Below are 57,671 nucleotides of genomic sequence, written 5' to 3'. Positions count from 1 at the left end.
ACGAAGTGGCATTAGCTGGGCTGTTTCATAAAATGGGTGGCCGCGCACAAACCTCAACAGCACTGAGTTTTGGTGAGCAAAACGGTTCAGTGGGTTACCTCGTTGGTGAAGAACATTGTGGCCTTAAGTACATGTTCCATATGATGAACGAAGCCCGCATTATGGTCGGTACTGGTGCGGCTGTCATCGCTGTAGCAGGGTATCAATACTCTGTAGATTACGCTAAAAACCGTCCTCAAGGCAGGCTACCATCATGCAAAGACCCATTGTCGCCAATGGTCAACATTATTGAACACGCTGATGTTAAACGCATGCTATTGGCACAAAAAGCTTATGCCGAAGGGTCTATGGCTTTAGTACTATATGGTACGCAATTAAGTGACGATTCACACACTGCAGATACGCAAGCACAGCGACAATACGCGCATACACTTTTAGATTTCTTAACACCAATCATTAAAACCTGGCCATCAGAATATGGCCCTAAAGCTAATTCACTTGCTATTCAGGTGATGGGCGGCCACGGTTATATTAATGAGCATCCTGTTGAAATGTTTTATCGCGATAATCGTCTTAATCCAATTCATGAAGGTACCACAGGGATCCAATCTTTGGATTTAATCACCCGTAAAGTGCCAATGAATAAGATGGAGGGGTTTAAAGCGACAATAAATGAAATGATGAAAACCATAGAAGAGGCCAAGTCATATCCAAGTTTGCAAGAGTTCACCACCCAATTGAGCCAGGCGGTTGACACTTTAACGACCACGACCGAAGCAGTATTAAGTGCGATGGCGACCAAGAATATCGATTTGGCATTAGCTAACTCGGTTAAATACCTTGAGTTATTTGGTCATGTGATTATTGCGTGGTTGTGGTTAAAGCAAAGTATTGTGGCAACAAAAGCGCTGTCTGAAAAACCACATCAAACTGATGTACATTTTTATCAAGGTAAGTTGCAAGCTGCACAATACTTCTATCGCTTCGAATTGCCAGAAATTTATTTATGGTCAAACATTTTGATTAATACCGACAGCACCAGTTTCGATATGCAGAGTGAATGGTTTTAATTCTATTACAGATATAACTCGACACTGCTGCTAAGTAAACTTAGCCAGAGTCGTGATATTTTAAATATATTAATCAAAGCATTACTACAATTTAGTGTAATGCTTTTTTTATGCCTGTAAAACCTATCATTCACCTTAACCTATTCGCCACGAGAATATCTAAGTATCAAAACTATTCATTTGTTTAATTCATAAAGCCCAATTAGCATGAGTAATCGCTTAAATTTCATTCATGGATTGTATTGCGTAAGCAAAAGAGGAAGGGAACATGCCAACAGTGATTAATCGTAACGACATAGCTAATTACATCGGTCATCAAGCCGCGCCAACTGAGTGGCATCAAATCAATCAACAGCAAATAAATCAATTTGCTGACTGTACTCTAGATCATCAATTCATTCACGTCGATGAAGAAAAGGCAAAAGCGACACCTTTTGGCTCGACTATCGCCCACGGATTTTTATCCTTATCTATGTTATCGCATTTTGCTGAAGAATTTAGCGTGATTATTGATGGTTTCTATATGGGACTCAATGCAGGTTTTGACAAAGTGAGATTCTTACAGCCGGTTACCGTAAATAGTCGCATTCGTGCGCATGCTAAAACCCTGTCTATTGAAGAAAAAAAACCAGGGCAATATCGTATTTCTACCGAAGTGACCATTGAAATAGAAGGTATTGATACCCCGGCTTTAGTCGCGGAGTGGATATCGGTTCAAATGGTTAAGTAGCGCCATTCATATTCAGTAGAAAACAATAATCACTAAACTTTAATAACAGATATTTATAACTCATCGACAATAACAATATTAGATGAAATCAAAAATAAAGGTGTTGGTATGACAATCAGTTTTGCAGGAAAAGTCGCGATAGTAACAGGTGCGGGCAATGGGTTAGGGCGTTCACATGCATTAGAGCTTGCAAGACGCGGTGCTAAAGTGGTTGTTAATGATTTAGGCGGTGCTCGTGATGGCAGTGGTGCCTCATCTGCAGCCTCACAAGAAGTTGTCGCCCTTATTGAAGCCATGGGCGGTGAAGCCATTAGCCACGGTGCAAACGTGGCTAACTTTGATGAAGTGCAAGACATGGTACAGCAAACCATGGATAAGTGGGGGCGCGTTGATATTTTAATTAACAATGCCGGCATTTTACGTGATAAATCATTTTCAAAAATGACCTTAGACGATTTTAAAGTAGTGATGGATGTACACGTTATGGGGTCGGTTAACTGCACTAAGGCTGTGTGGGAAATCATGAAACAGCAAAATTATGGCCGTATTGTCATGACAACCTCTTCAAGTGGAATGTATGGCAACTTTGGTCAGGCTAATTATGGCGCAGCTAAAATGGCACTAATTGGCTTAATGAATACCTTAGTGCTCGAAGGTGCTAAAAATAATATTCACATTAATGCATTGGCGCCTACCGCGGGTACCCGCATGACAGAAGACTTAATGCCTGAAGAAATCGTTAAAGCCTTTGCGCCCGAAGCCGTCACCGCAGGCATGTTGACCTTGTGTGATGACGACGCGCCTACTCGCTTTATTTTATGTGCTGGCGCCGGCGGATATTCAAGTGCGAGTATTTTTGAAACTGACGGATGTTTTATTCCAACGGCTAAACAAAGCCCGGAAGCCGTTCGCGATAACTGGGGTAAATTAACGGCACAAGATAATCAAAAGGCATTGGTTTCTGGTGCTCAGCAAGGTGAAAAATTTATCATGAAGGCTATGACGTTCATGAAATCACAACAGGTATAAGTCTTTGGTGAATGATCAAAAAGAATAACCTGTGTTAACCGCTGGCTCTGGGGGCTGCGGTGATATTTTATTCTTCAATAAATCTCAAACGTTGAACAATAACAATAAAAGGAAGCTGTCATGAGAGAAGCCGTCATTGTATCTGCTGCACGTACGCCAATTGGTAAAGCTTACCGAGGGGCCTTTAATGATTTGTCTGCACCGACATTGTCTGCTGTTGCGGTTAACGCTGCTGTTGAGCGAGCGGGTATTGACCCTAATGAGATTGATGATTGTATTTTTGGTGCTGCACTGACTCAAGGCAACCAAGGCATGAACTTTGGGCGTCAAGTTGCTATGGCCGCTCATTTACCTGTCTCGGTAGCAGGCATGACGGTTGACCGTCAATGTTCTTCAGGTTTAATGTCAATTGCAATTGCCGCAAACCACATTGTGGTTGACGGTGCTAAAGTGGTTGTCGCTGGCGGTTGTGATTCAATCAGCTTGGTGCAAAACGATAAAATGAATATGAGTCGCGCTGTAGACCCTAGTGTAAAAGCCTATCGTCCAGCGATTTATATGCCGATGCTTGATACCGCAGAAGTGGTGGCAAGTCGTTATGATATTTCACGAGAACGCCAAGATGCCTATGCACTAACGTCACAGCAACGTACAGCAGCAGCTCAAGCAGCCGGTAAGTTTGATGATGAAATAGTGCCTGTTACCTGTACTAAGTTGGTGATGGATAAAAACACAGGTGACATTACCAAGGAAACTGTTACGTTAACTCAAGATGAAGGAAATCGTCCGTCTACTAATATTGAAGGATTAGCCGCCTTAAAAGCGGTAAAAGATAATGGCTCAATTACCGGTGGTAATGCATCACAATTATCTGATGGCGCTGCAGCAGTAGTGGTGATGGAACGAGAACTCGCCGAGCAGCGCGGCCTTAAGCCACTGGGTGTTTATCGCGGTATGGTTGTTGCTGGTTGTGAGCCTGACGAAATGGGCATAGGACCCATTTATGCTATTCCTAAATTACTAGAACGCAACGGTTTAACTATGGATGACATTGGTTTATGGGAAATCAATGAAGCCTTTGCGGTACAAGTCATTTATTGTGCAGATAAATTGGGTATTCCTGCGGATAAGTTAAATGTAAATGGTGGCGCGATTTCCATTGGGCACCCATATGGCATGAGCGGTACACGCATGGTCATGCACGCTCTTATTGAAGGTAAGCGTCGTGGGGTGAAATACGTTGTCATCAGTATGTGTATTGGTGGCGGGCAAGGCGCTGCTGGATTATTTGAAGTGTTGTAATTTGCGTAGATGTTAAGTGTCATCATAATAATAAATCATTGCTGTAAATAACCTGATTTTTTAGGTTTTATTATCATAATAATAGGGGACCGTATTATGGAAAAAGTTTGGCTTGAAAAGAGTTATCCACCTGGGGTTGAATTTGAAATTGATCCAGATAAGTACAGCTCTTTAGCAGAATTATTTTTAAAGTATACCAAGTTATACGCGAGTAATACGGCGTTCATTAATATGGATGTTAGCATTACCTATCAGCAGCTTGAGCAACAAGCGACTGACTTTGCGGCCTATTTACAGCATGATCTAGGCCTGGTAAAAGGCGACAAATTCGCCATTATGATCCCTAATCTATTGCAATATCCCATTGCTTTATTTGGTGCATTGATTGCAGGGTTAACCGTAGTCAATGTTAACCCTTTATACACTGCTCGTGAGCTAGAACATCAACTAAAAGACTCTGGTACAAAAGGTATTTTGATTTTAGAAAACTTTGCCCACGTGCTGCAGGCCGTTATCAATAAGACCGATGTTAAGCATGTGGTCACCACCAGTGTTGGCGATCGACTCGGCCTGATCAAAGGTGCGCTAATTAACGGCGCAATTAAGCATGTTAAAAAACAGGTACCAGCGTTTGACTTGCCTAACGCGGTTAAATTTAATGATGCTATGTCAAAAGGAAGCAAACTTAAGTTTACTCCGGTTACGGTTACAGGCGAAGACTTAGCATTTTTGCAATATACCGGTGGCACAACTGGCCCATCAAAAGGCGCAATGTTAACTCACCGTAATATGGTAGCTAACCTTGAGCAATCTAATGCCGTCACTAAAAACGTGTATGAAATCGGCAAAGAATTTATGATCACTGCATTGCCGCTGTACCATATCTACGCACTAACTTCTAATTGCTTAGCATTCTTACCATTTGGTGGCACCAATTTGCTGATCACCAACCCACGTGATATGCCTGGTTTTGTGAAAGAATTAGCTAAATACAAATTTACCGTTATTACCGGTGTAAACACCTTGTTTAATGGTCTGCTTCACACACCAGGCTTTGACCAGCTTGATTTTAGCGCATTAAAAATGGGCTTTGGCGGTGGTATGTCTGTACAGCGTCCAGTGGCAGAACATTGGGAGCGCGTGACCAAAAGCCGCCTTTTAGAAGGATATGGCTTAACTGAGTGTGCGCCGTTAGTGACCATGAGTCCGTACAACCAGGAAAAATACAATGGTTCTATTGGCCTTCCTGCCTCATCAACCGATATTCGATTAGTAGGCGCCGATGGTGAAGATGTTGCCTTAGGCGAGCCTGGTGAAATGTGGGTAAAAGGACCGCAAGTCATGAAAGGTTATTACAATCGTCAAAAAGCCACTGATGAAGTGCTAAAAGATGGTTGGTTAGCCACCGGTGATATCGCGACCATGGACGAAAATGGTTTCTTTAGGATTGTGGACCGTAAAAAAGACATGATTATTGTGTCTGGATTTAATGTATTTCCGAATGAAATTGAAGAAGTTATTGTTGCCCATGAAGGCGTACTTGAAGCTGCTGCCGTTGGAGTGTCTTGTGATGCCACCGGCGAGCGCGTGAAAGTATATATTGTGCGTAAAGACCCGACTCTTACTCAGCAAGATATCTTTGATCACTGCGCTGAAATGCTAACGAACTATAAGCGTCCTAAAATCGTTGAATTTATGGACGAACTGCCAAAAAGTAATGTCGGTAAAGTGTTGCGTAAAGACCTACGCAGCAAGGCATAACGTATCCAAGATGGTCTGTTTTTGTGTTAAAAAAAACATAATTACAGACCCATATTGAGCCACAACATGCTGGCTCGACTTCCTTAAATTATTCCAATAACGAGCAAATCAAATAACGCTATTAGTATTTAAGCGTTTATTTTCAATATTATAAGAGTAAGAAATATTACAGTATGTTAGAAATTTATGCCGGTGATTCGGCGTTAAAAACAATACAACAAGATGGATTTTCTCCTGAGCTATTCAGCTCTTTTTTAGGCGCCAGTGGTGGACCCAAATGGTTCACCTTATTTGGCTTAGACAAATATTTATTTGGCGAATTCTTTAAAGGAAGGCAACAACCATTAAACCTAATTGGCTCAAGTGCTGGTGCATTTCGTGCCGCTTGTTTTGCACAAAACGATCCAGTAGCAGCCATAGAACGATTGGCAAAAAACTACAGCGAGACCGTATATTCTAATGATAAAAAACCGCAACCATTAGAAATCACCACTAAAGCGTTCGAATTGCTTGAGGTGTTATTTGGCGCAACCGGAGCTGACGAAATTATCAATAATCCCGTCTTCAAAGCACATTTTATCGTGGCAAAATGCAATGGGCTCGTTGCTTCAGAAAGTAAATTAAAACAAGGCGTTGGTTTAGCAAATAGTTTTGTGCGTAACTCAATGAGTCGACCTTTATTAAAAAGCCAATATCAGCGGTTTATATTTCAGCATAATCAAAGTGATTTAGTCATCAATGACCCTGATAGTATTCCAACTACAGCGGTAAGTTTATCTGAACAGAACATTAAACGTGCCTTGTTGGCGTCGGGTTCTATCCCGATGGTAATGCAAGGTATTAAAGACATTCCTGATTGCCCGCCGGGGATGTATCGTGATGGCGGCATTATTGATTATCACTTTGATTTTGATATTCAAAATAAAGGCTTAACCCTATACCCGCATTTTAGTTCAACCTTAAAAGCGGGGTGGTTTGATAAAAACCTGTCACGAAAGGTGAGGCTGCAACACTACGATAAAACCGTTTTATTGTGCCCATCGGCAGAATTTGTGGCGTCCTTACCGTATCAAAAAATCCCCGACCGCAGTGACTTTATTGAAATGAAACCAGCACAGCGTCTTAAATATTGGCAACAAGTGTTTGTAGAAAGTGAAAAGCTAGCACTGCATTTTAAGCATTTTTATCGAAATCAAGATATCAACAGTATTAAACATATCAATCAACTACACGATTGAGAACATGTGTAGATTGCGAATGCAGAGTCACCGTGTAGCAGTATTAAATCCTGAGTCAGTTTAGATATGCAGCAACATTTAAAGATAACAATCGCGCCATTGACGGCCACATAATCATCGAAAAAAGAGAGAAACACATGAGCACATTTACCGCAATCAATCTCATCGCCCGTCCTCAAGGTGGTCCAATTGGCCCTGAATTATTTGAAGTAGTCCAAAAGCCAATGCCAAATGTAGGTGAAGGACAATTTTTAGTGAAGCAAAATCATATGTCATTAGACCCTGCAATGTTTGGCTGGATGAGTGCTGATACTGAGAGTTACATACCACCAGTAGCACTAGGTGAGGTAATGCGCAGCTCAGGTATTGGTGAAATCGTTGAAAGTCATCATCCTGATTTTGCAGTCGGCGACCGTGTCATGGGCATGATGGGCTGGCAAGAGTATGTACTCAGTAATGGCGCCGGACTGAACAAAGTGACTGCGCCTTTGCCTGATGAAGCCGTGTTATCGGTATTTGCCTTACCAGGGTTAACCGCAACACAAGGTTTGTATGGTGTAGGTAAACCACAAAAAGGCGAAACCATTGTAGTTTCCGGCGCTGCTGGTTCTGTGGGTTCTATCGTTGGTCAGTTGGCCAAAGCTGATGGCTTAACGGTTATTGGTGTTGTGGGTAGCGATGAAAAAGCCGATTGGATTGTAAATGAGCTCGGTTTTGACGGTGCCATTAATTACAAAACCGATGATATCGCAGCTAAATTAGTTGAATTCGCGCCAAAAGGTATTGATATATATTTTGAAAATACTGGCGGCCCTATTCAGCATCATGTCTTTTCCAAAATGAATGCCCACGGTCGTATTGTGGTGTGCGGTATGATTGCCGATTACCCTAAAGAAGTACCTGATTTAGGCCCTAATTGGATTCAAATCATTAAAAAGCGTTTGATTATTCAAGGTTTCACTATGCCAGACCACTTTGGTGATGTGCCGGCCTTATTACAAAAACTGACACCGTATGTGATGAAAGGGCAAATCAAGCATCGCGCACATGTGTTAGACGGGCTTGAGTCTGCCATTAGCGGGTTGAACTTGTTCTTTACCGGCGACAATAAAGGCAAGCTTATCGTAAAGCTTTAGTCATCATCAATGCGTAGCGCTTAAGCCTAAATCATCAACGGTATGTTAAGCGCTACTCCATCAATTTATTCCAAGTCAGGCGATATATATGAGCGAAATCAAAACCCATTATAGAAATTGCAATATTTGCGAAGCCATGTGTGGCTTGGAAATTAACTATCAAGACCAGCAAATTATTTCAATTAAAGGTGATCAACTAGACCCATTTAGTCAGGGCTATAACTGCCCTAAAGCGCTTGCATTAGAAGACTTTTATACCGATAAAGATCGGTTGAAAACACCCATTAAACGCACGGAGTCTGGTTGGCAAGCCATTAGTTGGGATGATGCATTCACAGAAATCGTCGAGAATTTCAAACATATTCAACAGCAACATGGCAAAAATGCCTTAGCGGTGTATTTAGGTAATCCCAACGCACATAGCTTGGGCAATGCGTTATTTCTTAAACCGTTTATGAAATCACTTGGCACCATTAATCGCTTTAGTTCTGCTTCTGCTGATCAATTACCGCATCATGTGGCGGCTAACTTTATGTTTGGTGCAGGGATGTTAATCCCGGTGTCTGATATTGACCGCACTGATTTTATGTTAATCATCGGTGGCAACCCTGTAGTGTCTAATGGCAGCATGATGACTGCCCCTAATGTAATCGGACGCTTAAAAGCCATTCAAAAGCGAGGCGGTAAAGTGGTGGTGGTTGACCCGCGCAAAACCCGTACCGCAAACATTGCCGACCAACATGTGTTTATTCGCCCTGAAAAAGATGCCTTTTTGCTACTAGCATTGATACATTGTGTATTTGCTCATAACAAGGTCAATTTACGCCATCTAAGCGACAAGGTTGATGGGTTAGATGAGATTAGAAAGCTGGTAAACGCCTATTCGCCTGAGATTGTTGCACCTTTAGTTGGTATTGATGCCAAGGTAATCCGTACCTTATCAACTGATATGTTGGCCGCTGATTCTGCTGTTTGCTATAGCCGCATGGGTGCCTCAACGCAAACCTTTGGTGGTATTTGTTTATGGCTCACCAACGTGCTTAACATTATTACCGGTAATTTTGATCGCGCAGGTGGCGCGATGTTTCCACAACCAGCCTTTGATTTACTGCGTAATCATAAACCTGGTCATAAAACCTCGTTTGGTCAATACCACTCTCGTGTGCGTAAGTTACCGTTTTTTAATGGTGAGTTTCCGGTTGCTACCTTAGCGGAAGAGATCCAAACGCCAGGAGAAGGGCAAATTAAAAGCTTGATTACGGTTGCAGGTAATCCTGTGTTATCGGCCCCTAGCGGCCATAAACTTGCAAACGCATTTAGTGAGTTAGATTACATGGTATCAATTGATATCTACCTTAATGAAACCACCAAATATGCGGACATTATTTTACCAGGTACTACGGGAGTCGAGAACTCACACTTTGACATTTTCTTTAACTCTTTCTCCGTCAGAAACACGGTTAAATACTCGCCGCCGCTATTTGAAAAACAAACTGATCAGCTCAGCGACTGGCAAATATTAAAAGAGATTTCAGCGCGGATGCTCAACCTGCCTGCCGATGACCCAATGCAACACGTTACACCAGAACTGATACTGGATATGGAGCTTAAAAAAGGCCCATATGGTCAGCAAGGTATGAGTTTACAAAAGTTAATTGATAATCCACATGGTATCGATATTGGTCCGCTTCTGCCGTGTTTATCTGAGCGGATTAAAACGACTAACGGCAACATTGATTTATTTCCAACTGTTTATCAAGACGATTTACCTCGATTACAGGCTGTCATGAATCAAACTAAACGTGATAATCAATTCCCATTTGATTTAATCAGCCGTCGTTTAGTGAAAAGCCATAATACCTGGACACAAAATTCAGAACGGTTAATTAAAGGTAAAAACCCTTGTACTTTAGAAGTCAATTCTTTAGACGCTATAAACCTAGGAATTGAACAAGGGCAATTGGTGACAGTCACTTCTGCAGTGGGTGAGATTAAAATAGAAGCGACTATTACAGATGATATCCAGCAAGGTGTTGTTACCATGCCGCAAGGGTGGGGACATAATCAACAAGGTACCAATATGTCTATTGCCGCAACACAACCGGGTGTTAGCATTAATGATTTAACGGATGCAGCTAGAGTTGATATGCTCACAGGTAATGCGGCATTTAATGGAACGCCGGTAGCAATTAAAGTGGCTTAAGCTTTACCCACTAAAAAACAAACAAAATAAAAGGTTAACCATGTTTACAAGTACAGAAAACTATATTGCATCTAACGATCTTACTTTAGCCGTAAATGCAGCTATCGCACTCGAAAAACCGTTATTAATTAAAGGTGAACCAGGTACAGGTAAAACTCAGTTAGCTGAAGAGTTAGCACGTTCGCTTAATTGTAAACTGTATCAATGGCACATTAAATCAACCACTAAAGCTCAGCAAGGACTTTACGAGTATGATGCTGTATCGCGTCTACGCGACAGTCAATTAGGCGATGCCAAAGTGCATGATATTGGTAACTATATCGTTAAAGGTAAGCTGTGGCAGGCATTTGAAGAACAACAACGTCCGATTTTGCTGATTGATGAAATAGATAAAGCCGACATTGAGTTTCCAAACGATTTACTGCAAGAACTCGATAAAATGGAGTTTTATGTTTATGAAACTCAACAAGTGATCAAAGCCAAGCAACGTCCAATTATTATCATTACCTCAAATAATGAAAAAGAGCTGCCAGATGCCTTTTTAAGACGCTGTTTTTTCCATTACATTAAATTCCCAACCAAAGCGGAAATGGAAAAGATTATCGATGTACATCATCCTGACGTAAAGCAAGCCCTGTTAAGTCAGGCATTAGACGTGTTTTTTGATTTACGCGAAGTAAATGGTATTAAGAAAAAACCTTCAACATCAGAGCTAATTGATTGGTTAAAGTTATTAATTTCGGATGATATTTCGCAGCAAACCTTGCTTGATAAGCAATCGGACATTATTCCACTGTTTGGTGCACTGTTAAAAAATGAACAAGACGTATCATTGATTGAAAAACTGGCCTTTATGAGCCGTAGAAACAGGTAGTAACGCCGTGTTTATTGATTTTTTCCTAACCTTAAAAAAGCACAAAGTGCCGTGTAGTTTACGTGAACTACTCGATCTAATCGCCTTGCTTAAAAAAGGGGTGGTGTTTGCGGATGTTGAAGCGTTTTATAACCTAGCCAAAATTGTCATGGTTAAAGACGAGATCCATTACGACAAGTACGACAATGCTTTTGCTGAATACTTTAACGGTATAGAAAGCATTGATATTTTCGATCATATTTTACCTGAAGATTGGCTACGTAAAGAGTTTGAAAAAAACTTAAGCCAAGAAGAAAAAGATCAACTCAAGGCGCTTGGTGGTCTTGAAGCCTTAATGAAAACGCTTAAAGAGCGCCTAGAAGAACAAAAAAAGCGTCATGCGGGCGGTAATAAGTGGGTTGGTACGGGTGGAACATCTCCGTTTGGCGCCTATGGTTACAATCCTGAAGGTATTCGAGTTGGCCAGGATAAAAATCGCAATAATAGTGCAGTTAAAGTATGGGATAAACGCGAGTTTAAAAACTTTGATCAAGACCGTGAACTCGGCACTCGCAATATCAAATTAGCATTAAAAAAATTACGTAAATTTGCTCGAACTGGGGCCAGTGAAAAGCTTGATATCAATACGACTATTCGTTCTACCGCTCAAAATGGTGGCTTACTTGATGTGCATATGGAGCCTGAACGTCATAACGCAGTAAAAGTGCTGATGTTCTTCGATATTGGCGGCTCAATGGATGATTACATACACACTTGTGAAGAGCTATTTTCAGCTGCGCACAGTGAGTTTAAGCATTTACGCTTTTTTTATTTTCACAATTGTTTATACGAAAAAGTCTGGCAAGACAATAATCGTCGCTTTGATAAAACCATCGACCTAGAAGAAATATTACGGACGTTTTCATCTGACTACAAAGTTATTTTTGTTGGCGACGCCACCATGGGGCCTTACGAGATTATCGCAAAGGGTGGCAGTGTTGAACATTGGAATGAAAAACCTGGCATTGAGTATATGAACCGCCTGATAGGGCATTTTAATAAAGTTGCCTGGCTTAATCCACAGCCTGAACACTACTGGCAAGTTCATCATTCTATTTCGATTATTCAAAAGCTGGTTAACGATAAAATGTATCCACTGACTGTGGATGGTATTGGCCGGGCGATAAAAGATCTTAGCTAAAAAGAAGTGTTATTGAGTGTTTTATACGGCGCTGGGTAGAATGTGATGTCAGCGCTATTATTGAAAACAATATGGAAAGGAAGCAATATGGATTTTTTACGCACCGATGATAGCTGTTTTACTCATTTACCTCATTACTATTTCAGCCCCAATTATTTGACTGTTGATGATACAGAAGGCGGTGAGTTAAGACTGCATTATGTTGACGAAGGACCGACAGATGCAGCGCCAATCCTTTTATTACATGGCGAGCCAACATGGAGTTTTTTGTATCGTAAAATGATCCCAATCTTAGTGAAGGCAGGGCATAGGGTCATCGTGCCTGATTTAATCGGTTTTGGCCGTTCAGACAAACCGACAAAACGCTCAGACTATACCTATCAACGGCATGTTGACTGGATAAAATCATTGTTACTACAACTCAACCTCAACGACATAACATTAGTTTGTCAAGATTGGGGAGGCTTAATTGGTTTACGCCTAGCCGCCGAAAATAGTGATCGATTTGCACGAATTGTTGCAGCCAATACCATGTTGCCAACAGGTGATCATCCGCCAGGAGAAGCTTTCACCAAATGGCGTCAATTCTCACAAGACGTTGAAATATTTCCAACGGGTGGCTTAATCAATAGCACATGTGTATCAGCACTATCTGCAGAGATTATTGCCGCTTATGATGCACCGTTTCCAGATGAACGTTACAAAGAGGGCGCGCGTCAATTTCCGTTACTTGTGCCTATTACCCCAGATGATCCGGCATCAGATAAAAACCGTGCAGCCTGGAAAGTGTTATCTCAATGGCAAAAGCCGTTTTTAACCGCTTTTAGTGATTCAGACCCGATTACTGCGGGTGGTGATGCCTTGATGCAAAAGCTCATTCCTGGAACAAAAGGGCAAAAACACACCACTATCGTCGCTGCAGGGCACTTTTTACAAGAGGATAAAGGCGAAGTATTAGCGGATGTTGTCGTGAATTTTATTGCTGATAATCGTTAACAGTCGATATTGATATTAAGGATAAACAATGTTGTATCAGGGATTGTCACTCATTTTAGCCCCGTTGTTGGTGTTTCAGGGGCTTAATGTTCGTCGTACTACGCCAAGGCTGCCTGAACCTGAAGGCGAACGAGTAGGGCAAACTGGCGTTAATCCTACTCTGAGCTTATTAATTTTAGGTGACTCAGCGGCGGCTGGCGTTGGAGTGGCATTTCAACAGCATGCATTATTAGGGCAGGTTATTGAGCAGTTAAGTCCTCAACTCGAGTTTAGTTATGGCTTGTTTGCTAAAACAGGCTCGACTACATCGACCACTTTACAAGCCTTACAAGAGCAGATTGATAATGCACATCCCATACTCGGGCAAACGCATTATGATGTCATCGTGACATCATTAGGGGTGAATGACATTACCTCATCGATCAGTTGCGACAAGTGGTTGCTGCAACAAAAAGCATTATTTGATCTGATTACAAAGCGATACACACCCAAATTGATATTGGTCACGGCGTTACCGCCTTTGGGGTTATTTCCTGCATTGCCTCATCCACTGCGTTGGAGTTTAGGTCAGCGCGCTAATCAATTTAATCGCCAGTTACAGCAATTACTTATTAAGTTAAATCAACAAGTCGACCAATCTACAGATTTCAAATTAATTAAATTGCCATTAGATAACCCGCAACCCGACATCACTATGCTAGATTTTATGCGACAAGTGATGGCCAGTGATGGTTTTCACCCTGGCGCACCCATTTATTCAGCATGGGCTAATTTGGTTGTTGAGCAAATAGTTAGTGGTATTAAATCTACAGCTATTGAATGAAATAGCTGTATGTCATGTGTAATGTGTGGGATTTATCATAGCAATGGTTAGGGCTAACATACTTCTGCCCCATTCCGCGTTAGTGAGAGACGTTAGGCAACCGAAGAACCGTGAATATAGCCATATATTTTTTAATCTATTGTGCAGTCTGATGTGATTTAATGATTTGTTGTAGATACCTCTTCATCAACTTGCTCAGTTTTACGAGCGACTTATTCAACTTTTCTAAGAGTGATTTTAACTTTGTCGCTTTATTTCAATGTATTAGCGTGTCATAGTTACTGAAAGTTAATTTTTGGCAGCCGTTTGTTGAGCTGCTATTCAGGTGTCATCAAACAATAAGGATGTACATAAATTGTCTCAATATCTTAAGTTAGGCGATGACCAATCTCCAGTCCAGTTGGATGCACACGGTGACTATGACGCTTTTAAAGTCGTGGGCGACTGTGTCTGGGCCAAAACTGACAATGAAATTACTCCAGACTTTTTACGCTCAAGAATAGAGCCTTGGCTAACTGCACTCTTTCAGTCAGAGCACCTTAATTTACTTATCGGTGCAGGACTTAGTTCTGCGATACAAGAGTCGGCAACAGGGCAAAAGCCACAAGGCATGGGGTGGATAGACGATCTAAAGGTTTGTAAATTTGAAATCGATGCTTATGTAGAAAAAACAGCAAAGGCTGCTGGCAGAAATAAGGGGAATATTGAAGACCAAATTCGTTCGATTAATGAATTAATCAAAGGGTTGGAAATTCTTATAGCGTTAAATCCTACCCCAATTCCTCCTCCGCCAGCGCCAAATCCGCCATATAGATATTTCCCGAGTGAGTTAAACCTGTTAAGAGAAGAGCTTTCACGATGTTTACAGTTGTTTGCTGAATCGGTTAGCAACGGAGAAAAATCAATCCGAGATGCAGAAAATAAGCAAAAAACGGAAACATTTAATTACTTAGTTAATTTCCTAATGAGTTTTTCAAGCAGAACTGCGACACGAGATAGGTTACATATATTCACAACTAATTATGATCGGATAATTGAAACTGGTGCTGAATTAGCAGGCCTTAGATTAGTTGATCGGTTTGTCGGAAGTATTGCGCCAATCTTTAGATCATCACGATTAGAGGTTGATTATCATTACAACCCACCGGGTATACGTGGTGAACCTAGATATTTAGAAGGTGTAGCTCGTTTTACTAAACTTCACGGTTCATTAGACTGGTATGCAAACGAGGGGGCTATAAGGCGTTTTGGGCTACCTTTTGGAGCGGCTTCTGTCGAGCCATTTTTACAAGTTGAAGGTGCTGGTACAGCTAACTACCAACAGTTGATGATTTATCCAAATTCAGTCAAAGATCGTGAAACATCAGAATACCCCTATGTCGAGTTGTTTAGAGATTTAGCATCAGCAACATGCCGCCCAAATAGCACCCTTGTAACTTATGGCTATAGTTTTGGTGATGAACATATAAATCGAGTTATTACTGATATGCTAACAATACCCTCAACACATATTGTTATTATTGCTTATGGTGATCCACTCGGAAGAATCATGAGTTTTATAAAAGATAGTGGGCGTCAGGCTCAAATATCTTTATTACTTGGTGATCATTTTGGAGATCTAAAAACATTAGTTGATTACTACCTTCCAAAGGCTGCAATAGATCGTAGCTCTATTCGTATGGCTGAACTTTTGAAATCGAGAGGTTTATATCCCACAGCAATTCAAGCCAAAATGGGCGGTGAAGAATGAGTTCATTACCCATTGAGCAGGGAGAACAATTAAGAGTAGGTACAGTAGATTTTGTTTCTCCAAATGAAATCAGAGCCGTCCTTGATATCGATTCGCCTGATTCTGTAGCCCTAAATGCAGGAACGCCAAGAAACTTCCCTAGAGTAAACAGTTATGTTTTAGTGTCTTGTGATAATGGTTATTTGGTTGGACAAATTGAGTGGCTTGCCGTTGAGCGCTCACCTTACCCCAAGCAAAGGGATATCCAGGATTTTGGTTTAGTTAATTTACCTTTTCCACAGAAAAAAATCAGTTTAAATCCAGTCGGAACTCTCAAGCGAGTTTCAAAAAAAGGTGATGATTCCTTTAGGTTTCAACGAGGTTCAGAATCATTTCCTTCAATTGGTTCTGCTATTTTGCTACCAACAGATTTACAGCTTAGATCTATTGTTGAATCTGGTAATAATCGTAGAGTTATCATAGGGCAAAGTCCGCTTGCAAATAACGCTAATGTTGCTGTAGATCCTGATCGATTATTTGGGCGACATATTGCTGTACTAGGGAATACCGGTAGTGGAAAATCTTGTTCAGTGGCAGGTCTCATTCAATGGTCGTTAGAAGCAGCTATGGAATCGGAAGCCAGACCAAATGCTCGGTTTATTGTGCTTGATCCAAATGGTGAATACACCCGTGCTTTAGGTCCAGATACTAAATTCAAAGGTCGTGTTTTTAAAGTTGAAGCTAATGAAGGTGAAAACCAACTACAAGTACCTTCGTGGTTTTGGAATAGTGCTGAGTGGGCGTCCTTCACACAAGCGAGCCCTAAAGCACAATTACCTTTACTAAAGCGCTCTTTGAGAGCAATGCGAAATGAAGACTTTAAACTTGAAACAGATTCAAATATTGAGATAAAACGATTTTTAGGTAATGTCTTAGTAACTTTAAAACATGATAAAAGTGCAGGGAAACCTTTTGGTCAATATGGACCTGCAAAAGGTTTTTTGGAGTCGATAATAAAGTGGAAAGTAAGTTTAGAATACTACCGTGATAAAACGCTTGATACTGGATTAAATCAGCCTATTTTAAAAATGACTAACTACGTAGTTAGTCGAACACCAACGGATCAAATAAAATACCCTACAATACAGTCTGATGTTAGTGAAGTTGAAGATTTAATCAATTCAATAAACTCTTGTTATATAGCCTTTGGCGGTAACGAAAATTCATTGTTACCGAAAAGCGAAGATATTCCACTGCCATTTGAAGGCAATAACCTTGTTGCTTATTTAGAGGCTTTAGCTCAAGAAAATGGTAGTGAGCAGTATGTAGAGTATTTAGTTGCTCGAATACGCACCATGCTCTCTGATACAAGAATGAAACCTATCACCAATGATGCAGAACAGAGAGTTGATTTAGCTGGGTGGTTAGAAAATTATATAGGTAAGGATGGAGCAGGTGAGGATGATAGTTGTGTTTCAATTATAGATCTTTCTCTAGTACCAAATGAAATTACTCACCTTGTAACTGCTGTTATTTCAAGAATCATCTTTGAATCATTGCAACGTTATAGGCGGCTAAATAATCAAACCCTACCAACTGTACTCGTAGCTGAAGAGGCGCATACGTTCATTAAACGATATCGTGATGACTCTGAAAATCAGGATGTAGCAGCTGTTTGTTGCCAAGTATTTGAGAAGATTGCACGTGAAGGAAGGAAATTCGGTCTTGGTATGGTTATTTCTTCTCAACGACCTTCGGAGCTATCACCTACAGTTTTATCTCAATGTAATACATTTCTTCTGCATCGAATTAGTAACGATAGAGATCAAGATCAAGTGCATAAAATGGTACCAGATAATTTGCGCGGACTGCTTCGTGAATTGCCTTCTCTGCCATCTCAACATGCAATACTTATGGGGTGGGCATCAGAGCTTCCTGTTTTGGTTAAAATGAAGAGTTTAACAAAAGAGCAGCAACCTCATTCAGACGATCCTGACTTCTGGGATGTCTGGACAAGAAAAGATGAAGACGGGAATGCTGTTGAGCGAAATGCTGATTGGGATGCAATTGTTAAGGAGTGGCAGCAAAGTTGAACCGATGTTTGATACATCACTATATATTAGATTGCCATACTTTCCCTAATGGCAATTATCACTTCCAGTGCTTTAACTCTAACAAGCTTTTGTCCATAAATGAGTCAGCAGCCATGATTTGGAATGGTTATAAATTTAAATTTTTTGTTGGGTCAAAATTTAGTCGGGTCAGGGTAAACTTTTATTAAATAAAACCGTCCGACCCATGGACGGGTCGGCAGAGCTTATAGGGACATACTTGCGCGTGTCGGTGAGTAAATGCCATGGTAAGCCTGTTGATAGAGTTTCAGCCAGCGCACTGTCTGTGAAAAATTAGTCAGAATTTAGTCGGTCAGAGTCTGACGAGTCCCCATAAAAGAATGAATATAAATAATGAGATAGGTTAAAAACTTTAGAAATGCCTAAATTCAACTCTGACTTTAGGCTGTGGGCGAAGCGCCACGACGTTAGTGGCCGCAGGCCATAAAGTACAATACAAAAATAATACCCGGATCCCGGCTCAAAAGCATTACCGGGATGACGTGAGAGTTGTGACGACGAGAAGAGGGGGTTAACAAGTTTTGTATAATAGTGACTTTGATACTAATCAAAATTCATTATCAAAAAAGACACACATTCTCTGAAAAATTATTAAACGTTAACATGGTCGTAGAGTTAAAGCTTAACCCATGGCTTTTATTGTTTGGTATAACTAATCCGATACACGGCATTGGCAAAGTCATCTGATACCAAGATTGAGCCATCTGCCAGGGTCATCACATCAACAGGTCGGCCCCAGCTTTGTTCGCCTTCAAGCCAACCCGTAGCAAACGGCTTATAGTCAATAACCTTATTCCCCTCAAGTGCCACCTGCATAATACGATAACCCACTTTGTTTGTGCGGTTCCACGAGCCGTGTTGGGCAATTAAGATTGATTGCTTATAAGCCGCGGGGAATTGACTACCTTGATAAAACTCCATGCCTAATGCGGCAACATGTGCACCCAAAGCTAAAACTGGAGGCGTGTTGAGTTTGGCAATGGTGGGGTTAGTAAAATCTGGATCGGTAATTTCTGTGTTGTGAATAAAGGGAAAACCAAAGTGTTGCCCAGTTTGAGTGACGTGATTAAGTTCATCATCGGGTAAATCATCGCCCATCATGTCGCGGCCGTTGTCGGTAAACCATAATTCACCAGACGTTGGGTGAAAATCAAATCCGACACTATTGCGTACACCTTGAGCAACAACAGTGGTTTGTTTTGTTTCAATGTCTAATTGTAAAATACTGGCAAAGGGCTTTTCACTTTCACACACATTACAGGGCGCGCCAACGGGAATGTACAGCTTTTCATCTGGGCCAAAAGCGATAAATTTCCAGCCATGGTGTGGTTTATTTGGCAGTTTGTCGTACACTAATTCTGGTTTAGGGATCTTGGGTAATGATTGCTCAATATCTAGATAACGCCAGATTTTATCGACCTCAGCGACATACAAATTGCCATTATAGTAAGCAAGACCGGATGGCATAAATAGATTTGTTGCAATAATGATTTTCTTGTCAGCTTTAAAATCATTATCACTGTCTATAAGCGCATAAACATTGCCTGCTTTACGACTGCCGACAAAAACAGTTCCGTTGTCACCAAGTGCCATCTGGCGTGCATTTTCCACGTTTTCGGCATACACATCGATGGTAAACCCTGCTGGTAATTTGATCTTATCCAGTGGTAATGCAAATGATGGATAAGAGACACCCATAGCTATGATTAAGGTTGAACATAAACTAATTGGTTTCATCATATAAGTGCCTCTAATGTAGATTTATTGTTAGCTCTTTTTGAGCCAGTACTAAGGTCATCATTACCAGTCTTTAATGATTTGCTTGACCATATTGGCGGTATTTTCTGGTTGTTCTAATGGAAACATGTGTCCGCCATTCGGGAGTGTCATTAACTCAATGTCATTCAGCTTTGCAAATCGAACAAAATGTTTTATCGGGAATATCTGAGTCTTTTCACCGTATATCAGTTTTGCTGGCACGGTCAGTTTGTTTTTGTACTTAACAAGGTTGGTCGGTAAATGCCTGAAAATGTCGGCTTCGACGGCAGGAGAGAAGTTCAGCTCTAACCGTTTATTGCGTAGCACCACACTTGAGGAGGCATAGTCTTGTAAGCAACGTGGGTCGAAATTTTTAAATAATGTTTTCTGTGAAAAATAATCAACCAAGTTAGTGTTTTCTGGCCAGTGATTTTGGCGTGTTTTCGCTTTACCTGCTGGAGATAGCTTATCGATATAAGGTGTTCGCTTAATAAAACTCAGCAAATGTGAGAAAGCGCCCGTGACGACAGGTGGATCGAGCATCACTAAACCTCGAAAAAGCTCAGGATGTTGGCAGGCAGCAATAAACGATATAACACCGCCGAATGAATGCCCAACACAAATGACCTTTTCATCTTGCTTCTTAATAAATTCAATAAGTTCCGTGACTAGGTGTTGCCAGTTATTGTGTATTGGGTAAAGTACATTATGACCAAACTGGTTGTGGGCTATGGTTCTAAAGTCGTTATCAAATTCTTGTAGGAACGTTTTATAGCTGCCCGCGGGGAAACCGTTGGCATGCACAAGGTTAATTAATGGTTTTTTCATAGTTTGCTCTAAAGGGTTAGCGCTATTTGTGATTAACTTAATTCACTCATAAGCTAAGTTAATCGTAAATAGCGCAGGTTTACCCAATGCTTAGAATATTTTTAATGGGTCTATTTGCGTTAACTCTTCAAATTCAGGCGCACGATTTTGCGCTTTGGCTTTGAATATTTCCATCATATCGTTTTGGGGTTGGAACATGCCGCTTTGCCATACCGACATGTAATTTAAACTGTCGGCGACACTGTGATCGCGAGCATAGTTAATCATCTCTTTACAGCCTGCTACTGCAAGTGGTGAACGAGACGCTATCTCTTCTGCTATGGCAATTACTGCTGTTAGCATTGAAGCGTGATCGTCAAAGACTTGATTAACTAAACCCGCTTGTTTAGCTTCAGCAGCGGGCATTCTGCGACCTGTATAAGCAAGCTCTTTAACTAAACCGATAGAAATTAATTTAGGCAAACGTTGTAATGTGCCAACATCTGCGGTCATGCCGAGTTTGGTTTCTTCGATACTAAAAAATGCATCACTAGTGCAATAACGACAATCAGCTGCTGTAACCATATCTACAGCGCCACCAATACAACCGCCTTGAATAGCCATTAGTACTGGCATACGCACCGATTCTAATACCGAGAAGCAGTCTTGCAGTTTAAGCACTAAACGGCGTAATTGCTCATGTTTACGACCTAACTCAATATTATCTGTATTGTTATTAGCACTAAAAACCGCTAAATCCATTCCTGCTGAAAAGTGCTTGCCCGTAGATGAAATCACAATAGCTCTTGCTGCCGACTGATTGTTAATATCGTGGATTACGCTGGGGAATTCGTGCCAAAAATCGACATTCATTGAATTCAGCTCGTCAGGTCGATTTAATATAATGTGCGCTACTTTGTTGTTTATCTCGACGCTCAAGGTTTGGTAGTTTTTTGGTGAAGTCATCATTATGTCCTTATATTTATATTTATAGTTATTGTTATCTTTATTTATTGCACCAAAATGATGGTTACAATGTTAAGGTAATTTTTTGATCTTCAATGATTGCGGCGTCAAGCGATGACAAAATTGCTTGTCGCATTTTGAGCTTAGTCCCCTGATGGGCTGCCATATTGAGTGTTTGCATGTGTTTAGCAACCATCATGGCCGTATTCATTAATTGTTCAGCCTCAACCACTTTATCTAAGAATCCTGCTTCAATTGCCGCGTTAGGACTAAATAATTCAGCATTGATAACAGCACGAGTCAGGTAGTGTGTCGGAATACGATTACGCGCAATTTCAATACCGGCCTGATGCATTGTCATGCCAATGGCTACTTCATTTAAACCAATTTTAAACTCACCAGCACAACCTATACGATAATCACAACTGAGCATTAAAAATGCGCCTTTGGCAATGGCATGACCGCTACATACACCAATAATAGGGGTTGGGAAAGCCAGTATTCTGCGTGACAAAGTTGAACCGGCTGTGACCAGTGCAATAGCAGCTTCAGAGCTTTGCTTCATAGTTTTTAAATCAAACCCACCAGAAAATATTCCCGCTTGCCCCGTAAGTATCACCACGGCAGCTTGTTGCTCTGCTTTATCTAAAGCATTGTTTATTTGTTCAATCACTTCAGGCGATATGGCATTCACTTTGCCATTATTTAAACTGATGATATGAACGTCATTTTCAATTGTTACGTTAACTAATTGCATATTTCACCTAATATTTTATTTAAGTCATTGTTATTTTATTATTATATTTCATAAGCTTGAATCTAGCTTTCGGCTATAGAAGCCCTTAGCTGTTTAGCTTTAATGTATTTTGTATTTAACATACCGACTAAAATGCTCGCCGTAAATAGCATGGTAAGTGTGTAAATAGCGGGCGTGAATGACATTTTATAATTGGCGAGTAATGTTAACGCCATAAACATTGATAACGTACTGTTTTGTAGTCCAACTTCAATGGTAATGGATGTACGCTGAGCAAAATTAAGCCCAAACCATTTACTGGTGTAATAACCCAATAACATGGTTGAAATATTAAGGATAATAGATACTGGGCCGGCAGCAATCAGTGCAGGAATAACAATATCTTGTTGAATATAAGTCAGAAAGATAATCAGTAAGGTTAAAAATAAAATTCCGAAACGCGATACATGCACTTGTGTGCTTTCTGCTACTTTTGGAGCATATCGCCTGATTAACATCCCCACAGCAATAGGCACAATAGTGAGCTTCATCAGACTAATCATGGTGGCCATAATGGGTAACTGAAATTCACTGCCTTCACCCATAAAGTGAATTAGTGAGTAATTGAGCACCACAGGAATAGTAAATACGGTAAGTAAACTGGCAACGGCCGTCATGGTGACAGACAGGGCGACATCTGCCTTGGCTAAATGTGAAAACATATTTGAAGTGGTACCGCCAGGACATAACACGAGTAACATAACCCCAACTGCATATTCAGGTTCTAATGGCATAATGCTGGCTAACGCAAACCCGATGATAGGAAGCAGTAATAATTGATTGGTTAACCCAATAGCCACTGCTTTAGGATATTTTATGACTCGTTTAAAATCATTGACCACCAGCGATAACCCCATTCCCATCATGATCAAGAAGATACAAATAGGTATTACCTGTGTGTTGACCAATGTTATCAGTTGCATATTGTCCATAATAACCTCTAGTAAAAACGAAAAATCTTAGCTAATGAACATAAAAGCTAAGTAATAGTTAGGGGAAACATCCGTTTTAATTCAATGACTCAATTTTATTGTGTACTTTGCTCATTAAGTCTTAAGTTAGCTGCTGTGCCAGTAGTAAACTGGCTAATTACTCACGCTGTTTGGGTTGACGATTAACCCCACAGAAGCATCGGCACAACCGGTTAAAACAGCTTGGAAATCATCGTTAACCTGATTGAGGCCATGTATGTGCTTAGTCTTGATGTTGCTCTTACAAAAATCGATATATCTGAGTAAAGCAATATTCATCTGTTTCATCGTTTCAGTTGTTCCCCAATCTTTGCTGCGTTTTTTTAGTTGTGTCGGTGCAAAAAAGAACGTCGGAGACGCGCCAGGAAGATGAGATTCTACGCCCGCTTGAGTGATGTCTATATCATTATGGTGCGTTGCGCCAATGCGGCAAGAGTAGGTGAGTCGTGAGCCTAAGTGGTGGTGAATAGACGCTAATGTTGTTTTGCCTCCGGCCATGTCAACTAATATTGAGGGTATTGCGGAGTCTAGCTCGCATATTTGTTGATAACTAATGACCTTGTCGTAACAGCCAAGTGACTCTACAAATGCTTTATTAACCTCTGAGGTGATACCTATGGCAGGGCGATCTCCGCGTTGCTTGATGCAGTAGGCAAGGGCAATGCTGGTTTTGCTTGATGCACTGGTTATGAGATATTGCTTGGCATCAAAATAATGGTTGTCGAACATAAAGTCGTCGACCAACCAGGATGTGGTAAATAATCCGCGTAGTAAAATATCGTAATCTTCGTTTTGTTCACGATAAAAAGGATTGGCACCAACGCGATCAAAATAATTGTAAATTGGAGATAATCCTTCTCTACAAGGATTAACATCACTAAAACCATGTTGAGTTACATTACCTGCAACGATAATTAGGTGAGTTGCCATGGGCATAAATCCCCAGACTCGTTCGCCAACTAATATTTGGTCGTTTTTAGATTTTATTACTTCGGCATAGCCCATTACTGGCAAGCGTCCCCAATGTTGAGGATCATTTGATGGAAAAAAACGCCAATATCCTAAAGTGTCTCCGGCAATTCCGTAACTGATATTATTTGCGGTTAGGGCGAATTTATCGACTCGCAATAACACTTCGTTGTGTGCCATTGGTTTAGAAATATCAATATCAATAACCCGCGTGGTATGAAGATCATCTTTGCCGACTTCAAATACCTGGGCATGATGTTGTGTTATTACAATTGCCGTCATAAATTACCTTTATTATTTTTTTGAAGTTAAAAAATCACTTATTGCATTGTTCACTTCGTTGGGTCTTTCATGTTGGATCCAGTGACTGGTATGAGCAAAACGTTTAATCGTACAATTAGGCACGTATTGAATTAAGTCATCGAGGTTTTCATTCACAAATGCCAAATCTTGCTCGCCCCACAGCACAAGCGTGGGGAGATTAATGCGAATATTGGGTATTTTAAGTGCTGATGTATGTTTGACCTGGCTGTTGGATGAGACGGTGATGTCATCATTGGTATCCATTTTGGCGTCATTACGCGCCAGTTGTGGCATGGCACGATAATATTGCAACATGCCATTTATTGCGCCAGGTTGTCGCCATACTTGCCGATATGCGTCTAACACCTCATGGGTGAAAATAGCCGGTTGCTGGCTTTGCATAATCTTATCGACCAAGTAATGATAATCATCTTGTGTTAATAGGCTTTCCGCTTCAGGCTCAATAAGTTGATGAATATAAGCACTTTTACTGCGCTGATTTGAGTTATTGATCATCTCGCGGGTAAAGGTACTCGGATGCGCTGCATTTAATATCACCAAGCGTGATAACAACGAGGCATTAAATGCGGCTAACGGCCAGGCAATGGCGCCACCCCAATCGTGGGCAATCAAGGTTACGGGTTGGTTTGGGCTAACTGCGGCAATGAATTTGCTCATAAAGCGGATCAGGTTCGGGACAGTATAAAAACCGGTATCCGTAGGTTTGTCGCTGAGGTTATATCCTGGTAAATCTGGCGCGATAACTCGATAATTACAGGCAAAAAAATCAAGTTGTTTAAGCCATGTTCCCCAATATTCAGGAAATCCATGTAAAAAAACTAAGGTTTCAATTGGCTTTTGTGCTGCATGATTGCCTGACTCAACATAATGAATGTTAACACCATCGACGACGGTGTAATGATGCGTAAGAGGCATATGCCATCTCCATATTGAATATAGTGAGTCAAGTCAGATCAAAAAGAATGCAGCTTATTTGAAAAAAGCTACGGCAGTGTCAAGTGCTTCCCGCTCGGTACGAGTATTATTGACCAGAGCAGTGTCATCGGCGTAACCAAACGACATGCCAAATAAAATACCGCGCTCTTCAGGTAGGCCTAAAATTTCACGAACGGGATCAGGGAATTGCCCAAGCGCGCCTTGCATACAATTTGATACACCATGTTCAGCCATAACTAACGATAACGTTTGCGCATAGATGCCTAAATCGACAGCACCCATAATGTCTAAATACTTATCCATGGTAAAAAACACCGCATGAGGGGCATCAAAAAATTGCCAGTTTCGCACCATGGCCATTTGACGTGCTTTTTTGTCTTCTCGAGCGATGCCTACGGAGCTGTACAGCGCATTAGCTGAACCAAATTGACGATCACGGTGCACACCTTGATATTGTGGCAACCAGTTAAAGTCAGGGTTGGGTGAAGCACCACTCATTAAGGTTTCGATAAATTTAGCTTTTAATTTATCTTTAGTTACGCCAGACACCACGCACGATTGCCATGGCTGTACGTTACAATTTGATGGAGAAAGCTGTGCACTAGAGAAGATTTGTTTTAAGACATTTTCAGGCACAGGCTTGTCTTGAAATGCACGAACTGAATAACGGTTTTTTAAAATAGATTCTATAGACATAGTGACAACTCTTATTGTTATTAATCATTAAAGCGATACCTGTTAATTAGGTATAAATGAGTTTCTTACCGAAAAAGTCTGTAACGCCGGCAATATATTCACTGACGTTACAGACTGAAGGTTATTTAAAATTGGTACGAAATATTCGCGCCAAAAGTACGTGGTTGATTAGGATATCCATTAAAGCTACCCGCCTGAATTGGTGGTGGAAAAGCCGACAATAGATACTCATCATTGGTTAAATTACGCACCCAAAGTTGCAAACTTAGGCCGTTATCGAAGGCTAAGCCTGTGCTGGCATTAAAGGTATTCACTTCACGCGATAGAGATTCAGGGGTATTTTCGGCAACTTTGACATCGCTTTCAAATAGGTAATCGGTACGAACGTAACCATCAGCACCGTTAAACACTTCAAAGTTATATACAATTCCAGCAGTAATACTCACTTCATGTATACCCGCTGGTTTTTCACCAGACAGATCAACTGGTCCATCTAAACCTGATGCACCAACAAACGAGTCATAAATTGGATCGAGGAAAGTACCTGCTAATGTAAATGATAGGTCTTCGGTTAAATTGTAATTTGAATCAAACTCAACACCTTTAGTGCTTTGCTTACCTGCATTAGCCAATACATAGCCGGTGCCGATAAAGATTGAGGATTGGAAACCTTCAATGGTTTGATCAAATATCGTTGCGTTGAACGATCCGTTTTCAAATTGAGTTTTAATACCAATCTCGTAAACCATCGCTTCTTCTGGAGAAGCATATCGTCCACCATAAACTTGATTCGGCAATGCTAAACCAGCGGTATCGATTGCTGCTTGGTCTGACGCAAAGGGACTTGAATAACGCGATAAATTCCACGATGTTGCTTTAAAGCCGGTTGCTGCTGTGGCGAACACGTTTATATTGTCATTGATTTCATAAGACAAACGCATAGACCAAGTTGCTTTACTGTCATCAGACTTATTATTCTCTGCCGCATTAGGTAAGCCTAACATCGGTGGTAAAAATTGTAGGCCTTCTAATACAGGAACTGCTGGAGCAAGTTGTGGAATGTTGCTAATAGGGACACCAAATAATGTCGGTACAGTTGCTAAATCAAGTGCAGAAAGAACGTCATTATGATTTTGTGAAATGGTAATTTCTTTTTGATCATTAGTATAACTGGCTCCAAATATTGCCGTAAATTGATCGGTAATATGGTAATCAAAACTAGCAAATAATGAATAAGCATCATTGTCTTGTTTAAATTCTGAACTTACTGCAGTGTTACCTGAGAAAAAGGTACCAGGGTCAAGGCCATAAACACCTTCTACACCAGAGAGCAAACCAGGTGCTCCACCTGCTGACATGAGCACATCAAAGTAATTTCTCATGTCATTGCCGTAATATAAAGTGTCACCTGTTGTGACTTCTTCATGAAATATGAACGCACCAAACATCCACTCTAGTTGACGTTCATCCGTTGATGCTATGCGAAATTCCTGAGTCATAGTATCAATATCGGTATAGCCACCTTCATTTAGAATATCCAAGCTGGTGTAATCCACATCATTCATAAAATCAGATTCGTTGTTACGTAACGCACTGATTGAGGTGAATGAATAACCGTCAAAATCCACGTCAAGTTGTAATGACACGCCGCCGTCTTTAACATTATTAATAGGGTCTGAGTTGAGAGCCGATTTATAGGCAAATGAACTGCTTTCGTCTAAATCCACGCCACCTAAAGCACGAACAGCCGCTGTAGTTGGGCCGTTAATAGAGTTTTCTACTGTACAACATGCTTCGTTAATTTTGCTGTAATCAGCAATTAAACGCAGTTTTACATCTTCAGTTGGTTCGTACAGTGCTTGTCCACGAACATTCCAGCGATCTTTATCGTTAATATCATCTAACCCAGTAACAGATTCGGTATAGCCATCTCGGGTATTAAAGCCACCCGAAACACTAAAGGCTAAATTATCTGTGATGCCATTGGTGTAATATCCTTTCATTACTCGTTGATTAAAATTGCCAATACCAGCTTCAATTTTACCTTCCTGATAATAGGCCGGCTCACGCGTACTCACACTTATTACGCCTGCAGAAGCATTTTTACCAAATAAGGTACTTTGCGGCCCACTTAATACTTCAATTTGTTGCAGTCTCGGTAAGTCACCAATTTGGGCTGCTGCGCGTGATCGATAAACACCATCAATAAACACTCCAACAGACGGCTCAATACCAGTGTTATTGGTACCATTACCAAAGCCACGAATGGCAAAGTTAGTATTAGTTGAACGTTGTAAAGGTGTGACACGTAAGGTAGGAACTAAGGTTTGTAAGTCATCAATATCCATGACTTTAGCCTGCTCAATGGCTTTGCTGCTGACCACAGTAATTGCCACTGGTGACTCTTGTAAACCTTTAGCTCTTTTTGAGGCGGTGACGACAATTCGTTCCATGTCATCATCTTTCTTAAGCGGCTTCTCATCTTCCGCATAAGCAGTTGAACTGAGTACACCCAACACAGCCAACGAAAGGACAGAGTACTTAAAAATCTGTGATTTATTATGCATTTATTTTTCCCCAGATAAAAACTAATTGCTATTAAACAAGCTAACTAACACGTTGAATTACCAAAGATATATACGACGCTTAAGCGTTCTTGTTTGTAATGTGTAATTATCGATCTTTGTAAAACAGCTTTATTCAATAACAACAAGGGAAATCATCAGCACATCGTTTTTCTATTCGAAAACTTATCCTGAAAATACGAAATTACCACTTATAGTGAACAATTAACCGCCAAATCATGCTAGGGCGTGTTTCAACATTAAACAAATCAATTATTTTAATAAGCAACTATTCATATAATGAATAATACGTCAGTAAACTAGTGTTTTTACTCAAATTTAGCTGTTTAAGTGTTATAAGTTGCTGTTCATAACAGGTGACATCACGAATATTTATTAACGAAACTCACCCAGAACTATAACTAAGGCGAATGTATACATATAATTATTATGCATTTGGATAATACTCAAAGTTAATTTAGCATCAGAGATAAGCTATCTTTAGTCGATGCTATTAATGCATCTACTCATTCCTAATCCATTAATGTTCAGATACCAACTTGGAGAGCAACAATGCCTGAGTACAAAGCCCCCATCCGTGATGTTAAATTTGTTATGCAAGAATTGCTCGAGTGCGAAGCACATTATCAGCACTTAGGTTATCAAGATGCCAGTCTGGATATGGTTGATGCTATTATTGCTGAAGCTGCAAAATTAACAGAAGAGGTTGTTGCGCCGTTAAATCAAATTGGCGATCAACAAGGATGTACATGGAAAGATGGGGTGGTAACGACACCTGATGGATTTAAACAAGCCTATGCACAGTACGTTGAAGGTGGATGGCCGACGCTCTCGCAATCTGAAGAGTTTGGTGGTCAAGGCTTACCGCATTCATTAAATATTAGCATCGCTGAGATGTTTTCAAGTGCTAACCACAGTTTTGCTATGTATCCAGGCCTAAGTCATGGCGCGCTAGCCACTATTGAAGCCCATGGAACAGAAGCTCAAAAACAACAATTTATGCCAAAACTGGTTGAAGGTAACTGGACCGGCACTATGTGTTTAACAGAGCCACATTGTGGTACAGACTTAGGTATGTTGCGCACCAAAGCGGAATTACAAGCCGATGGCACTTATTCGTTAAGCGGCACTAAAATCTTTATTTCGGCAGGTGAACACGATTTATCTGACAACATTGTGCATATCGTTATTGCCCGTATCCCGGGTGCGCCAGAAGGCAATAAAGGTATTTCATTGTTTATTGTACCTAAGTTTAACGTTAATGCAGATGGCACAATTTCAGACCGTAACGGCGTGAACTGCGGATCTATTGAACATAAAATGGGCATTAATGGTAACGCAACGTGTGTGATCAACTTTGATGGCGCGACAGGTCATCTTATTGGTGAGCCTAATCGTGGCCTGAAATGCATGTTTACCTTTATGAATGCGGCTCGAATTGGGGTGGCAAGTGAAGGTGTTGCAGCTGCTGAAGCGTCTTTCCAGGGTGCGTTAGCTTACGCGAAAGATCGCCTACAAATGCGTTCTATCAGTGGAGTTAAAAATCCTAATGGGCCTGCCGATCCGATTATTGTTCATCCAGATGTCCGCAGAATGTTATTAACTCAAAAATCGATTGCAGAAGGTGGTCGTGCGTTAATTTCATATTTAGCACAATTGGTTGATATTGGTCATGCAGAAAAAGATGAAGCCATTAAAGCTGATGCAGAAACTAAATTAGCCTTACTGACACCAATTGCAAAGGCATTCTTATCAGAACTTGGTTTTGAATGTACCAGCCACGGCGTGCAAATATTTGGGGGTCATGGTTTTATTAAAGAGTGGGGCATGGAGCAGCTGATGCGTGACACAAAAATCAGTTGTTTATACGAAGGTACAACCGGTATCCAGGCACTCGATTTATTAGCCCGTAAAATTATTGGTACTCAAGGTGAGGTGTTAAAGCCATTCTCTAAAGATGTTACGGTATTTTGCCAACATAACATGGACAATCCAGCCATGGCCGAATTTATTAAACCTATCATGGCTTATGCAAAAGAGTGGCATGAACTGACCGTATTAATTGGTGGCAAAGCGATGAAGAACCCTGATGAAATCGGTGGTGCTTCTGTTGATTACCTGATGTATGCAGGTTATGTAACGCTTGCATTCTTCTGGGCAAAAATGGCTAAAGTTGCGCAAGATAAACTGGCAGCTGGCACCACAGAAACCGCTTTCTATGAAGCTAAAATCAAAACAGCACAATTTTATATGCAGCGCATGTTACCTAGAGCAAAAGGTCATGCTGCGTGTATTGCCAATGGTGTAGATTCGATGATGGCACTAGACAGTGAAGATTTTGCTTTTTAAATTGAGCAATCATAAAATTTGTTAAAATTGATGATATTCTCGATAGAACAAGCCGCAGCGTTAATCGCTGCGGCTTTTTTATTGTTTGGGCTTTAGTCGTTCATATTGAGTGTTTTTATCATCACGACGTTAACTAAAATGGGGTTATCGATAATGGTTGATGATCACTATTCGTTACAGATTAGTTAATTCGGTGCCCATCACTTTAGAACCTTATTCGGTTATAGTAATGACTTCATAATAAAAAAAGGATTAAGCCGATGTCAGGCAAAATTTTTACGTCTGTGATTCCACTACTTGCTCTTATTCCGTTCTCATCATCAGCGGGATCCTGGGTTGATGTCAGTAATGCATACACCAATAAACAAATTAAAATCACTAGCCAATTCCAACCTGAAATGGCGAGCTCTATTGGTATAACAGAAGCCGACAACTTGTGTAGTAGCATCACGAAAGCACAACAAGACAAGTACATTCAAACGCTTAATAGCAGTAAGAAAACCTTATTAAAAGCACTTGAAACAGAAACCCTTTTGCCTGTTCGCCAAGATCTTAATATTATTATCGATGATATTGACCAGACTATTATGGCAGGGCAGTTAGACGATAAATACATGTTACCTTGGGTTGATGTCCCGTTAATTATCTTTAGAGGTGTTTCGGCATTACTTGATGAGCAAATGGCTGACAGTCGTAAACAGGCTGCGATGACGCGTTTGGCTTGTTATGTCGGTAAAAACGGCCAAGTCGCATTAACGGAACAAGCTAAAACGTTATTTGAAACGGCGTTAAGTAATAAATCCTTACTCGGCCCGACTAAAGAAGAAGTTGAACAAGCATTAACCAGAACAGATACTTTACTACAAGGTCTACAACAGCTATTTGATAAAAATAAGTTCAGCCAAGCAAACGACAACCTTGCACTATTACAAAAACAAATTACTGATTACCGTCAATGGGCCGAAAAAACGGTTATTCCTCATGCTCGTAATGACTATAAACTACCGGCAGAAATTTATGCGTTAAAGCTAAAAAGCGCTGGGATAGATATCGATCCTAACTTGTTAATTGAACGAGCAAAAGCAAGTTACATGATCACTAAAGCAAATATGCAAGCTCTAGCTCCGTTAGTGGCCGCTAAGTTTGATATGCCATCGAGTGATTATCGCGATGTGATAAGAGCACTAAAAAAACAATCATTATCTAATGATAAAATTGAAAATCATTACCGTGAAATTAACACCAAACTTGAAGGCATTATTACTGCGAAAGAGGTTGTCGATTTACCTAAACGTAATATGATAATGCGTCTTGCAAGCGATGCTGAAGCGGCTGGCAGCCCAGCACCTCATATGTTGCCACCACCGTTTATTGGTAACACAGGCGAGCAAGGTCAATTTGTATTAACCACTGGCAACCCTGCGTTGAGCGGCGACGCTGCTTATGACGACTTTAATTTTGATGCCGTAGCTTACACATTAAGTGCTCACGAAGGCCGACCAGGTCATGAATTGCAATTTGCTGTCATGCTGGAGCAAGGTGTGTCATTAGCACGAGTATATTATGCGTTTAATAGTGTAAACGTTGAAGGTTGGGCCTTGTATGCAGAAGCCGAAATGCTGCCGTATTTGCCTATTGAAGGCCAGTTAATTGCACTACAACATCGCCTATTACGTAATGCCAGGGCCATGTTAGACCCAATGTTAAACCTAGGGTTAACTACCAAAGAGCAAGCTTATAATCTACTCAGTAATGATGTGGTTTTTTCAAAAGCGGCAGTAAAACAAGAAGTCGACCGTTACACCATGCGTATGCCGGGGCAGGCTGGGAGTTATTTCTATGGCTTGTCTAGACTGCTTGAAATCAGAGCAGATGTTGAATTAGGCTTAGGTGACAAGTTCGACCGTTTAGCCTTTAATAACTTTGTATTAGAACAAGGCTTAATTCCACCAAACTTAATGGCAGAAGCGGTAAAAGCACGCTTTTTAACACCACAGCCTTAGGCAAGTACTAAATAAAAAGTATCAAGTAATAGATCTAATAATTGCTTTGATATTTTCATAAATATTGGTAATAACAATCCCATTCAAATCTAATTTGGATGGGATTGTTTACTTAGAATAACCCAATTGGCACTATTTTTTAGCATAAGGTAAACGCGCTAACTTAGCCGTTGTGTGATAACTATCAAGACCTGTGATTGCAACGGTTTCAATGATGTCTAAATCGATAAACCCATCCGCTTCAACTGCAATATCTACAACATAGACATCAACGATTTCACCAATCACAAATTCAGTACCATTAATGGCTAAATGTTGATGCTCTGCTAGTTTAACTGAATATTTAAGACGACTTTCTTTTACAAATGGAGCTTTAAAATCCATAAGGTATTCTGCCGTTAATCCAGTAGCATCAAACTCTGATTCATCTCTGTCATACCGAGCCGATGTTTGATGCGCTTGAGTATATATAGACTGATTAACCTGGTTAATAGTGTAAAAGCCAGTTTGTAGAATATTTTCAAAGGTGTGTCGAGCTACACTATGAGGCCTTATAATCATGCCAACAAGTGGAGGATTAGCCCCCAAATGAATAACCGAACTCACTATCGATAAATTGGTATTGCCCTGAATGTCTTGCGTACCGATTAGATTGGCACTTTTAAATCCCGACAATGAATTAATAAAATGTGCACGAGTACGTGTCTCTAGTGCGTCAATACGGTCTTTAGTAAAATGCATTCTGAAACCTTAGGATAGTGGCTTATTCAAACAGATGTTGTCGTAACCTGTTAATACAGGTCATCGAATCGTTATATAGTTATTATTACGCCAAAGGTTATTGAATGGATCTATCATGTCGTTAATCAATTAACACGCTATATTCATCTAAGGTAGTGTGGCCTCTTGAAGCTAAAAAAGATAACAATGCTGCAGGGCTGCGATTTAATAAGCGCTCAAGGGGAAAATCTACCGACTCAATGACTTCAATCGATTTATCAAAGTCGCCTAAGCTAAACGCAACGTGAGAGTCAGAGCCCATTACCAATAATCCGCCTGCATTTTTAACCGCTCTCGCAATGTCTGTGCAATTAGGTAGACTGCCATTACGTGAAGTTAAAAATGACGAGTTATTAATTTCAAGCGCAACATTATGTTTAGCCGCTATTTGTGCCACCCGATGAATGTCGATAGGGTATTTGGGATTACCTGGATGAGTAATAATATCCACGTGGCCACTTTCGATACAATTAATCAGCGCTTGAGTATGTATTTCTTGTGTTGACGGCGGAAATACCGGTTCATGAAATCCAGCCAATACGATATCGAGTTCTTGTAAATAGTTACCGTAAAAATCAATTTCACCTAACTCATTTTTTATATTTGCTTCAATGCCACGTAACATACCGACACCATCAACAATTCTCGGCAATACGCGCATATTCACAAAATGCCAAAAGTGGGGCGCGTCAGCCATGTCTGGCCCATGATCGGTTATTGCAAATAATTTCATTCCTTTGCTTTTAGCTACAGCAAAATAATCGTGTACGGTACTGTATGCATGGGTCGAAGCGATGGTATGGGCGTGTGTATCAACAGAGAATTTCATCACAAGTCTGGCTCTCTTTGTTCAAAACTGGAATAACAGTTTACGCTGTTGGGTTTGTTTTCTCTATGATATGGGAGTTGTTTTTATTGTTAAAACTCAAAATATGAGTGCGACTAAGTAACAATTTTTATGGCTTACTGAAGCCTGACAGTTAGGGGCGAGGGGCAAGAAGAATGTACAATTTATTCGTGATTAAACTTTTGAAATTGAATCAAAAGTCCAATGTTTACCTGTATTTAACATAATAAAACATAAGGACTTCTTCAAAAAAGCGCATCAACAATTATCTAGCGCTAATCAATATTGATTCTAACGATTAATCAACAGCAAGCATTACACTTGATGCTTTGACAATGGCGTATGCAGTAGAGCCCACTTTCAAATCTAATGATTTTACCGCTTCGTTAGTGATAATCGATGCGATTTGCTCACCACCAGATAATTCGATAGTCACTTCAGAGTTAACAGCACCAGTTTGGATAGACTTAACCGTTCCTTTTAATTGATTTCTTGCACTTATTTTCATGTACTTCTCCATTTTAAGGTTATGAATGATAAATATTTAATAAAACTTTTTTAATTATAATCTTATTTCTCTATCTAATAGTGAGTCTAGCGTCAAATTACTAGGGTAGGTCACATTTTTAAATTGCAGAGAATGTAGGACGATACAAAGACTGTTAACCGATTATCAAAAACTAATCTATACAGCATTGTTGATAAGCAGATACTCATTAAGAAAACAGATATTGGTGTTAGTTAATGAAGCGTCTAAAAGTACTAAAAGACCAAAAGAATCACATCGATTCAGCCTGATGCTAAAAGATAGCGGCTAGGTTATAAAAAATCATTATCAACAAATGTAATAATGAAGTTGAATATTTTGACATTGATATGCCGCGAGAGCATGAAGGCAATGTTAAGGCAAAGTACCAACAACTTGGATTAATGGATTCTGGCTTTGGAAATAAGCGAAGTGTGTCTGAACAATTTCAACATGACCATTTCAAATGAACAGTTATGACTAGCAATCAAACCAAAAACATACCACAGGATTTGAAAAAGTCAGGTGGTATAAACTGACAACAAAAAGCGCTCTGAATAAAATATTGCACCATAGCTGTGCAAATAAATCGTTTGTTTCGATATAACCATCTGATTCTAGATACTAAAAGGCCAGATCCACGAAGTGAGACAAAACTCATTTGGTATGAGAAGCCACACACAAGATGCAGACCCTACAAAACATAAATACCCTATTTAACATAATATACATTGTGCGTATATTTGTGTGCACATCATATAGTCATAGATTTGCTGTTATGTTAAACAACTAGAATATTCAATTGTGCTGCGTCCCATGACCTTAAAACCTTTATCAATAGCATTAACATCATGTTTGAGATCGTGCTGACATTGTCTGCTTTGAAATTTGACTACTATCTAGTGGCAATTATGTAATCTCAGCAAGATGATTTAATGGTTTATTTGCTGCACTTTGGTGTCGCTCAGTTTGTGTTGTGTGCAAATACTGTGAAGTTGTGTCGATACTTTCATGTCCTGCATCAGCTTGTACATGAGACAACGGACGTTGATTAATGTTGATGTCGTGCGTAATACCTGTGTGGCGAATGTTGTGTGCTGTAAGTTTACGCATTAATTGACTATCGTAATCGAACCCATCTTCTGCAGCTTTGTCTGCAGCTAGATTGATTAACTTATCTATTTCATCTCGTATGTGTCTTATGCCTAGATTGGCATTGACGCTTCCAGATTCGCGGCCATGTGCAGCAGCTTTATGCCTGATAAAGATAGGATGTTGATCGTCAATATTGGGTAAATCTGTTAAGCCTAAATATCGCCTGTATTGAATTAAGCTCTTAAGAAGTACTTTAGAAATTGCAATGTTGCGTGCTTTTCCGCTTTTAGAAAATGGCACGTGAAAATACCAAATGCTTGAATGTGGGTCTTGTCTGAACTGACTCATTATCGGTGCATAACCTGCGCGTGCACTAATTTCAGAGATACGTAAATAGCAGCTATATAATAGTGTGATTAGAAATAAACTTCGCTGATGTTGTTGTGGTTGCTTGTTCGCTAATTGTTCTACGGTGCTAATCACATATGACCATTGTAACTCAGTAAAGGCATGGTGATTGTTGTCTTCGTCCAGGGCAAATTTCCGCTTAATGGCAAATCGACTGTGCTTAAGCCATAACTGTGCTGGATTACGCTCGGTGTATTCTTCGCTAATTAAGTAGCCATAAAAAGATGATAATATTGCTATTTTAGTCTTTAGTGCATTATCGCTTAATTGATATGGAAGGCATTTTCCAAGTTGCTTTTTACCAATGAATGGCCTCCATTGCACATTAGGGATCCGCTCACCGCTGGCTTTATCTACCTTAAATTGTGCCACGTTAAAGTAGCCAATTAAGTTGTTTGGTGGTGATTGACAGTAATCGATGTATTTAGCAATGTCTTTACGTGTTACAGCGATTGGTGACAATGACACGACATCGAAACACCAATGTAAATATGTAGTGAGTTCGCTGCGGTATGCTTTATAGTTGTTTTCTGACTGTTTTTGTTCAAATAACCAATCAGCACAATGTTCAATAATGAGCCCTGCATCAGTTACTTTATCGATTGAAATACGAGTGATGTAATGATTAACAAATGCATTACCTTGTAATACATAATCAGCGGCGTCGAAAAGAGGCAATACTGGTGGTAACGGCTCGGTTGTCATAATATATGCATTTGATATTAGGTTATTGATTATATGACTATTATAGCTAATTATGCTTGATGCCGATAACGTTATTTATCGGCATCAATGGATGCGAACAAATAAATCAATTAACTAATATTTATGCTTTGTAGGTTTATGTTTTTATCATAAATAGTTTTTTCTGTAGACCCAGAACCCATGGATAATTGACAGTGTTGATGGCATTGAGATTTTTGACACCCAATACGCTTTTGGCAACTCCACAGGCATAATTGCCATAAGGTTTGCTTACTTTGACGATCTAAACACTGTAAATCTGCGGCGCATAGATGCCCTGCTTTAATCAGTTGTGCTACTTTGTTGCTATCAATCGCTACATTGACCTTGGCCATATCGCCTCCTCATCTTCACATCATATATTTTATAATACATTGTTGAGAATGATTATCAATTAGATTATTGACTTTGATTATCCTTTTGTGCACTATATCAGTCTATAAGACCTTCTAATCCTGCTAATCCTGCTAATTATGTATAAAGTGACTTTGCCTCTTCAGGAAGTTAGCCTATTTATGGATGTGAAAATTGTAACCTGTGATGTACTTATACACTCGTATTACACTTATTTGGTAAACCGATAAATGCAAAATTATTTGATTTATCGGTGTTGTGAGCCGTTATTCAGTCTTTTTATTATTTGAAGCGTCCCTACTCTATTAGCCTTTTCATTGAATATTTACACTCAATGACTATATAAACATGACCACATTACGGATTTGGGTTATCGGCCAGAAAATCATACATAAGTGTGCGCTGTTGATTCTGATAATCAAACGTAACGAATGCACGCCATACCATATAGTTACTACTGCATGACCCAAAAATAAGTGTTCCCTGCGACTCATTGTCTGTTACAGAAGATAATGAAACAGGTATAACACCCATAAACATGTCACGCCCTTCTATTCGCATTGAAATATTAGTGATCGCTTGTGTTGATTTGAGCGTAATATTTAATGGTTTTTCACTCGGAGTATGTACAGGATCGATCATTAAGCCGACGCTTATATCTGCAACGTTTTTGTAACATTCTCCTGTGGAAAATTGACATAATGTGAGATCTTTCGGAAAAGTATTTTCGCTGATATTTTTTGTATTATCACATGCTACTAAAAACATTGAAGAAATTACTAGTACCGCTGATTTGATTATTATATGCACGAGGATTAACCTTTACTCTTTAATTGATAACATTATCTTGTAGACCTTGATCTAGATCAACTTTGATGCATGTTGTGAAGTATCTTTTTTGACTCAGCTCAAGTATCATTACACCGCCTCGTGATAGAGACAATAAACATGAGGTAACACATTGACAAATAGCTGTAAAAATAGCCATCACTGGGTAGTTTTGTAACCATTTGTCAACTTAACAGGTAAAGTTCGCTTTACTAAATATTAAAAGTATAAGTAATAAGCCGTGGAAGCATTATGATGAACCATTCCCAGTCTACAGGCGCTGATTACAACTACACTATTGTCCGCCAATTCGCACTAACCACAGTTTTGTGGGGAATCGTTGGTATGGCAGTGGGTGTATTGATTGCGGCTCAGTTAATCTGGCCACAACTGAACTTTGAAACACCGTGGTTAACGTTTAGTCGTTTACGACCTTTACATACCAATGCGGTGATTTTTGCGTTCGGAACATCAGCTCTTTTCGCTACATCCTACTATGTTGTGCAACGTACTTGTCAAATCCGTTTATTTGCGCCTAAATTGGCTGCATTTACTTTCTGGGGTTGGCAAGCTGTTATTATTGCTGCAGCAATTACTCTACCTATGGGGTTCACTCAAGGTAAAGAGTATGCCGAATTAGAATGGCCAATTGATATTGCCATTACCGTTATTTGGGTCTGCTATGCAATTGTATTTTTTGGCACAATAGCTAAACGAACTACGTCTCATATTTATGTGGCTAACTGGTTCTTTGGTGCCTTTATTATCACTGTTGCTGTATTGCACATTGTTAACTCAATGGCAGTGCCTGTAAGTCTATTTAAGTCTTACTCATTGTACTCTGGCGCTGTCGATGCAATGGTTCAGTGGTGGTATGGTCATAATGCGGTAGGCTTCTTACTTACTGCTGGTTTCTTGGGGATGATGTATTACTTCGTACCTAAGCAAGCTGGTCGTCCGGTGTATTCATACCGTTTATCCATTGTTCACTTTTGGGCATTGATTGCGTTATACATTTGGGCCGGTCCTCACCACTTACATTACACTGCCCTTCCTGACTGGACTCAGTCATTAGGTATGGTGATGTCATTAATCTTATTTGCTCCTTCTTGGGGCGGTATGATTAACGGCATTATGACCCTGTCTGGTGCTTGGCATAAGCTACGTACAGACCCAGTATTACGTTTCTTAGTTGTTTCATTGTCTTTCTATGGTATGTCTACCTTTGAAGGCCCAATGATGGCAATTAAAACAGTAAATGCGTTATCACATTACACTGACTGGACCGTTGGTCACGTTCACTCTGGCGCGCTAGGCTGGGTTGCAATGGTGTCTATTGGTTCGTTATATCATTTAGTTCCTGTATTGTTTAATCAAGGCCGTATGTATAGCACTTCGCTTGTAAACGTCCATTTCTGGTTAGCGACTATCGGTACTGTGTTATATATCGTAAGTATGTGGATTTCTGGTGTTATGCAAGGTCTTATGTGGCGCGCAGTAAACTCTGACGGTACGTTAACGTACAGTTTCGTTGAGAGTTTAGAAGCTTCATACCCATTCTACTTTGTACGCTTTCTTGGTGGTTGTTTCTTCTTAACTGGTATGTTGATTATGGCTTACAACGTGCTTCGCACTGTTAAAGCGCCTAAAGATTCACTACCTGCGTTAGCAGAAGCTTAAGGAGCAGATTCGATGAAATTTAATCATGAATTAATTGAAAAGAATGTGGGCCTGCTAGCCATTTTCACTGTAATCGCTATTAGTTTTGGTGGTTTAGTGCAAATTACGCCGCTAATTTTTCAGAAAGATACTACTGAAGCGGTTGAAGGGTTAATTCCTTATACTGCACTGCAGATTGAAGGTCGTGATATTTATGTTCGTGAGGGTTGTTACAACTGTCACAGCCAGATGATCCGTCCTTTACGTGCAGAAACTGAACGTTACGGTCACTATTCAGTTGCAGGGGAATCCGTTTGGGATCACCCTTTCCAATGGGGTTCTAAGCGTACAGGTCCTGATTTAGCCCGTGTTGGTGGTCGTTACAGTGATAGATGGCATGAAGTGCATTTAATCAATCCACGTGACGTTGTTCCTCAGTCGAACATGCCTGCTTTCCCGTGGTTAGCTGAAAACACGCTCGACGGCAAATTAACCGGTGATAAGATGACTATTTTACGTAACCTGCATAAAGGCGGTTATAAAGGTAATGATCTGTACACTGACGAAGAAATTGCTGGCGCTCAAAAAGCGGTTGAAGGCAAAACTGAACTACAAGCACTAATCGCTTATTTGCAATCTTTGGGTCACGCACTCAAGTAGGAGGCAATGATGGATTACGGTACTTTTCAAGGCATTTTAACCATTATTGTAATGGTGACGTTTGTCGGGATCTTCTACTGGGCATACAGTAAGCATAGTAAGTCAAAATTTGACGAAGCGGCTAACTTAGTATTTTCAGAAGATGAACTGGCTAAAATGTCTAAAGACTCAGGAGAGCAGAAGTAATGATTATGAGTAACTTCTGGAGCATTTGGATTTCTGTACTGACTATTGTGGTCATTGTTGGTTGTTTTATTCTGCTTAAGCTAGTGAATAATAATTACACTGGTGTAGAAGAAGGCAAATCAATGGGCCACGAGTTTGATGGCATTGAAGAACTTAACAACCCGCTGCCAAAGTGGTGGGCTTATATGTTCTATCTGACTATCGTATTCGGTGTGATCTATTTAGCTCTATACCCTGGCCTTGGTAACTACAAAGGCCTATTTGGTTGGACAAGTTCTAACCAAAGTATTGGAACTGAACTAGGTCTAAAAGCCGATTCAGCAGCAGCACTTGAAGCCGCAAAAGCAGAAAACCGTTTATCACAGTATGACCGTGAAGTGGCTCATGCTGATGAAAAATATGGTCCTATCTTTGCTGCGTATTTAGCGACTCCGTTAGAAGAGTTAGTTAAAGATGAAGAAGCATTGAAAGTGGGTGGTCGTTTATTTTTACAAAACTGCGCTCAATGTCATGGTTCTGACGCACGTGGTTCAAAAGGCTTCCCTAACCTTACAGACGACGATTGGTTATATGGTGGCGATTTAGCCACTATCAAAACCACGTTAATGAATGGTCGTAACGGTATGATGCCGCCTAAAGGTGGTTTACCTATCGAAGACAGCGAGATTAAAGGTCTAGCTGAATATGTGATCAAACTGTCTGGTGGTGAGCACGACGAAGCACTTGCTGCTCAAGGTCAAGGTTCGTTCATGAAAGGTTGTTTTGCGTGTCATGGTATGGATGCTAAAGGCAACAAGTTCATGGGTGCCCCTAACCTAACTGACAATGTTTGGTTATATGGCGGAAGCCGTGGCTATATTGAAGAGTCAATCATTAACGGTCGTGCCGGTGTTATGCCAGCATGGAAAGACATTCTCGGTGAAGAGAAAGTTCACGTTATTGCTGCTTATGTTTATAGCTTATCAAACAAATAGTTATCATTAGCTAAATATAAGGCCTCGAGGTAATCGAGGCCTTTTTTTTAAGTGATTATTAAGCTGTTACGCGTTAAAATAGTGCGGTAAATTTTTACAATATATTTAGGATGTATCATGTCGAATCAACCCCCTTGGTATAAACAATTTTGGCCTTGGTTTTTAATCGTTTTACCAATGTGTGCCGTTATTGCCAGCTTAACCACTTTAAAAATTGCGTTAGATAATTCTGACTCTTTGGTCGCTGAAGAATATTATAAAGAAGGCAAAGGCATTAACATGGACTTGCGCAAGATAAAATATGCGCAGCAAATAGGCATGAAGTTTTTAGTTAAAGTCACCGACCAAGAGTTACAAATCACTCAACAAGGTGGTCCTGAATATCGTGCAGCGTTAAATGTCCGTTTTTATCACCCAACGATTGAAGCGAACGATTTCAGTTTAAATGCGACTGCTGATGCTAACTATGTTTATCGCATTCCTTTAGATGCTGCAATCAAAGGCCCCTGGGAAGTACGTATTGAAGGTTTTGATGCAAAATGGCGAATTCAACAACGTATCGAAATTAAAGATGACGTTGAATATTGGCTTAATTAATTTATGACCTCTTGTTTCCATTGTAATGAACCCGTTCTCACTGGCGAGCAATTTACCACCATAATCAACGGGCAAGCACAACCTATGTGTTGCCCTGGCTGCCAGGCTGTGTCTCAAGCTATTATTGATGCAGGATTAACGAGCTATTATCAGTTCCGAAGTGAGCCAGGTAACCGCCAAACCGCATTAGTACCAGAGCAATTAACTCAATATAGCGCTTACGATCTCCCTGAAGTTCAGCAAGACTTTGTCCATAAACAAGGTGAAATCGACTCTACCTCATTATCAATTGATGGAATAACCTGTGCTGCCTGCGCCTGGTTAATTGAACACAAACTCAAGCCAATTAACGGGATAACAAATGTACTGGTTAATTCAACCACACAACGGGCTATGGTCAGTTGGGATAATAACACTATAAAGTTAAGTGAAATATTACAACTCATTAGTCAAATTGGTTATCAAGCTGCACCTTATCAGGTAGACGAACAAGAAAAGCAATCTAAAGCTGATAGCCGAAAGTTTTTGTTAAGACTCGGTTTAGCTGGCTTTGCTACCATGCAAGTCATGATGTTTGCCCTAGCCTTGTACACGGGTTACTTTACTGATTTAGACGTTGAATTTAGAGATTATTTCCGTTGGGTCAGTTTAATTTTTGCCGCTCCTGTCGTGTTGTATTCTGCCCAACCGTTTTATTTTAGTGCCTTACGCAGTTTGTTAAGTGGCAAACTCAATATGGATGTTTCTGTCTCTATTGCCATTGGCGGTGCATTTATTGCCAGTTGTGTTGCGACGATTCAAGGCAACGGTGAGGTATATTTTGAATCCGTGTCTATGTTCACTTTCTTTTTATTGCTCGGTCGCTACTTTGAACAAACGGCAAGACAGCGTGCTTCGGTGAGTTCGAGTAATTTACATAAACTGATACCCTTAACCGCTCATTTAGTTAAAGACGGACAAACGGTTGAGATTGCAGCAAAAAAATTACGAATAAACGATGTTATTTTAGTTAAACCTGGTGAAGTTATTGCTGCAGATGCTGTTGTTGTGTCGGGTAAATCAAGTGTCAATGAAGCCATGCTCACAGGTGAGCAAATGCCTATAACTAAACAGCTAGAGGATCATGTTTATGCTGGCACTATTAATGTTGAGCAACCGCTTCACATTAAAGTTAATGCATTAGGTCAAGATCAATTAGTGGCTGAAATTATACGTTTACAAGAAATGGCATCAAATAACAAACCCGCTATTGCCTTAATTGCAGACAGGTTAGCGAGGTATTTTTCAGCCACTATTTTATCTATTGCACTCATCACCTATATTGTTTGGTCTTTTATTTCGCCTGAGGATGCATTTTGGGTCACCTTATCGGTACTTGTGGCAACATGCCCTTGCGCCCTCGCCCTAGCCACGCCAACCGCGGTTACCTGCGCTACTGCCATTTTTACACAATTAGGCATCATTACCCGCAAAGCGGGAGTATTTGAAAAACTAACCCAAATTGATCATGTCGTGTTTGATAAAACAGGGACATTAACCTGTGGTCAATTGTCGATTGGTGAAGTCAAATTAGAGAAAAACTATTCGCAAGATCAAGTATTGGCAATTGCTGCAGCAATTGAACAAGGTTCATTACATCCTATTGCAAATGCTTTTAAGCCTTACGTTAAGAACATTCATCAGGTCGTTGATGTTGAACATCATGTTGGCTTGGGTATCGCAGCAACTGTTGATAATCAATCAGTGAAAATTGGCAAACTTGCATTCGTATTGTCATACACTGAAGCATTGAAACAAGAGCAGGACATTCAACACGCTCAACTAATTTATTTGTCGATAGACAATCAACTGGTTGCCCAAATTGAAATGCTTGATCAACTACGAATAGACAGTAAGCAAACGGTTAATCGACTCGCACAATCAAAAATTGGCTTAAGTATTGCCAGTGGTGATAGTTCTGGTCATGTTGAATATCTAGCACAAAAGCTTGGTATTACTGATGTTCACGCAGGCTTGTCGCCTCAGGGAAAGTTACAATTCATTAACCAATTGCAACAAACCAAAAAAGTGGCAATGTTTGGCGATGGGATAAATGACGCACCTGTGTTAGCGGGTGCAAATTTGTCGGTCGCTATGGGGAGCGGCAGTGCAATTGCTAAAAACAGTGCTGATCTCATTTTACTAGGAGACCACTTGTCACGCTTCAATGATGCGATTAATGTAGCTAAACAAGCCCAGCGCATCATACATCAAAATTTATTATGGGCATTTGCTTATAACGTTATTATTTTGCCATTGGCAGTGACTGGGCATGTTGCTCCTTATATTGCTGCAATTGGTATGTCTGTCAGCTCACTGATTGTTGTGAGTAACAGTTTAAGGCTTCTTAGGATAAAACTATGAGTATCATCTACGTACTAATCCCTATAGCAATGTTGTTTGTATTGATTGCAGTTGCCATCTTCTTTTGGGCGGTTAAGTCTGAACAGTTCGATGATTTAGACAGACAAAGTGTGTCTATATTATTTGATGATGAAGCAAAAAAACCACAACAAAATGACAATATCGCCAATAAAACAGAGAAATAAGCGTGATTGAATATAATGTCGGTGGCGCGTTTATAGTTGGCTTAATGGGTGCTGCACACTGTTTTGGTATGTGTGGAGGCTTAATTGGCGCATTTTCTACCAATATACCCAATAATGGCCAAAGTAGATTAGCTAACCAACTGCGCTTTTTATTGAGCTACAACTTAGGAAGAATTACCAGTTATACCCTTGCGGGGGCTTTAGTGGGTGGTAGTGCATCGGCATTAGGACAATTATTTGATGCCGATATTTATTTACTTTGTTTACGAATTTTTGCTGGTTTTATGATGATACTAACCGGTTTATACATTGCACAAATTTGGTTCGGTATTGTACATATAGAGAAAGTAGGCAAAGTATTGTGGCGCTATTTACAACCATTAACCCGCAAAGTTTTACCCATTAAACATCCGCACCAGGCTTTACTTGCTGGTATGGTATGGGGATGGCTACCGTGTGGGTTAGTTTATAGCACACTAACTTGGTCTGTTGCTTCAGGCAGTGCACTGCAAGGTGCTTTGATTATGTTGGCATTTGGTTTAGGGACTTTACCTGCATTATTTGCTGCAGGAATGGCAGCAAAAACCTTAGCGCAATGGGTACAAAAGCGTGCTGTTAGATTATTGAGTGGTTTATTGTTAGTGTTATTTGGTTTACAAACACTCTACATTGCTTTTAGTCAGCTAAGCTAGTTAGTAACGTTAATTTGGTTTAACATAGTAAAGTTTATACAAACTGAGAATGGGTATGACTTCAGAAATAATCAAAGCTCGTCGACCATCAACTAGCGGATCCGCAATTCATTGCCACGACTGCAGTATGGAAGCCTTATGCATCCCTTTTACTCTCAATAATGATGAATTAGACAAACTAGATAACATCATTGAACGTAAAAAGCCTATTCAAAAAGGCGACCTTATTTTTAAATCTGGGGACGGCCTCAAATCTTTGTATGCCATTCGCTCTGGGACTATTAAAAGTTACACAATAACCGAACAAGGTGATGAACAAATTACCGGCTTTCATCTTGCTGGTGATGTGATTGGTTTTGATGGTATTCATGCTCAACAGCATCAAAGTTTTGCACAAGCATTAGAAACGTCAATGGTGTGTGAAATCCCTTACGATACCCTTGATACACTCGCCGGCTCCGTACCAAAACTTCGACAACAAATAATGCGTTTAATGAGTAGTGAAATAATGACTGATCAGGAAATGATTTTATTACTGTCCAAGAAAAATGCGGAAGAGCGCTTAGCTGCATTTATTAATAATTTATCAAAACGTTTTGGTAACCGCGGATTTTCTTCTAAAGAATTTAGATTAACCATGACTCGAGGTGATATCGGTAATTACCTCGGACTCACAGTTGAAACCATTAGCCGTTTATTGGGGCGCTTTCAAAAGTCTGGGTTAATTGAAGTTAATGGTAAATACATCAGTATTGTTGACCATGTTGAACTAGCAAAATTAGCAGGTAATGCACGCATAGCAACTTAAAGCTAATTAGTATGATCTACCTCAAGGTTTATTTATTAGTAAACGGTAATACTATAAGCAGTTAATATAAAAACAAAATTCAACAGCTTTGGAGGTTTTATGAAGGATTATAAAAAGATTTTAGTGGTGATTAATCCTACAACTGATCATCAACCAGCATTAGCTCGCGCAGTCGAACTCGCGAGTAAAAGTGATGCTGTAATCACTGCATTTTTATCTATCTTCGATTTTTCATACGAAATGACCTCTATTTTGTCTAGCCAAGAGCGTGAAGCGATGCGCCAAGGTGTTATTGACCAACGTGTGGCTTGGTTAGAAAATGCAATTAGCGGTTTTAGCAGTAAAAAACTGACCATTAATACTGAAGTAGTTTGGCACAACCGCCCTTTTGAAAGTGTAATTAATTACGCAATGAAAGGTGCTTATGATCTTATTGTAAAAAGTACCCATCAACACGATAAACTTAAAGCTGTGATCTTTACTCCTACTGACTGGCATTTAATGCGCAAATCACCAGTACCAGTGTTGATGGTGAAAGAACATGATTGGCCAGTGCAAGGTAAAATAGTTTGTGCAGTCAATGTTGTATCCGAAGATGATGATCATCAAAGTCTTAATGGTAAAATCATTAATCATGCACTAGATTTAGCGAAAAAGTTCTCAGCCAGTGTTCACCTTGTGAACGGTTATCCAGGTACGCCTGTGAATTTGGCTATCGAGTTACCAGACTTCGATGCCAATATTTATAACAACACCGTAAGAATGCAGCACGAACAAAGAGTGCAATACCTTGCACAAGCTTATAATATTCCGCTTGAAAATTGCCATGTAGAGGAAGGCTTGCCAGAAGACGTCATTCCTGAGCTAGCTGCTAAATTAGATGCCGAATTAGTAGTTTTGGGTACAGTAGGCCGCACAGGATTTTCTGCTGCATTAATTGGTAATACTGCTGAACATGTTATCGATAGCATTAATTGTGACTTATTAGCGATTAAACCTGATGGATATAAATCTCCTTTAGAAGATTAGTCGATTAAGAGTAAGCGAAAACCTTTACCCTGCCCTCGTTTACTGGAATAATACGCGCCCTGAAACACTTGGTTACTGGGCGCATTTTTATGTCTGAAGTTGAAGTCGATACAATCGCAAAAAAAAATATTACTCGTATGAATAAACTGCAAAAACGTTTGCGCCGTGAAGTCGGCTCTGCGATTGCAGATTACAATATGATCGAAGATGGTGATCGTGTTATGTGTTGTTTGTCTGGCGGTAAAGACAGCTACACCATGTTAGATATTTTATTAAATCTTCAGCAACGTGCCCCTATCAAGTTTGAAATTGTTGCGGTAAATCTAGACCAAAAACAACCTGGTTTCCCTGAGCATATCCTGCCTGCATATCTAGACAAAATTGGTGTGCCATACCACATTCTTGAAAAAGACACTTACTCTATCGTTAAAGAGAAAGTGCCTGAAGGTAAAACGACTTGTGCATTGTGCTCACGTTTACGTCGTGGGACCTTATATGGTTTTGCGCAACATATCGGTGCAACCAAAATTGCTTTAGGCCATCACCGTGATGACATTATCGAAACCTTATTTTTGAATATGTTTTATGGTGGAAAACTCAAAGCGATGCCACCTAAATTATTATCTGATGACGGCGCTAACATGGTCATTCGTCCATTAGCATACTGCCGTGAAAAAGATATTGAGGCGTATTCTGATCTCAAAGAGTTTCCTATTATTCCGTGTAACTTGTGTGGATCTCAAGAAAACCTAAAGCGTGGCGAAATTAAAAACATGCTAAAACTTTGGGATAAACAATCACCCGGTCGCATTGAAACTATATTTACCGCGATGCAAAATACTGCCCCTTCTCAAGGCGTCGACCGTGAACAATTTGATTTTGTGTCGCTTAAACGAAATCCAAACGCAGAAAATAAAGGCGATGTAGCTGATGCCGATTTACCAGCTTTTGATTTTGTAGACATCAGTAACAATGGCCATATTAATTTAGATGTCAGTAATCGAATTGATATTGTAGCAACGTTTAAACCGTAATTTTTTTATTAAAATCTTTACCTATATAGATTACATAAACAAAAGGCGCTGATTAATATCAACGCCTTTTTTTATTTTAAATCAAAAGCACTTTTACACTAAGCACTACTGATTGTTACTCATTTTATAATGACTTATTGATTGTTAACGTAAGGGCTAACCACATTTGGCTTCTCGCTAAATGAAATCTGTTTTAAATGATTCATTTGATCAAGAGTAAGTGTAAATTTGCCATTCAACAATTGTTGCGCATCATCGATAGTGATTGTTGTATCAGCAGTTAAAAATTCAAACGTGATACCATCAATTGGTTTGCGAAAATACTTCATTGGAAAACCTTGTAAGCCATCGAGCAAACGATTCATATCGGTATTGAGTGCAAGTAATTCTGCTTGCGTATATTGTTGTTGAGTTGAGCGGGCACGTACTTGCATTGCAATAGCACACTTGCTTGCATTACCTGCTACTTCGATATTCACCAAACCTCTATCTGATTTCAATTGTGCATCATACGGAATAAATAAACGCTGTTGGTCTGTATACGTTAAAGGATATGTTTCGTTTTCGGTTGTGATACTACCAGAGGTAATCGTGCAATCTGTGGTAACCGGAACACTAAAAGCCAACTCAACAAGTTGGTAATTTTGTTTGTTAACTTGCTTTAAACGATCATAAAAGCCAACATACTCTAATGAAACAGTTTCAGCTACGCTGCTACTGGCAACAACGGTGGTCGATAATATCAATAATCCATGACGTAGCGAACGGTTAAGCATTGGCTTGGTTTCCTGTTAAAAATGATTTGTTATGTTTAAGCATTTCAAGCAGCTCATCGATATATTCATCCTTACGTTCAGAATAATTGATTAGTCCAAACACGAGCTTTTCGGCTGTCGGTTTTATGTTTTGTGAGCGTAGGTCAGCACGTATAGAACGAAATAGTCGATAGGCTTGATTAGTGTTTAGGTTCACCATATAAGCAATGATTGAATCTTTTGGCGAATCAAATACGGCAACTTCATGGTTTTTGCCATTATCTCGCGCTGAAGGCACAAGTCCACAACCAGGTGAGAAACACCATTGGCCAAAAAAATTGAAGCCTTCAACCGCAAAGCGTGAGCTGCCCCAACCACTTTCGTTAGCCGCCTGCACCAACACCATATTGACAGGAATAATATCAATTCGTTTGAGCAACGGAGATAATGTGTTGCGAGTAAATGATTTAACATCGTACTGATATTTATCAATTATAGATTGTAAACGTTCAGCATCAACCTCGCGTAAACCTATGCCATTATCAATTTGCTCAATCATTGCGAGTAAAAATTGACGCTCATGGATAATTATTTGGTTTTGGGCTTCAATGGCTGGGCGTAAGTAATCAAAAAATGTTTGTTTTTTGATTGCTATATCTTCAATTTTTGAAAAATCAGGCATTTTGCCTAAATCAATATTATGCAATTGCCCCAAAGCAGAACGCGGTGAAGAAGGCGTTGATTGCGGAATAACAAGCACTCTTATGGTTAACAATGCAATAACAGCTATACCTAATGCAAATGTCATTTGACTAATACTGCCTAACTTCAAACGTACCTGCCTTATTTGTATTGTTTAAAACTGCGTAATTATAACCTTAAAACCATGATGAATCATCAAAGGCACTTTTTTCATTGTTACTTCGAAGCCATCATAACTCGATGATCACGAAAGCTTAAAATTAATTACACGTTAATGTCATTAAGCGGTTAGAATCAAAGCAATATCTTGCGGCGCGCCTTCATCATTATCATTCTCCGTGTAATAATCAACACTCAAGGATTTGAGAACAACGCTATGTTGAATCATCAATTACTGAATATTGATCATGTCGTCGCTATCGGTGGCGGTCATGGGCTTGGCAGAATACTTGCTGCACTGGCATTTTTAGGTCCTAAATTAAGCGGTATTGTCGCCACCACAGATAATGGCGGCTCAACAGGAAGGTTAAGGCAAGACCAACAAACTATTGCTTGGGGTGATTTACGTAATTGTTTATCACACTTAGCTCATCGCCCTTCTCTAGGCTCAATGTTATTTGACCACCGTTTTACTGGCGACAATGAGTTAGCTGGGCATAATTTAGGTAATGTCGTGTTACACGCACTTGACCAATTATGCGTACGCCCACTCGATGCGGTTAATTTAATTCGCGGAATATTAAAAATTGAAACGCAAATTATTCCAATGTCCGAAGCATCTACTCATTTGGTTGCTCTAAGCCATTGCGGAGCAAAAGTGTTTGGCGAATTAAACGTTGATGGTATGACCGAGGCGCCAATCGCTTTATCGTTAGAGCCACAAGTACAAGCTACATCTGAAGCTTGTTTAGCCATTGAAAAATCACAGTTAATTATTTTAGGACCCGGTAGTTTTTTAACAAGCATTTTACCTCCATTACTCATTCCTGAAATTGCCGAAAGTATTAGAAACTCAAATGCGCATGTGATGCTTATCGATAACTTGACCGCTGAATATTCTCCTGCAAGTACCTTTAGTATTGAGGATAAAATTGTTTGGTTAAACCAGATTATCGGTAAAAATGTAATTTTGGATGTTATTCAACATGGAAATGAACAGAAATTGGCTAGCCATTATTGTAATGAGGTGCGTTTTAATCAATTTAATTTAGTCAGTAAGCACCACTCAGGTCTTCATGATAAACAGGCTTTAGCCGAAGCAATTGAACAAGTGTGCCAATTTCATTTAGCACAACTGCAGCTCCCTGAGCTAAATATAATCTGATCCCTTTGAACACACCGACAGATCACAAAAAATCAAAAAATAAAAAAGGCTGCCATAAGCAGCCTTAATTATTTATGGCTCTTTATAGCACTTGTGCAATAGCCTTACATACCGCCGGCATATTGTTTTTAGTTAAGCCTGCAACACTAATTCGACCAGAACCAACAATGTAAATGGCAAATTCATCTTTTAAACGAGCAACTTGTTGCTTATTTAAACCTGAGAAACTGAACATACCATTTTGACGTGAAATAAAGCTAAAATCTTGTTCTACGCCCTCAGCTTGTAAACTGTCAACGAATAAAGTACGCATTTCTGCAATACGTTCACGCATTTCAGTTAACTCAGCTTCCCATTCTTGACGTAATTCTGCGTTTGCTAAAATAGTGCTGACAATTAATCCGCCATGAGCAGGAGGATTTGAATAATTTGCACGAATTGTTTTTTTAATTTGGCTAAAGCTATTAATCGCCGCACCTTCATCTTCTGCTACAACCGTTACAGCACCAATACGTTCATTATATAAACCGAAGTTTTTTGAAAATGAATTGGCAATAAGCAACTCAGGTACAACAGCAGCTACAATTCGAAGACCTTGCGCATCCTCTTCAATTCCTGCACCGAATCCTTGATATGCAAAATCAAATAACGGCAACAATTGCTTGTCTAAACAAACTTGTGCAACTTGACTCCATTGTGATAGAGACAAATCAATACCGGTTGGGTTATGGCAACAACCATGCAATAACACTACATCACCCGCTTTAGCTTGATTAAGATCGACTAGCATCGCATCGAAATCCATATCGTGAGTTTCAGCTTTATAATAACGATATTCTTTGACAGTTAAGCCAGCAGTTTCAAAAATATTTTGATGGTTGGCCCATGTAGGATTACTCACCCAAATAGTCGTTGATTTAGTATTGCGCACTAAAAACTCGGCAGCAATACGCAATGCACCTGTACCACCTGGTGCCTGAGCTGTTACTGCACGCTTATCATTAATAATTTGGCTATTTGAACCGAACAATAAACCTTGAACCACCTGGTTGTAAGCTTGTACGCCCTCAATACCTAAATAGTTTTTGGTCAGTTCTGTTTCTAGTAAAATAGCTTCTGCTTTTTTTACAGATTTCAATACAGGGGTTTGCCCTGCCTCATCCTTATAAATACCAACACCTAAATTGACTTTATGTGCACGAGTATCGGCTTTAAAAGCATCTGTTAAGCCTAAAATTGGGTCCGCTGGAGCAAGCGTTACTTCAGAAAAGATCATTACAACTATCCTAAGTGAGGGAAGAGACGAATTTTGTTTAGTTATACCATTGTATCGACAAGCTGAGTAGTGAGATTTTTGATTGTTGAGACAAAATTACATAATCACTAAAATTACATCACAAATTTTGATACTACTTTAATTTAATCAGCAAACGCTATGGAATTTAAATAATTGAAGCGAGATGTTAAGTACATTTATGTTCTACACGGTAATTTATGATAGGCATGTCTCTGTTGACTTATATTACTTTAAGAAAACGGCTTTAACGATATTGTTTTGATAAATGGTAGCAATGGCAAATTTACTAACTGCATCGTGTTATGGTAACTGAACAAACCTACTAAGTTTATAATGTCCTTTATACATGCTTTTTGTTAATCCGTGTCTATCTACAATCTGTATTTAGACAATTTAACTATTTAAAACCAATAATACTAAAGACATTTTCCATTAATTATGTGACCAATCAGAGTCACTCATACTGTCCAGTTTGAGGCGCATGGTTGAAATAATTAAGGCAATGCAACAAATAAATGGACAGTCTAAGCGTCTCCTGAAGGCGAGTTTCTGTGTTTTCTATACTGCTTAATAGCATTTTGACGTAAGACTGCATGGACGCAGGAGGTAGAGCAACGCAGGAGCAGTTGCCGAGTGCAACTATGCCTACAATTCCATTACTTGCCTAGAAGACACAGAACTCTCGCTGACTGACCAGATTATTAGTGAAATTGGTATTAAATCTAAAGGCATAAAAAAAGGAACCCGAAGGTTCCTTTTTCCAAAGCGTTTCACTAATTACTTAGTTAATGCTTCTTTTGCTTTTTCAACTAAAGTTGCGAATACAACTTTGTCGAAAACAGCGATGTCAGCCAAAATCTTACGATCGATTTCGATAGACGCCTTTTTCAAGCCGTTAATGAAACGGCTGTAAGACAGACCATTTTGACGTGAAGCCGCATTAATACGTGCAATCCATAATTGACGGAATTGACGTTTTTTCTGACGACGGTCACGGTAAGCATATTGACCAGCTTTAGTTACTGCTTGAACAGCAACACGGTAAGTACGGCTACGAGCGCCATAATAACCTTTAGCTAGTTTAAGTACTTTTTTGTGACGAGCACGAGCGGTTACACCACGCTTAACTCTAGGCATTGTTTATCTCTCCTTTAATTAAGCGTATGGTAGTTGACGTGCAATTGCTGGCACATCAGACTTAGCAACTAAACATTTAGCACGTAAGTGACGCTTACGCTTAGTGCTCTTCTTGGTCAAAATGTGACGTAAGTGTGCTTGCTTGCGCTTGAAACCATTAGCGGTTTTCTTAAAACGCTTCGCTACACCCTTGTCTGTTTTCATTTTAGGCATTTCTAAAACTCCGCATTGGGACGTTAATAAACGTAAGGCGAGCAAAAGCCTCAAGAGACTTTTGCTACTTTAGGTTGCCCTACTATTTCTTTTTAGGTGCTAGCACCATAATTGCTTGACGACCTTCCATTTTCGGGAAAGATTCGACAACCGCATACTCTTCCAAATCAGCCTTGATACGGTTCAAAAGATCCATACCTAGGTTTTGGTGTGCCATTTCGCGACCACGGAAACGCAGCGTAATTTTCGCTTTGTCACCATCTTCTAGAAAACGAATCAGGTTGCGTAGTTTTACCTGATAGTCGTTTTCATCAGTGCCGGGACGGAATTTAATTTCCTTCACCTGGACCTGTTTTTGCTTCTTTTTTTGTTCTTTTTGAGCTTTCGCTTTATCAAAAAGGAACTTACCGTAGTCCATTATGCGACAGACCGGAGGCTCAGCATTAGGGCTAATCTCTACGAGATCAACACCTGCTTCATCTGCAATACTCTGAGCTTCTTTAATGCTAACGATACCAATTGCTTCACCTTCTAAATCCGATAAACGGACTTCAGGAACACCAGTGATTTCTTCATTGATTCTATTAGGGGCTGGCTGTCGCCCTGCTGTTCTTTTGATCTTTATGACCTATTCCTCCAACAATTTGAGACTACGGAGCGAAATTTGTTGACGTATTATAGAGGCGAAATCTTCTAATTTTAACTTGCCTAAATCAATACCGTCACGTGTACGCACCGCGACTTCCTTATTTTCCATTTCTTGATCACCAACGACCAACAAATAAGGCACACGTCTAAGTGTGTGTTCGCGTATTTTAAAGCCTATTTTCTCATTCCTCAAGTCAAAAGATGCTCGAATACCCTGTTCTTTGAAGAATTTAACAATTTCTTCAACATAATCAGCTTGTTTATCAGTAATATTCATTACAACTACTTGCATTGGAGCAAGCCAAGTTGGGAATTTACCAGCGTATTCTTCTATCAATATACCTAAGAAGCGTTCTAAAGAGCCTAAAATAGCACGATGGATCATTACCGGAGTCTGGCGACTGTTGTCTTCAGCGACATAAGTAGCACCTAAACGAGTCGGTAATGCGTAATCAAGCTGTACTGTACCACATTGCCATGCACGATCTAAACAATCATGTAAGGTAAATTCGATTTTTGGGCCATAAAACGCGCCTTCGCCCGGTAATATTTCATATTCTATATTATTTGCGGCTAATGCTTGCTTTAGAGCTTCTTCAGCACGATCCCACATCGCGTCATCACCAATACGCTTTTCTGGGCGAGTTGACAGTTTTACGACAATGTTTTCAAAACCGAAGGTTGCATATGTGTCATATACCATTTGGATACAAGCACTGACTTCTTGCTGTACTTGCTCATCGGTACAGAATACGTGTGCATCGTCTTGAGTAAACCCGCGAACGCGCATTAAGCCGTGTAATGAACCAGATGGTTCGTTACGATGACAACAACCAAACTCAGCCATACGCAATGGCAAATCTCGGTAAGATTTTAAGCCTTGATTGAAAATCTGTACGTGACCAGGACAGTTCATTGGTTTAATCGCGTATTCGCGACTTTCACTGCTCGTGGTGAACATAGCTTCAGAGTATTTATCCCAATGACCTGACCGTTCCCATAGAGAACGGTCCATCATTAATGGGCCTTTTACTTCTTGGTAAGTGTACTGTCCTAATTTTTGACGAATAAACTTTTCAAGCTCTAGGAATATGCTCCAACCATCATTATGCCAAAACACCATTCCAGGTGCTTCTTCTTGCATATGGTACAAGTCTAACTGTTTACCAATTTTACGGTGGTCACGTTTGGCTGCTTCTTCTAAACGCACCAAGTGAGTTTTAAGGGCTTTCTTGTCTGCCCATGCTGTTCCATATACACGCTGTAGCATTTTGTTATCTGAGTTGCCACGCCAGTACGCACCAGCGACACTCATTAACTTAAAGTTTTGACAAAAGCGCATGTTTGGCACGTGCGGACCACGACACATATCAACATATTCTTCGTGGTGATAAAGTGCAGGAGTTGCGTCTTTACTGATATTTTCGTCTAAAATAGCAATTTTGTATTCTTCACTACGTTCGCTAAAAGCGTCACGAGCTTCTTGCCAAGACACAACTTTTTTAACCACATCGTAATTGGTTTTAGCTAGCGCAAGCATTCGCTTTTCAAGTGCTTCAATATCGTCTTGCGTTAACTTGTGGTCCAAATCGATGTCGTAATAAAAACCGTTATCGATAACTGGGCCGATAGCCATTTTTGTTTCAGGCCACATTTGTTTGATTGCGTGACCTAATAAATGCGCACAAGAATGGCGAAGGATTTCAACACCCTCGTCGTCTTTAGCCGTAATGATAGCGAGTTCTGAATCTGCTGTTATCAAGTCTGTTGCGTCTTTAAGCTCACCGTTAACTCGGCCAGCAATACACGCTTTAGCTAAACCAGGGCCGATGTCTAATGCAACATCAAGAGTTGATACAGGATTGGCAAACTCACGTTTGCTGCCATCAGGCAATGTAATAATAGGCATGAAAAGTCCTTGTCCAGTGGTGACCCACACGTAGGGCCACATGGTAATTAAGTATGTTCTTTTGGAACGAGAGACACGCTAATGAAATCAAGACAGTACAGGAGTCTTAGTTACCCAGAAACGTAGCACGTTATTCTATGTGATAAGCCGTTTACGACGCAACCTTACGAGGCTCAATTGCGACAATATTTATGCTTTTAAACAAATTAATTTGGTAACTGAATAGATTATAGAACTCTTGACATGATGACCGATGAAAATATTTTTAAACCGTTACAACAAATTAGACGCCATGCTATTAATATCAATTTAGTCAACATTACACATTCAGATTTTGAGTGATATTTACTCACAACCTAAAGCGTTGATTAAAAATAGTTTAATATATAAATAATAAATAAAAATCGAATTACATCGATATTTTTCATCAGAACAAAAATCAACCAAATGAATGAATCATAATACCTCAAGCCCACTATACTGTTTATAACAACATTTGTGGGAGGTTTTACAA

General features: G+C 39.9%; 51 protein-coding genes (2 of these 51 only partly in view). 29 read left to right on the top strand and 22 right to left on the bottom strand.

All coding sequences use genetic code 11. The annotated features are described in order from the left end of the window. The 14 genes from IEY40_RS02430 to IEY40_RS02365 form a co-directional block, all read left to right on the top strand. Positions 1 to 1,070, top strand: the 3' portion of a protein-coding gene (locus tag IEY40_RS02430) for an acyl-CoA dehydrogenase (RefSeq protein ID WP_188952969.1). It extends 736 nt beyond the left edge of the window; 1,070 of the gene's 1,806 nt are visible here — the last part of the coding sequence; its start codon lies off the left edge, out of view; the stop codon is at positions 1,068 to 1,070. Between the two features lie 268 nt (positions 1,071 to 1,338). Next, positions 1,339 to 1,800, top strand: coding sequence for a MaoC family dehydratase (locus tag IEY40_RS02425; protein WP_188952967.1), 462 nt, complete (start codon positions 1,339 to 1,341; stop codon positions 1,798 to 1,800). A gap of 108 nt (positions 1,801 to 1,908) precedes the next feature. After that, a complete protein-coding gene (locus tag IEY40_RS02420; RefSeq protein ID WP_188952965.1) occupies positions 1,909 to 2,829 on the top strand; it encodes an SDR family NAD(P)-dependent oxidoreductase in 921 nt (306 codons plus the stop codon). A gap of 120 nt (positions 2,830 to 2,949) precedes the next feature. Beyond that, positions 2,950 to 4,131, top strand: a complete 1,182-nt coding sequence (locus IEY40_RS02415; protein WP_188952963.1) for an acetyl-CoA C-acyltransferase — start codon at positions 2,950 to 2,952, stop codon at positions 4,129 to 4,131. 96 nt (positions 4,132 to 4,227) lie between these two features. Beyond that, positions 4,228 to 5,892, top strand: a complete 1,665-nt coding sequence (locus IEY40_RS02410) for an AMP-binding protein (protein WP_188952961.1) — start codon at positions 4,228 to 4,230, stop codon at positions 5,890 to 5,892. Positions 5,893 to 6,065: 173 nt separating this feature from the next. Next, positions 6,066 to 7,130 (top strand): patatin-like phospholipase family protein, encoded by a 1,065-nt coding sequence (locus IEY40_RS02405; RefSeq protein WP_188952959.1) that lies wholly within the window; start codon positions 6,066 to 6,068, stop codon positions 7,128 to 7,130. 137 nt (positions 7,131 to 7,267) lie between these two features. Beyond that, positions 7,268 to 8,266, top strand: coding sequence for an NADP-dependent oxidoreductase (locus tag IEY40_RS02400; RefSeq protein WP_188952957.1), 999 nt, complete (start codon positions 7,268 to 7,270; stop codon positions 8,264 to 8,266). Positions 8,267 to 8,354: 88 nt separating this feature from the next. Beyond that, positions 8,355 to 10,469 (top strand): molybdopterin-dependent oxidoreductase, encoded by a 2,115-nt coding sequence (locus IEY40_RS02395; protein ID WP_188952955.1) that lies wholly within the window; start codon positions 8,355 to 8,357, stop codon positions 10,467 to 10,469. A 40-nt stretch (positions 10,470 to 10,509) separates the two neighbouring features. Further along, a complete protein-coding gene (locus tag IEY40_RS02390; RefSeq protein ID WP_188952953.1) occupies positions 10,510 to 11,343 on the top strand; it encodes an AAA family ATPase in 834 nt (277 codons plus the stop codon). 7 nt (positions 11,344 to 11,350) lie between these two features. After that, entirely contained in the window at positions 11,351 to 12,523 is a 1,173-nt protein-coding gene (locus IEY40_RS02385) for a vWA domain-containing protein (protein ID WP_188952951.1), read from the top strand. A gap of 87 nt (positions 12,524 to 12,610) precedes the next feature. Beyond that, complete coding sequence (locus IEY40_RS02380) at positions 12,611 to 13,519, top strand: haloalkane dehalogenase (RefSeq protein ID WP_188952949.1); 909 nt, start codon at positions 12,611 to 12,613, stop codon at positions 13,517 to 13,519. A 28-nt stretch (positions 13,520 to 13,547) separates the two neighbouring features. Then, entirely contained in the window at positions 13,548 to 14,342 is a 795-nt protein-coding gene (locus IEY40_RS02375; protein WP_188952947.1) for an SGNH/GDSL hydrolase family protein, read from the top strand. A gap of 355 nt (positions 14,343 to 14,697) precedes the next feature. Beyond that, positions 14,698 to 16,092, top strand: coding sequence for an SIR2 family protein (locus tag IEY40_RS02370; RefSeq protein WP_188952945.1), 1,395 nt, complete (start codon positions 14,698 to 14,700; stop codon positions 16,090 to 16,092). Then, positions 16,089 to 18,164 carry an ATP-binding protein gene (locus tag IEY40_RS02365; protein WP_188952943.1) on the top strand — a complete coding sequence of 692 codons (2,076 nt, stop codon included), beginning with the start codon at positions 16,089 to 16,091 and terminating at the stop codon, positions 18,162 to 18,164. The genes IEY40_RS02370 and IEY40_RS02365 overlap by 4 nt, the downstream gene beginning before the upstream one ends. Before the next feature lie 675 nt (positions 18,165 to 18,839). Here the strand turns inward: IEY40_RS02365 and IEY40_RS02360 are convergent. From IEY40_RS02360 to IEY40_RS02320, 9 genes are all read right to left on the bottom strand, one after another. Next, a complete protein-coding gene (locus IEY40_RS02360) occupies positions 18,840 to 19,943 on the bottom strand; it encodes a PQQ-dependent sugar dehydrogenase (protein ID WP_229776984.1) in 1,104 nt (367 codons plus the stop codon). Between the two features lie 60 nt (positions 19,944 to 20,003). After that, positions 20,004 to 20,789, bottom strand: a complete 786-nt coding sequence (locus IEY40_RS02355; RefSeq protein WP_188952941.1) for an alpha/beta fold hydrolase — start codon at positions 20,787 to 20,789, stop codon at positions 20,004 to 20,006. A gap of 90 nt (positions 20,790 to 20,879) precedes the next feature. Beyond that, positions 20,880 to 21,734: a crotonase/enoyl-CoA hydratase family protein gene (locus IEY40_RS02350; protein ID WP_188953473.1), complete on the bottom strand. Its 855-nt coding sequence runs from the start codon at positions 21,732 to 21,734 to the stop codon at positions 20,880 to 20,882. A gap of 64 nt (positions 21,735 to 21,798) precedes the next feature. Further along, complete coding sequence (locus IEY40_RS02345) at positions 21,799 to 22,491, bottom strand: crotonase/enoyl-CoA hydratase family protein (RefSeq protein WP_188952939.1); 693 nt, start codon at positions 22,489 to 22,491, stop codon at positions 21,799 to 21,801. 62 nt (positions 22,492 to 22,553) lie between these two features. Continuing rightward, a complete protein-coding gene (locus tag IEY40_RS02340) occupies positions 22,554 to 23,453 on the bottom strand; it encodes a bile acid:sodium symporter family protein (RefSeq protein ID WP_229776983.1) in 900 nt (299 codons plus the stop codon). A gap of 162 nt (positions 23,454 to 23,615) precedes the next feature. Then, complete coding sequence (locus tag IEY40_RS02335) at positions 23,616 to 24,752, bottom strand: DUF2855 family protein (protein WP_188952935.1); 1,137 nt, start codon at positions 24,750 to 24,752, stop codon at positions 23,616 to 23,618. 12 nt (positions 24,753 to 24,764) lie between these two features. After that, the gene (locus tag IEY40_RS02330; protein WP_188952933.1) at positions 24,765 to 25,709 is read right to left on the bottom strand and encodes an alpha/beta fold hydrolase; all 945 of its coding nucleotides are present in this window, start codon (positions 25,707 to 25,709) and stop codon (positions 24,765 to 24,767) included. A 54-nt stretch (positions 25,710 to 25,763) separates the two neighbouring features. Beyond that, complete coding sequence (locus tag IEY40_RS02325; RefSeq protein ID WP_188952931.1) at positions 25,764 to 26,426, bottom strand: nitroreductase; 663 nt, start codon at positions 26,424 to 26,426, stop codon at positions 25,764 to 25,766. A 125-nt stretch (positions 26,427 to 26,551) separates the two neighbouring features. After that, on the bottom strand, positions 26,552 to 28,993 hold the full coding sequence (locus tag IEY40_RS02320) for a TonB-dependent receptor (protein ID WP_188952929.1): 2,442 nt from the start codon (positions 28,991 to 28,993) through the stop codon (positions 26,552 to 26,554). A gap of 570 nt (positions 28,994 to 29,563) precedes the next feature. Here IEY40_RS02320 and IEY40_RS02315 point away from each other — a divergent pair. Both IEY40_RS02315 and IEY40_RS02310 read left to right on the top strand, forming a co-directional pair. Further along, a complete protein-coding gene (locus IEY40_RS02315) occupies positions 29,564 to 31,360 on the top strand; it encodes an acyl-CoA dehydrogenase C-terminal domain-containing protein (protein WP_188952927.1) in 1,797 nt (598 codons plus the stop codon). A gap of 260 nt (positions 31,361 to 31,620) precedes the next feature. After that, positions 31,621 to 33,363: a DUF885 domain-containing protein gene (locus IEY40_RS02310; RefSeq protein WP_188952925.1), complete on the top strand. Its 1,743-nt coding sequence runs from the start codon at positions 31,621 to 31,623 to the stop codon at positions 33,361 to 33,363. A 132-nt stretch (positions 33,364 to 33,495) separates the two neighbouring features. Here IEY40_RS02310 and IEY40_RS02305 read toward each other — a convergent pair whose 3' ends face one another. The 6 genes from IEY40_RS02305 to IEY40_RS02280 form a co-directional block, all read right to left on the bottom strand. After that, positions 33,496 to 34,104, bottom strand: a complete 609-nt coding sequence (locus IEY40_RS02305) for a flavin reductase family protein (protein ID WP_188952923.1) — start codon at positions 34,102 to 34,104, stop codon at positions 33,496 to 33,498. A gap of 121 nt (positions 34,105 to 34,225) precedes the next feature. Further along, the gene (locus IEY40_RS02300) at positions 34,226 to 34,972 is read right to left on the bottom strand and encodes a phosphatase (RefSeq protein WP_188953471.1); all 747 of its coding nucleotides are present in this window, start codon (positions 34,970 to 34,972) and stop codon (positions 34,226 to 34,228) included. Between the two features lie 316 nt (positions 34,973 to 35,288). Then, positions 35,289 to 35,498 carry a TOBE domain-containing protein gene (locus IEY40_RS02295; RefSeq protein ID WP_188952921.1) on the bottom strand — a complete coding sequence of 70 codons (210 nt, stop codon included), beginning with the start codon at positions 35,496 to 35,498 and terminating at the stop codon, positions 35,289 to 35,291. A 927-nt stretch (positions 35,499 to 36,425) separates the two neighbouring features. Continuing rightward, entirely contained in the window at positions 36,426 to 37,724 is a 1,299-nt protein-coding gene (locus tag IEY40_RS02290) for a tyrosine-type recombinase/integrase (protein WP_188952919.1), read from the bottom strand. A 110-nt stretch (positions 37,725 to 37,834) separates the two neighbouring features. Continuing rightward, positions 37,835 to 38,098 carry a hypothetical protein gene (locus tag IEY40_RS02285; RefSeq protein WP_188953511.1) on the bottom strand — a complete coding sequence of 88 codons (264 nt, stop codon included), beginning with the start codon at positions 38,096 to 38,098 and terminating at the stop codon, positions 37,835 to 37,837. A 376-nt stretch (positions 38,099 to 38,474) separates the two neighbouring features. Then, on the bottom strand, positions 38,475 to 38,927 hold the full coding sequence (locus IEY40_RS02280; RefSeq protein ID WP_188952917.1) for a hypothetical protein: 453 nt from the start codon (positions 38,925 to 38,927) through the stop codon (positions 38,475 to 38,477). Between the two features lie 270 nt (positions 38,928 to 39,197). Here IEY40_RS02280 and ccoN point away from each other — a divergent pair, with 270 nt between their 5' ends. The 11 genes from ccoN (at position 39,198) to ttcA (ending at position 49,172) form a co-directional block, all read left to right on the top strand. Beyond that, positions 39,198 to 40,625 carry a cytochrome-c oxidase, cbb3-type subunit I gene (gene ccoN / locus IEY40_RS02275; RefSeq protein ID WP_160054890.1) on the top strand — a complete coding sequence of 476 codons (1,428 nt, stop codon included), beginning with the start codon at positions 39,198 to 39,200 and terminating at the stop codon, positions 40,623 to 40,625. A 12-nt stretch (positions 40,626 to 40,637) separates the two neighbouring features. Further along, positions 40,638 to 41,264, top strand: a complete 627-nt coding sequence (gene ccoO / locus IEY40_RS02270; RefSeq protein WP_188952915.1) for a cytochrome-c oxidase, cbb3-type subunit II — start codon at positions 40,638 to 40,640, stop codon at positions 41,262 to 41,264. Between the two features lie 9 nt (positions 41,265 to 41,273). Then, entirely contained in the window at positions 41,274 to 41,450 is a 177-nt protein-coding gene (locus tag IEY40_RS02265) for a cbb3-type cytochrome oxidase subunit 3 (RefSeq protein ID WP_160054885.1), read from the top strand. Positions 41,451 to 41,455: 5 nt separating this feature from the next. Next, complete coding sequence (gene ccoP, locus IEY40_RS02260; RefSeq protein ID WP_188952913.1) at positions 41,456 to 42,424, top strand: cytochrome-c oxidase, cbb3-type subunit III; 969 nt, start codon at positions 41,456 to 41,458, stop codon at positions 42,422 to 42,424. Positions 42,425 to 42,541: 117 nt separating this feature from the next. Beyond that, complete coding sequence (locus tag IEY40_RS02255; protein ID WP_188952911.1) at positions 42,542 to 43,021, top strand: FixH family protein; 480 nt, start codon at positions 42,542 to 42,544, stop codon at positions 43,019 to 43,021. Positions 43,022 to 43,024: 3 nt separating this feature from the next. Beyond that, entirely contained in the window at positions 43,025 to 45,424 is a 2,400-nt protein-coding gene (locus IEY40_RS02250) for a heavy metal translocating P-type ATPase (protein WP_188952909.1), read from the top strand. Beyond that, on the top strand, positions 45,421 to 45,609 hold the full coding sequence (gene ccoS / locus IEY40_RS02245) for a cbb3-type cytochrome oxidase assembly protein CcoS (protein ID WP_188952907.1): 189 nt from the start codon (positions 45,421 to 45,423) through the stop codon (positions 45,607 to 45,609). The genes IEY40_RS02250 and ccoS overlap by 4 nt, the downstream gene beginning before the upstream one ends. A 2-nt stretch (positions 45,610 to 45,611) precedes the next feature. Beyond that, positions 45,612 to 46,301 carry a sulfite exporter TauE/SafE family protein gene (locus IEY40_RS02240; protein WP_188952905.1) on the top strand — a complete coding sequence of 230 codons (690 nt, stop codon included), beginning with the start codon at positions 45,612 to 45,614 and terminating at the stop codon, positions 46,299 to 46,301. A gap of 55 nt (positions 46,302 to 46,356) precedes the next feature. Next, positions 46,357 to 47,109 carry an electron transport transcriptional regulator EtrA gene (gene etrA, locus IEY40_RS02235; RefSeq protein ID WP_188952903.1) on the top strand — a complete coding sequence of 251 codons (753 nt, stop codon included), beginning with the start codon at positions 46,357 to 46,359 and terminating at the stop codon, positions 47,107 to 47,109. A 99-nt stretch (positions 47,110 to 47,208) separates the two neighbouring features. Next, positions 47,209 to 48,138, top strand: a complete 930-nt coding sequence (gene uspE, locus IEY40_RS02230; protein WP_188952901.1) for a universal stress protein UspE — start codon at positions 47,209 to 47,211, stop codon at positions 48,136 to 48,138. Positions 48,139 to 48,227: 89 nt separating this feature from the next. Next, positions 48,228 to 49,172 carry a tRNA 2-thiocytidine(32) synthetase TtcA gene (gene ttcA / locus IEY40_RS02225; RefSeq protein WP_188952899.1) on the top strand — a complete coding sequence of 315 codons (945 nt, stop codon included), beginning with the start codon at positions 48,228 to 48,230 and terminating at the stop codon, positions 49,170 to 49,172. A 134-nt stretch (positions 49,173 to 49,306) separates the two neighbouring features. Here the strand turns inward: ttcA and IEY40_RS02220 are convergent, their stop codons facing one another. Beyond that, a complete protein-coding gene (locus tag IEY40_RS02220; protein WP_188952896.1) occupies positions 49,307 to 49,948 on the bottom strand; it encodes a DUF2987 domain-containing protein in 642 nt (213 codons plus the stop codon). Next, positions 49,941 to 50,759 carry a glucosaminidase domain-containing protein gene (locus IEY40_RS02215; RefSeq protein ID WP_428848129.1) on the bottom strand — a complete coding sequence of 273 codons (819 nt, stop codon included), beginning with the start codon at positions 50,757 to 50,759 and terminating at the stop codon, positions 49,941 to 49,943. Before IEY40_RS02215 ends, IEY40_RS02220 begins: the two co-directional genes overlap by 8 nt. Positions 50,760 to 51,008: 249 nt before the next feature. On the opposite strand from IEY40_RS02215, the gene yvcK reads away from it, so the two are divergent. Next, on the top strand, positions 51,009 to 51,953 hold the full coding sequence (gene yvcK, locus IEY40_RS02210) for a uridine diphosphate-N-acetylglucosamine-binding protein YvcK (RefSeq protein ID WP_188953467.1): 945 nt from the start codon (positions 51,009 to 51,011) through the stop codon (positions 51,951 to 51,953). A gap of 82 nt (positions 51,954 to 52,035) precedes the next feature. On the opposite strand, the gene IEY40_RS02205 is transcribed toward yvcK, so the two are convergent. The 5 genes from IEY40_RS02205 to thrS form a co-directional block, all read right to left on the bottom strand. Continuing rightward, positions 52,036 to 53,229 carry an amino acid aminotransferase gene (locus tag IEY40_RS02205; protein WP_188952894.1) on the bottom strand — a complete coding sequence of 398 codons (1,194 nt, stop codon included), beginning with the start codon at positions 53,227 to 53,229 and terminating at the stop codon, positions 52,036 to 52,038. A gap of 798 nt (positions 53,230 to 54,027) precedes the next feature. Beyond that, complete coding sequence (gene rplT, locus IEY40_RS02200) at positions 54,028 to 54,387, bottom strand: 50S ribosomal protein L20 (RefSeq protein ID WP_011637486.1); 360 nt, start codon at positions 54,385 to 54,387, stop codon at positions 54,028 to 54,030. Positions 54,388 to 54,405: 18 nt separating this feature from the next. Further along, positions 54,406 to 54,600 carry a 50S ribosomal protein L35 gene (gene rpmI / locus IEY40_RS02195; protein ID WP_011496149.1) on the bottom strand — a complete coding sequence of 65 codons (195 nt, stop codon included), beginning with the start codon at positions 54,598 to 54,600 and terminating at the stop codon, positions 54,406 to 54,408. Between the two features lie 82 nt (positions 54,601 to 54,682). Continuing rightward, the gene (infC, locus tag IEY40_RS02190; protein WP_248947833.1) at positions 54,683 to 55,225 is read right to left on the bottom strand and encodes a translation initiation factor IF-3; all 543 of its coding nucleotides are present in this window, start codon (positions 55,223 to 55,225) and stop codon (positions 54,683 to 54,685) included. 3 nt (positions 55,226 to 55,228) lie between these two features. Beyond that, a complete protein-coding gene (gene thrS / locus IEY40_RS02185) occupies positions 55,229 to 57,157 on the bottom strand; it encodes a threonine--tRNA ligase (RefSeq protein WP_188952892.1) in 1,929 nt (642 codons plus the stop codon). A gap of 513 nt (positions 57,158 to 57,670) precedes the next feature. Here thrS and IEY40_RS02180 point away from each other — a divergent pair. Then, a protein-coding gene (locus tag IEY40_RS02180) for a CPXCG motif-containing cysteine-rich protein (RefSeq protein WP_188952890.1) crosses the window boundary here: on the top strand, position 57,671 shows a 1-nt sliver of it. It continues 200 nt past the right edge of the window; just 1 of its 201 coding nucleotides falls inside the window; only part of the start codon is in view: it crosses the right edge, with 1 base visible at position 57,671; its stop codon lies beyond the right edge, outside the window.

The sequence above is a fragment of the Shewanella ulleungensis genome, assembly GCF_014648315.1.
Lineage (GTDB): Bacteria > Pseudomonadota > Gammaproteobacteria > Enterobacterales > Shewanellaceae > Shewanella > Shewanella ulleungensis.
This window is presented reverse-complemented; position numbering and strand designations above follow the sequence as displayed.

Bases quoted from the DNA above. Each gene is read 5' to 3' on its own strand.
- IEY40_RS02425 (WP_188952967.1), top strand. From the start codon at position 1,339: ATGCCAACAGTGATTAATCGTAACGACATAGCTAATTACATCGGTCAT.
- IEY40_RS02420 (WP_188952965.1), top strand. From the start codon at position 1,909: ATGACAATCAGTTTTGCAGGAAAAGTCGCGATAGTAACAGGTGCGGGC.
- IEY40_RS02415 (WP_188952963.1), top strand. From the start codon at position 2,950: ATGAGAGAAGCCGTCATTGTATCTGCTGCACGTACGCCAATTGGTAAA.
- IEY40_RS02410 (WP_188952961.1), top strand. From the start codon at position 4,228: ATGGAAAAAGTTTGGCTTGAAAAGAGTTATCCACCTGGGGTTGAATTT.
- IEY40_RS02405 (WP_188952959.1), top strand. From the start codon at position 6,066: ATGTTAGAAATTTATGCCGGTGATTCGGCGTTAAAAACAATACAACAA.
- IEY40_RS02400 (WP_188952957.1), top strand. From the start codon at position 7,268: ATGAGCACATTTACCGCAATCAATCTCATCGCCCGTCCTCAAGGTGGT.
- IEY40_RS02395 (WP_188952955.1), top strand. From the start codon at position 8,355: ATGAGCGAAATCAAAACCCATTATAGAAATTGCAATATTTGCGAAGCC.
- IEY40_RS02390 (WP_188952953.1), top strand. From the start codon at position 10,510: ATGTTTACAAGTACAGAAAACTATATTGCATCTAACGATCTTACTTTA.
- IEY40_RS02380 (WP_188952949.1), top strand. From the start codon at position 12,611: ATGGATTTTTTACGCACCGATGATAGCTGTTTTACTCATTTACCTCAT.
- IEY40_RS02375 (WP_188952947.1), top strand. From the start codon at position 13,548: ATGTTGTATCAGGGATTGTCACTCATTTTAGCCCCGTTGTTGGTGTTT.
- IEY40_RS02365 (WP_188952943.1), top strand. From the start codon at position 16,089: ATGAGTTCATTACCCATTGAGCAGGGAGAACAATTAAGAGTAGGTACA.
- IEY40_RS02360 (WP_229776984.1), bottom strand. From the start codon at position 19,943: ATGATGAAACCAATTAGTTTATGTTCAACCTTAATCATAGCTATGGGT.
- IEY40_RS02355 (WP_188952941.1), bottom strand. From the start codon at position 20,789: ATGAAAAAACCATTAATTAACCTTGTGCATGCCAACGGTTTCCCCGCG.
- IEY40_RS02350 (WP_188953473.1), bottom strand. From the start codon at position 21,734: ATGACTTCACCAAAAAACTACCAAACCTTGAGCGTCGAGATAAACAAC.
- IEY40_RS02345 (WP_188952939.1), bottom strand. From the start codon at position 22,491: ATGCAATTAGTTAACGTAACAATTGAAAATGACGTTCATATCATCAGT.
- IEY40_RS02340 (WP_229776983.1), bottom strand. From the start codon at position 23,453: ATGCAACTGATAACATTGGTCAACACACAGGTAATACCTATTTGTATC.
- IEY40_RS02335 (WP_188952935.1), bottom strand. From the start codon at position 24,752: ATGACGGCAATTGTAATAACACAACATCATGCCCAGGTATTTGAAGTC.
- IEY40_RS02330 (WP_188952933.1), bottom strand. From the start codon at position 25,709: ATGCCTCTTACGCATCATTACACCGTCGTCGATGGTGTTAACATTCAT.
- IEY40_RS02325 (WP_188952931.1), bottom strand. From the start codon at position 26,426: ATGTCTATAGAATCTATTTTAAAAAACCGTTATTCAGTTCGTGCATTT.
- IEY40_RS02320 (WP_188952929.1), bottom strand. From the start codon at position 28,993: ATGCATAATAAATCACAGATTTTTAAGTACTCTGTCCTTTCGTTGGCT.
- IEY40_RS02315 (WP_188952927.1), top strand. From the start codon at position 29,564: ATGCCTGAGTACAAAGCCCCCATCCGTGATGTTAAATTTGTTATGCAA.
- IEY40_RS02310 (WP_188952925.1), top strand. From the start codon at position 31,621: ATGTCAGGCAAAATTTTTACGTCTGTGATTCCACTACTTGCTCTTATT.
- IEY40_RS02305 (WP_188952923.1), bottom strand. From the start codon at position 34,104: ATGCATTTTACTAAAGACCGTATTGACGCACTAGAGACACGTACTCGT.
- IEY40_RS02300 (WP_188953471.1), bottom strand. From the start codon at position 34,972: ATGAAATTCTCTGTTGATACACACGCCCATACCATCGCTTCGACCCAT.
- IEY40_RS02295 (WP_188952921.1), bottom strand. From the start codon at position 35,498: ATGAAAATAAGTGCAAGAAATCAATTAAAAGGAACGGTTAAGTCTATC.
- IEY40_RS02290 (WP_188952919.1), bottom strand. From the start codon at position 37,724: ATGACAACCGAGCCGTTACCACCAGTATTGCCTCTTTTCGACGCCGCT.
- IEY40_RS02285 (WP_188953511.1), bottom strand. From the start codon at position 38,098: ATGGCCAAGGTCAATGTAGCGATTGATAGCAACAAAGTAGCACAACTG.
- ccoN (WP_160054890.1), top strand. From the start codon at position 39,198: ATGATGAACCATTCCCAGTCTACAGGCGCTGATTACAACTACACTATT.
- ccoO (WP_188952915.1), top strand. From the start codon at position 40,638: ATGAAATTTAATCATGAATTAATTGAAAAGAATGTGGGCCTGCTAGCC.
- IEY40_RS02265 (WP_160054885.1), top strand. From the start codon at position 41,274: ATGGATTACGGTACTTTTCAAGGCATTTTAACCATTATTGTAATGGTG.
- ccoP (WP_188952913.1), top strand. From the start codon at position 41,456: ATGAGTAACTTCTGGAGCATTTGGATTTCTGTACTGACTATTGTGGTC.
- IEY40_RS02255 (WP_188952911.1), top strand. From the start codon at position 42,542: ATGTCGAATCAACCCCCTTGGTATAAACAATTTTGGCCTTGGTTTTTA.
- IEY40_RS02250 (WP_188952909.1), top strand. From the start codon at position 43,025: ATGACCTCTTGTTTCCATTGTAATGAACCCGTTCTCACTGGCGAGCAA.
- ccoS (WP_188952907.1), top strand. From the start codon at position 45,421: ATGAGTATCATCTACGTACTAATCCCTATAGCAATGTTGTTTGTATTG.
- etrA (WP_188952903.1), top strand. From the start codon at position 46,357: ATGACTTCAGAAATAATCAAAGCTCGTCGACCATCAACTAGCGGATCC.
- uspE (WP_188952901.1), top strand. From the start codon at position 47,209: ATGAAGGATTATAAAAAGATTTTAGTGGTGATTAATCCTACAACTGAT.
- ttcA (WP_188952899.1), top strand. From the start codon at position 48,228: ATGTCTGAAGTTGAAGTCGATACAATCGCAAAAAAAAATATTACTCGT.
- IEY40_RS02220 (WP_188952896.1), bottom strand. From the start codon at position 49,948: ATGCTTAACCGTTCGCTACGTCATGGATTATTGATATTATCGACCACC.
- IEY40_RS02205 (WP_188952894.1), bottom strand. From the start codon at position 53,229: ATGATCTTTTCTGAAGTAACGCTTGCTCCAGCGGACCCAATTTTAGGC.
- rplT (WP_011637486.1), bottom strand. From the start codon at position 54,387: ATGCCTAGAGTTAAGCGTGGTGTAACCGCTCGTGCTCGTCACAAAAAA.
- rpmI (WP_011496149.1), bottom strand. From the start codon at position 54,600: ATGCCTAAAATGAAAACAGACAAGGGTGTAGCGAAGCGTTTTAAGAAA.
- thrS (WP_188952892.1), bottom strand. From the start codon at position 57,157: ATGCCTATTATTACATTGCCTGATGGCAGCAAACGTGAGTTTGCCAAT.